General features: G+C 66.5%; 55 protein-coding genes and 1 tRNA gene (2 of these 56 cut by a window edge). 34 read left to right on the top strand and 22 right to left on the bottom strand.

The window, feature by feature from the left end; translation table 11 throughout:
- On the bottom strand, positions 1-893 hold the 5' portion of the coding sequence (locus tag V5F89_RS10450) for a CpaF family protein (protein ID WP_338445589.1). Its footprint begins 619 nt before the window's first position; only the first 893 of its 1,512 coding nucleotides appear in the window; it begins with the start codon at positions 891-893; the stop codon falls past the left edge of the window.
- A gap of 101 nt (positions 894-994) precedes the next feature.
- Positions 995-2,323, bottom strand: coding sequence for an O-antigen ligase family protein (locus tag V5F89_RS10455; RefSeq protein WP_338445590.1), 1,329 nt, complete (start codon positions 2,321-2,323; stop codon positions 995-997).
- 312 nt (positions 2,324-2,635) lie between these two features.
- Between V5F89_RS10455 and glmS the strand changes: the two genes are divergently transcribed.
- Positions 2,636-4,459, top strand: coding sequence for a glutamine--fructose-6-phosphate transaminase (isomerizing) (gene glmS, locus V5F89_RS10460; protein ID WP_338445591.1), 1,824 nt, complete (start codon positions 2,636-2,638; stop codon positions 4,457-4,459).
- A gap of 153 nt (positions 4,460-4,612) precedes the next feature.
- On the opposite strand, the gene V5F89_RS10465 is transcribed toward glmS, so the two are convergent.
- The 5 genes from V5F89_RS10465 to V5F89_RS10485 form a co-directional block, all read right to left on the bottom strand.
- A complete protein-coding gene (locus tag V5F89_RS10465) occupies positions 4,613-5,890 on the bottom strand; it encodes an aminotransferase class V-fold PLP-dependent enzyme (protein ID WP_338445592.1) in 1,278 nt (425 codons plus the stop codon).
- A 7-nt stretch (positions 5,891-5,897) separates the two neighbouring features.
- Positions 5,898-8,285, bottom strand: a complete 2,388-nt coding sequence (locus tag V5F89_RS10470) for a TonB-dependent receptor (RefSeq protein ID WP_338445593.1) — start codon at positions 8,283-8,285, stop codon at positions 5,898-5,900.
- Positions 8,286-8,418: 133 nt separating this feature from the next.
- Positions 8,419-9,324 carry a tyrosine-protein phosphatase gene (locus tag V5F89_RS10475; RefSeq protein WP_338445594.1) on the bottom strand — a complete coding sequence of 302 codons (906 nt, stop codon included), beginning with the start codon at positions 9,322-9,324 and terminating at the stop codon, positions 8,419-8,421.
- 13 nt (positions 9,325-9,337) lie between these two features.
- A complete protein-coding gene (locus V5F89_RS10480) occupies positions 9,338-10,333 on the bottom strand; it encodes a 5'/3'-nucleotidase SurE (RefSeq protein WP_338445595.1) in 996 nt (331 codons plus the stop codon).
- 30 nt (positions 10,334-10,363) lie between these two features.
- Positions 10,364-12,955: a TonB-dependent receptor gene (locus V5F89_RS10485; protein ID WP_338445596.1), complete on the bottom strand. Its 2,592-nt coding sequence runs from the start codon at positions 12,953-12,955 to the stop codon at positions 10,364-10,366.
- Between the two features lie 316 nt (positions 12,956-13,271).
- Here V5F89_RS10485 and V5F89_RS10490 point away from each other — a divergent pair, with 316 nt between their 5' ends.
- Positions 13,272-14,315 carry a TetR family transcriptional regulator gene (locus tag V5F89_RS10490; RefSeq protein WP_338445597.1) on the top strand — a complete coding sequence of 348 codons (1,044 nt, stop codon included), beginning with the start codon at positions 13,272-13,274 and terminating at the stop codon, positions 14,313-14,315.
- Positions 14,316-14,533: 218 nt separating this feature from the next.
- Positions 14,534-16,774: a putative bifunctional diguanylate cyclase/phosphodiesterase gene (locus V5F89_RS10495; protein WP_338445598.1), complete on the top strand. Its 2,241-nt coding sequence runs from the start codon at positions 14,534-14,536 to the stop codon at positions 16,772-16,774.
- A gap of 4 nt (positions 16,775-16,778) precedes the next feature.
- Here V5F89_RS10495 and purQ read toward each other — a convergent pair whose 3' ends face one another.
- Both purQ and purS read right to left on the bottom strand, forming a co-directional pair.
- Positions 16,779-17,456: a phosphoribosylformylglycinamidine synthase subunit PurQ gene (gene purQ, locus V5F89_RS10500; RefSeq protein ID WP_338445599.1), complete on the bottom strand. Its 678-nt coding sequence runs from the start codon at positions 17,454-17,456 to the stop codon at positions 16,779-16,781.
- Positions 17,453-17,695 (bottom strand): phosphoribosylformylglycinamidine synthase subunit PurS, encoded by a 243-nt coding sequence (gene purS / locus V5F89_RS10505; protein WP_338445600.1) that lies wholly within the window; start codon positions 17,693-17,695, stop codon positions 17,453-17,455. Before purS ends, purQ begins: the two co-directional genes overlap by 4 nt.
- 159 nt (positions 17,696-17,854) lie before the next feature.
- Here purS and V5F89_RS10510 point away from each other — a divergent pair, with 159 nt between their 5' ends.
- Positions 17,855-18,733, top strand: coding sequence for a diacylglycerol/lipid kinase family protein (locus V5F89_RS10510; RefSeq protein WP_338445601.1), 879 nt, complete (start codon positions 17,855-17,857; stop codon positions 18,731-18,733).
- 7 nt (positions 18,734-18,740) lie between these two features.
- Here the strand turns inward: V5F89_RS10510 and purC are convergent, their stop codons facing one another.
- From purC to V5F89_RS10525, 3 genes are all read right to left on the bottom strand, one after another.
- Positions 18,741-19,544 (bottom strand): phosphoribosylaminoimidazolesuccinocarboxamide synthase, encoded by an 804-nt coding sequence (purC, locus tag V5F89_RS10515; RefSeq protein WP_338445602.1) that lies wholly within the window; start codon positions 19,542-19,544, stop codon positions 18,741-18,743.
- Between the two features lie 145 nt (positions 19,545-19,689).
- Positions 19,690-20,955 carry a glutamate-5-semialdehyde dehydrogenase gene (locus tag V5F89_RS10520; protein ID WP_338445603.1) on the bottom strand — a complete coding sequence of 422 codons (1,266 nt, stop codon included), beginning with the start codon at positions 20,953-20,955 and terminating at the stop codon, positions 19,690-19,692.
- 46 nt (positions 20,956-21,001) lie between these two features.
- Positions 21,002-21,790, bottom strand: a complete 789-nt coding sequence (locus V5F89_RS10525) for a pyrroline-5-carboxylate reductase (protein ID WP_338445604.1) — start codon at positions 21,788-21,790, stop codon at positions 21,002-21,004.
- 179 nt (positions 21,791-21,969) lie between these two features.
- Between V5F89_RS10525 and proB the strand changes: the two genes are divergently transcribed.
- From proB to ligA, 6 genes are all read left to right on the top strand, one after another.
- Positions 21,970-23,118, top strand: coding sequence for a glutamate 5-kinase (proB, locus tag V5F89_RS10530; protein WP_338445605.1), 1,149 nt, complete (start codon positions 21,970-21,972; stop codon positions 23,116-23,118).
- A gap of 67 nt (positions 23,119-23,185) precedes the next feature.
- Positions 23,186-23,989: an outer membrane protein assembly factor BamD gene (locus V5F89_RS10535; protein ID WP_338445606.1), complete on the top strand. Its 804-nt coding sequence runs from the start codon at positions 23,186-23,188 to the stop codon at positions 23,987-23,989.
- A gap of 75 nt (positions 23,990-24,064) precedes the next feature.
- Entirely contained in the window at positions 24,065-25,729 is a 1,665-nt protein-coding gene (gene recN, locus V5F89_RS10540) for a DNA repair protein RecN (protein WP_338445607.1), read from the top strand.
- On the top strand, positions 25,726-26,637 hold the full coding sequence (locus V5F89_RS10545) for an alpha/beta hydrolase family protein (RefSeq protein WP_338445608.1): 912 nt from the start codon (positions 25,726-25,728) through the stop codon (positions 26,635-26,637). Before recN ends, V5F89_RS10545 begins: the two co-directional genes overlap by 4 nt.
- 86 nt (positions 26,638-26,723) lie before the next feature.
- Positions 26,724-27,032 carry a putative quinol monooxygenase gene (locus tag V5F89_RS10550; protein ID WP_338445609.1) on the top strand — a complete coding sequence of 103 codons (309 nt, stop codon included), beginning with the start codon at positions 26,724-26,726 and terminating at the stop codon, positions 27,030-27,032.
- Positions 27,029-29,320 (top strand): NAD-dependent DNA ligase LigA, encoded by a 2,292-nt coding sequence (ligA, locus tag V5F89_RS10555; protein ID WP_338445610.1) that lies wholly within the window; start codon positions 27,029-27,031, stop codon positions 29,318-29,320. Before V5F89_RS10550 ends, ligA begins: the two co-directional genes overlap by 4 nt.
- 36 nt (positions 29,321-29,356) lie before the next feature.
- Here ligA and V5F89_RS10560 read toward each other — a convergent pair whose 3' ends face one another.
- From V5F89_RS10560 to V5F89_RS10570, 3 genes are read right to left on the bottom strand one after another with little or no spacing between them, the layout of a single operon-like run.
- Complete coding sequence (locus V5F89_RS10560) at positions 29,357-30,046, bottom strand: DUF2459 domain-containing protein (protein ID WP_338445611.1); 690 nt, start codon at positions 30,044-30,046, stop codon at positions 29,357-29,359.
- The gene (locus V5F89_RS10565) at positions 30,019-30,930 is read right to left on the bottom strand and encodes a 50S ribosomal protein L11 methyltransferase (protein ID WP_338445612.1); all 912 of its coding nucleotides are present in this window, start codon (positions 30,928-30,930) and stop codon (positions 30,019-30,021) included. Before V5F89_RS10565 ends, V5F89_RS10560 begins: the two co-directional genes overlap by 28 nt.
- Entirely contained in the window at positions 30,920-31,630 is a 711-nt protein-coding gene (locus V5F89_RS10570; protein ID WP_338445613.1) for an SDR family oxidoreductase, read from the bottom strand. The genes V5F89_RS10565 and V5F89_RS10570 overlap by 11 nt, the downstream gene beginning before the upstream one ends.
- A gap of 172 nt (positions 31,631-31,802) precedes the next feature.
- On the opposite strand from V5F89_RS10570, the gene sdhC reads away from it, so the two are divergent.
- Genes sdhC through V5F89_RS10595 form a run of 5 tightly spaced genes read left to right on the top strand, consistent with a single transcriptional unit; the run spans position 31,803 to position 36,209 of the window.
- Positions 31,803-32,183 (top strand): succinate dehydrogenase, cytochrome b556 subunit, encoded by a 381-nt coding sequence (gene sdhC / locus V5F89_RS10575; protein ID WP_338445614.1) that lies wholly within the window; start codon positions 31,803-31,805, stop codon positions 32,181-32,183.
- Positions 32,184-32,194: 11 nt separating this feature from the next.
- Positions 32,195-32,581 carry a succinate dehydrogenase, hydrophobic membrane anchor protein gene (sdhD, locus tag V5F89_RS10580; protein WP_338445615.1) on the top strand — a complete coding sequence of 129 codons (387 nt, stop codon included), beginning with the start codon at positions 32,195-32,197 and terminating at the stop codon, positions 32,579-32,581.
- Positions 32,581-34,440, top strand: coding sequence for a succinate dehydrogenase flavoprotein subunit (gene sdhA, locus V5F89_RS10585; protein WP_338445616.1), 1,860 nt, complete (start codon positions 32,581-32,583; stop codon positions 34,438-34,440). The genes sdhD and sdhA overlap by 1 nt, the downstream gene beginning before the upstream one ends.
- A 25-nt stretch (positions 34,441-34,465) precedes the next feature.
- Positions 34,466-35,314 carry an amidohydrolase family protein gene (locus V5F89_RS10590; protein ID WP_338445617.1) on the top strand — a complete coding sequence of 283 codons (849 nt, stop codon included), beginning with the start codon at positions 34,466-34,468 and terminating at the stop codon, positions 35,312-35,314.
- A gap of 13 nt (positions 35,315-35,327) precedes the next feature.
- Entirely contained in the window at positions 35,328-36,209 is an 882-nt protein-coding gene (locus tag V5F89_RS10595) for a glycoside hydrolase (protein WP_338445618.1), read from the top strand.
- Here the strand turns inward: V5F89_RS10595 and V5F89_RS10600 are convergent.
- Together V5F89_RS10600 and V5F89_RS10605 are read right to left on the bottom strand one after the other, a co-directional pair.
- Positions 36,206-36,646, bottom strand: a complete 441-nt coding sequence (locus V5F89_RS10600; RefSeq protein WP_338445619.1) for a PaaI family thioesterase — start codon at positions 36,644-36,646, stop codon at positions 36,206-36,208. The two genes, V5F89_RS10595 and V5F89_RS10600, sit on opposite strands and share 4 nt — an antisense overlap.
- Positions 36,643-37,116, bottom strand: coding sequence for a PaaI family thioesterase (locus V5F89_RS10605; protein ID WP_338445620.1), 474 nt, complete (start codon positions 37,114-37,116; stop codon positions 36,643-36,645). The genes V5F89_RS10600 and V5F89_RS10605 overlap by 4 nt, the downstream gene beginning before the upstream one ends.
- 88 nt (positions 37,117-37,204) lie before the next feature.
- On the opposite strand from V5F89_RS10605, the gene V5F89_RS10610 reads away from it, so the two are divergent.
- Genes V5F89_RS10610 through V5F89_RS10620 form a run of 3 tightly spaced genes read left to right on the top strand, consistent with a single transcriptional unit; the run spans position 37,205 to position 39,295 of the window.
- Entirely contained in the window at positions 37,205-37,372 is a 168-nt protein-coding gene (locus V5F89_RS10610) for a hypothetical protein (protein ID WP_338445621.1), read from the top strand.
- Positions 37,373-37,382: 10 nt separating this feature from the next.
- Entirely contained in the window at positions 37,383-38,354 is a 972-nt protein-coding gene (locus V5F89_RS10615) for a hypothetical protein (RefSeq protein ID WP_338445622.1), read from the top strand.
- Complete coding sequence (locus tag V5F89_RS10620; RefSeq protein ID WP_338445623.1) at positions 38,342-39,295, top strand: transposase; 954 nt, start codon at positions 38,342-38,344, stop codon at positions 39,293-39,295. Before V5F89_RS10615 ends, V5F89_RS10620 begins: the two co-directional genes overlap by 13 nt.
- A gap of 228 nt (positions 39,296-39,523) precedes the next feature.
- On the opposite strand, the gene V5F89_RS10625 is transcribed toward V5F89_RS10620, so the two are convergent.
- The 4 genes from V5F89_RS10625 to aroA all read right to left on the bottom strand — a co-directional run bounded on the left by V5F89_RS10625 (position 39,524) and on the right by aroA (position 43,041).
- Positions 39,524-40,150, bottom strand: coding sequence for a d(CMP) kinase (locus tag V5F89_RS10625; RefSeq protein WP_338447560.1), 627 nt, complete (start codon positions 40,148-40,150; stop codon positions 39,524-39,526).
- Complete coding sequence (locus V5F89_RS10630) at positions 40,147-41,304, bottom strand: serine hydrolase domain-containing protein (RefSeq protein ID WP_338445624.1); 1,158 nt, start codon at positions 41,302-41,304, stop codon at positions 40,147-40,149. The genes V5F89_RS10625 and V5F89_RS10630 overlap by 4 nt, the downstream gene beginning before the upstream one ends.
- Positions 41,301-41,576 carry a CBU_0592 family membrane protein gene (locus tag V5F89_RS10635; protein WP_338445625.1) on the bottom strand — a complete coding sequence of 92 codons (276 nt, stop codon included), beginning with the start codon at positions 41,574-41,576 and terminating at the stop codon, positions 41,301-41,303. The genes V5F89_RS10630 and V5F89_RS10635 overlap by 4 nt, the downstream gene beginning before the upstream one ends.
- A 136-nt stretch (positions 41,577-41,712) precedes the next feature.
- On the bottom strand, positions 41,713-43,041 hold the full coding sequence (aroA, locus tag V5F89_RS10640; protein ID WP_338445626.1) for a 3-phosphoshikimate 1-carboxyvinyltransferase: 1,329 nt from the start codon (positions 43,039-43,041) through the stop codon (positions 41,713-41,715).
- Between the two features lie 181 nt (positions 43,042-43,222).
- Between aroA and V5F89_RS10645 the strand changes: the two genes are divergently transcribed.
- From V5F89_RS10645 to rimM, 5 genes are all read left to right on the top strand, one after another.
- Entirely contained in the window at positions 43,223-43,549 is a 327-nt protein-coding gene (locus V5F89_RS10645; RefSeq protein WP_338445627.1) for a TIGR02300 family protein, read from the top strand.
- A gap of 111 nt (positions 43,550-43,660) precedes the next feature.
- Positions 43,661-43,736: transfer RNA gene (locus tag V5F89_RS10650), tRNA-Ala, on the top strand.
- Positions 43,737-43,846: 110 nt separating this feature from the next.
- Positions 43,847-45,277, top strand: a complete 1,431-nt coding sequence (gene ffh, locus V5F89_RS10655; protein WP_338445628.1) for a signal recognition particle protein — start codon at positions 43,847-43,849, stop codon at positions 45,275-45,277.
- Between the two features lie 39 nt (positions 45,278-45,316).
- A complete protein-coding gene (rpsP, locus tag V5F89_RS10660; RefSeq protein WP_338445629.1) occupies positions 45,317-45,823 on the top strand; it encodes a 30S ribosomal protein S16 in 507 nt (168 codons plus the stop codon).
- A 55-nt stretch (positions 45,824-45,878) separates the two neighbouring features.
- On the top strand, positions 45,879-46,418 hold the full coding sequence (rimM, locus tag V5F89_RS10665) for a ribosome maturation factor RimM (RefSeq protein ID WP_338445630.1): 540 nt from the start codon (positions 45,879-45,881) through the stop codon (positions 46,416-46,418).
- A gap of 176 nt (positions 46,419-46,594) precedes the next feature.
- Here the strand turns inward: rimM and V5F89_RS10670 are convergent, their stop codons facing one another.
- Positions 46,595-47,503: an NAD(P)/FAD-dependent oxidoreductase gene (locus V5F89_RS10670; protein WP_338445631.1), complete on the bottom strand. Its 909-nt coding sequence runs from the start codon at positions 47,501-47,503 to the stop codon at positions 46,595-46,597.
- A 40-nt stretch (positions 47,504-47,543) separates the two neighbouring features.
- On the opposite strand from V5F89_RS10670, the gene trmD reads away from it, so the two are divergent.
- From trmD to rimK, 11 genes are all read left to right on the top strand, one after another.
- Positions 47,544-48,407, top strand: a complete 864-nt coding sequence (gene trmD, locus V5F89_RS10675) for a tRNA (guanosine(37)-N1)-methyltransferase TrmD (protein ID WP_338445632.1) — start codon at positions 47,544-47,546, stop codon at positions 48,405-48,407.
- 13 nt (positions 48,408-48,420) lie between these two features.
- Positions 48,421-48,795: a 50S ribosomal protein L19 gene (rplS, locus tag V5F89_RS10680; RefSeq protein ID WP_338445633.1), complete on the top strand. Its 375-nt coding sequence runs from the start codon at positions 48,421-48,423 to the stop codon at positions 48,793-48,795.
- Positions 48,796-48,945: 150 nt separating this feature from the next.
- Positions 48,946-49,971: an aspartate-semialdehyde dehydrogenase gene (locus V5F89_RS10685; protein WP_338445634.1), complete on the top strand. Its 1,026-nt coding sequence runs from the start codon at positions 48,946-48,948 to the stop codon at positions 49,969-49,971.
- A gap of 36 nt (positions 49,972-50,007) precedes the next feature.
- Positions 50,008-50,265: a FitA-like ribbon-helix-helix domain-containing protein gene (locus V5F89_RS10690; RefSeq protein WP_338445635.1), complete on the top strand. Its 258-nt coding sequence runs from the start codon at positions 50,008-50,010 to the stop codon at positions 50,263-50,265.
- Positions 50,262-50,660, top strand: a complete 399-nt coding sequence (locus tag V5F89_RS10695) for a type II toxin-antitoxin system VapC family toxin (RefSeq protein WP_338445636.1) — start codon at positions 50,262-50,264, stop codon at positions 50,658-50,660. Before V5F89_RS10690 ends, V5F89_RS10695 begins: the two co-directional genes overlap by 4 nt.
- Complete coding sequence (locus V5F89_RS10700; protein WP_338445637.1) at positions 50,657-51,307, top strand: 2-hydroxychromene-2-carboxylate isomerase; 651 nt, start codon at positions 50,657-50,659, stop codon at positions 51,305-51,307. The genes V5F89_RS10695 and V5F89_RS10700 overlap by 4 nt, the downstream gene beginning before the upstream one ends.
- Positions 51,271-51,735, top strand: coding sequence for a GyrI-like domain-containing protein (locus tag V5F89_RS10705; protein ID WP_338445638.1), 465 nt, complete (start codon positions 51,271-51,273; stop codon positions 51,733-51,735). The genes V5F89_RS10700 and V5F89_RS10705 overlap by 37 nt, the downstream gene beginning before the upstream one ends.
- Positions 51,736-51,754: 19 nt before the next feature.
- A complete protein-coding gene (locus tag V5F89_RS10710; RefSeq protein WP_338445639.1) occupies positions 51,755-52,516 on the top strand; it encodes an alpha/beta fold hydrolase in 762 nt (253 codons plus the stop codon).
- A 105-nt stretch (positions 52,517-52,621) separates the two neighbouring features.
- Positions 52,622-54,475: a M2 family metallopeptidase gene (locus V5F89_RS10715; RefSeq protein WP_338445640.1), complete on the top strand. Its 1,854-nt coding sequence runs from the start codon at positions 52,622-52,624 to the stop codon at positions 54,473-54,475.
- 61 nt (positions 54,476-54,536) lie between these two features.
- The gene (locus V5F89_RS10720) at positions 54,537-54,980 is read left to right on the top strand and encodes an ATP-dependent zinc protease family protein (protein ID WP_338447561.1); all 444 of its coding nucleotides are present in this window, start codon (positions 54,537-54,539) and stop codon (positions 54,978-54,980) included.
- Positions 54,981-54,990: 10 nt separating this feature from the next.
- Positions 54,991-55,287, top strand: partial view of a 30S ribosomal protein S6--L-glutamate ligase gene (gene rimK, locus V5F89_RS10725; protein ID WP_338445641.1) — the 5' portion only. It continues 609 nt past the right edge of the window; 297 of the gene's 906 nt are visible here — the first part of the coding sequence; its start codon is at positions 54,991-54,993; the stop codon falls past the right edge of the window.

Consider the following 55,287-nt stretch of genomic DNA (forward strand, 5'->3'; position numbering starts at 1 on the left):
TTGAGCATGGTCGTCTTGCCCGAGCCGGTACCGCCCGAGATGACGACATTCATCCGGCAGGCGCCCGCGATTTTCAGCGCGGTGCACATCTTGTCCGACATCGAGCCGAATTCCCTGAGCATGTCGAGGGTGATCGGTTTTTCGGAGAATTTGCGGATCGAGATCGCGGTGCCGCGCAGGCTGAGGGGCGGCACGATCACGTTCACGCGCGAACCGTCCTTCAGACGTGCGTCGGCCAGGGGAGTGGTCTGGTCGACCCGGCGGCCGACCTGGTTCACGATTCGCTGCGCGATCTGGAACAGGTGCTGTTCGTCGCGGAACTTGATCGGGGCGACGACCAGCTTGCCCTTCTTTTCGATATAGGTCTGGTCAGGGCCATTGACCATGATATCCGAAACATCGGGGTCGTTGAGCAGCTCTTCCAGCGGGCCGAAGCCGAGCAGCTCGTCGATCAGCACCTTTTCCAGCGCGAACTGCTCGCGGCGATTGAGCGTGACCTTGAGCTCGGCCAGCACTTCCATGATGATGGGGCGGAACTCTTCGGAGAGCTCGTCCTTGGTCAGGGTCGCCGCCGCTTCCGGGTCGACCCGTTCCAGCAGGCGTGGCAGCACCTGTTCCTTGATCTTGTGAACGCTGGCTTCGAACCCGCCGACTTCGGCCTGCTCGTGGATCGCATTGGCGCGATCCGCCAGGCGCGTCATCGCATCGGCCCTGTTCGGCGCGGACGGTTCGCCGGGGGGCGCAGTATCGTCGCTGGGGAGGGGTGGGAACTGGCCGTCGTTCGGTGTGGATCGCGCAGTCTCGCCGCCCTTCATCGGACGGGCAACGCCGAACGACGGGCGGCCGCCGGGTGTCATCCCGCCGGGTCCGTTCTTCCTCCCGAATGCGCTCATTCCATGACCCCTTGATCTTATCAACTTCCAGCGAACCCTCGGCGCATGCAGACGACGGGCCCTGCCAACGTGGTGAATAATTCGGAAAGCTAACTATTTTGCTAAGGCTGCCGCCGATCGCGTCGAGCCGGTTCCGTTTTGCGGGTCATTCCGTCCCGGGGCGGGGCGCTGGCATTCAGCACGGCCAGGCACAGCACGGCGATCATAACCGGATAGGCGTGATAGAGCGCCCCTTCGAACATCGCGATTGCCAGGAGACCGGCGAGCGTGCCGAACGCGGCGAAATCCGTCCCGCTGGCGTGCCCGGTGAGCCGCCGGAGCCGCAGGCCCCCTGCAGACAGCATCAGCGCAAGGCCGGCGGTGCCCACGATGCCCCACTGGTAGAGAAACTGGAGAACGGCATTGTGCGGGTGGTTGAGGCCGCCCCCGGCCGCTGCGATCTGCGACCGGAACTGGCCTTCGCCATGGCCGAACAGCGGCCGGTCGACGATGGCGGCCCAAGTCTCGCGCCAGATCGCTGTCCGGCCCGAAGAGTACTGGTCGATGCTGTCGCCCGAGAGTCCGCGGCTTATGATCCGGTCGAAGCCCCATGCTTCGTGCGGGACAAGCAGGTACGACGCCGGAATGGCCACGGCCAGGGCCGCCGCCGCCAGCCCGGCCAGCCTGAAACGAGCATTGGCCGGCGTCAGAACGCCGACGACAAGCACGCTCGCCAGAGCCGCGGCAAACGCGACCCGGCTTCCGCTCACGATCGCCAGCCAGAAGCCGAAGGCACCGCCGGCCGCGCCGCACAGCGCAGGCCAGCTGCGCATCGTGGCGGACAGGCCGAACGCCATGGCGACAAGCGCGACGCCATAGAAGCCCAGCTGCCGGATATTGGTGATACCGACCCCCACGCCGATCCAGTTGAAACCGGGGTTGCCCAATTCGTTCGCCACGATTGCAATGAAGACTACGCCATAGAGGATCGTCCCCGCGCCCGCGGAGTAGAGGAACCATCTTCGGTGCCGCGCCCATGCCGTTTCGAACATCGCCCACAGCGCCAGGCCGAAGACGGCATGAATTGCGGTCGTCAGCATCAGCGGCAAGGCCAATGCCCTGTCGGCGGCGAAGACGAGATCGGCCAGGGCCACGGCGACAAGCCAGACCGCTACCCCCACGCGGGTCGCCGGCGCGAGACGGGCGATCGCTGCGCGCAGATCGAACCCTGCGGCAATGGCCAGAGCCACGATGGCAAGCTCGGCCGCGACGATCGGAGTGGCATAGAACAGGATCGCCGGATGGCTGGTCAGCGCCAGCCATCCGGCCAGAGCGAAAACGGGCGCGGCGAGCCCGAGCACGACCAGCGCGCCGACCAACGGCCATTTGGCGGCGGACGCAGGCGTCGTTGCGGCAGGGGCGGGGCAGTCGGCCGCCAGAACCAAGGACATCGAACCCCTTCCGGATCGTGAGCGATTGGCAGCCTGCCTAGGGCGCAAATTTTAACTTGCAGTAAACCATGCCCGTGGACCCCCGCCCCACCAGGTGCCGACGGACGGTATCGCCTGGTGCCATTGCCGGTTTCGCCCGCATTCGCTGGTTATGCGATCATCGGGGCGGGGCTGTTGTTCTGGTGGCGCACTCCACCCGATCGCATTGGACAGCCGGTCCAAGCCGATTGACGCGGGCGGATTTTCCCGCGAGCAGGCTTCCGACCGAAGCGGGCGTTCGGCCCGGATGTTAAGGACCGAGGTAGGCAGTTCATGTGTGGAATTATCGGCATCGCCGGGAAGGAAGAAGTTGCGGACCGCCTGGTCGACGGCCTCAGGCGGATGGAATATCGTGGTTACGACAGCGCGGGCATCTGCACCGTGCGCAACGGCGAACTGGTTCGCCGCCGGGCGGAAGGGAAGCTTGCCAACCTCCTTGCCGAACTGGCCGACAACCCCGCGCCCGGCACGATCGGCATTGCCCATACCCGCTGGGCGACCCACGGAGCGCCGACGGCCAACAATGCACACCCCCACGCGACGCAGCAGGTGGCGCTGGTCCACAACGGGATCATCGAAAACTTTCGATCCTTGCGCGACGAACTCGTTGCGCGGGGGCGGGTGCTCGAAAGCGAAACCGATAGCGAGGTCGTTGCGCACCTGGTTTCGGAAAAGATCGAAGACGGTGCCTCGCCCGAAGACGCGGTCAAGGCCGTCCTGCCGAGGCTTCGGGGCGCCTTTGCGCTTGCCATCGCGTTTCGCGACTATCCCGATCTGCTGATCGGCGCGCGCCTCGGTTCCCCTCTGGTGGTCGGTTATGGGGACGGTGAGACCTATCTCGGTTCCGATGCGCTGGCGCTGGCACCGCTGACCCAGAAGATCGCCTATCTCGAAGAAGGCGACTGGGCCGTCGTCCGGCGCGAAGGCGCGCAGATATACGATGCCCAGAACAATCCGGTCGAGCGCGAGATCACCACTTCGGGGGCCACGGCCGCCGCGGCGGAAAAGGGCAACTATCGGCACTTCATGCAGAAGGAGATCTTCGAGCAGCCGACCGTCGTTGCGCAGACCCTTCGCAGCTATGTCCACCAGGCGAACAATTCGGTCGCCCTGCCGCAGATCGATTTCGACCTGTCGGCGGTAAAGCGGATCACGATCGTCGCCTGCGGCACGTCGTTCTATGCCGCGATGGTCGCGAAATACTGGTTCGAAACCTTTGCCCGCGTCCCGGTCGATATCGATGTCGCAAGCGAGTTTCGCTATCGCGAGCCGGTTCTGGAAGAAGGCGGTTTGGCGCTGTTCATCTCGCAGAGCGGGGAAACGGCCGATACGCTGGCGGCGCTGCGCCATTGCAAGGCCGCCGGGCAGACGATCGGGGTGGTGGTCAACGTGCCGACCAGTTCGATGGCGCGTGAGGCCGACCTGCTGCTGCCGACCCATGCGGGGCCGGAAATCGGGGTGGCGAGCACCAAGGCCTTTACCTGCCAGTTGGCCGTTCTGGCCGCGCTGGCCGCGCATCTGGCGGTAAAGAGGGGTCGGATGAGCCGCAAGGAAGAGCAGGAGGTCGTGCGCCATCTGCTCGAAGCGCCGGCGGCACTCAACGCCGCGCTCGATCACGACGACGACATTGCCGCGATGGCGCATCTGATCGCGCCTGCCCGCGACGTTCTCTATCTCGGGCGCGGCCCCGACTATCCGCTCGCGCTGGAAGGCGCGTTGAAGCTGAAGGAAATCAGCTACATTCATGCCGAGGGTTACGCCTCGGGCGAGATGAAGCACGGGCCGATCGCGCTGATCGACGAAGCCGTTCCGGTGATCGTGCTCGCCCCCTCTGGGCCGCTGTTCGAAAAGACCGTCTCCAATATGCAGGAAGTGCGTGCGCGCGGCGGCCAGATCGTGCTGATCTCGGATGCGGCGGGGCTGGAGGAAGCCGGCGAGGGGTGCCTCGCCACGATCGAGATGCCGAAGGTGCATCCACTGATCGCGCCGCTCGTCTATGCCGTTCCCGTCCAGCTGCTGGCCTATCATACGGCCTGCGTGAAAGGCACCGACGTCGATCAGCCGCGCAATCTGGCCAAATCGGTGACCGTGGAGTGATCCGCAGGCCACCGGCTGCCGTCATCGTCTGCTCCAAAGCGCCGTTCGCGGTGCAGAAGGTGCGCGTGCCCACGCGCTTTTCCGCCGCGAAGCCGGGCGGCGATGTATCCGCGAGTCTTTCCGCCGTCTCGACCGACTGACGCCAGGGGAACGTCAGGCAATCGTGTTCAGCGCAGCGGCCAGCGTGCGAACATCGTCCATGGAATTGAACAACGCCGGCGTGACCCGGACACAAGCGCCGCTCGCCAGCCCGGTCCTGTGAACCGTGAAAATGCCGAACTCGGACAGCAGCCGGGCTGCCAGTGCAACATTGTCCTCGACGGAAGCCTTTCCGGCCAGCCGGAAAGACGTGATGCCCCCGTGCATCCGGTCATCGTCCGGCGTGAGCACCTGGATCCGCGGGTTCTCCCGCACTTTCTCGACCCATCCGTCGCGTAGTGCGCGCAGCCTGGCTTGCCGCAGCCGGCTGCCGATCCGTTCCTGGAAAGAGAGCGCTTCGGGCACGGTCAACAGGGCGGCGAAATCGACCGTGCCGGTATGCACCCGGGACGCGATGGTGCCGGAATCCTTGTTCTCGTCAGCAATGTCGGGATCGATCGCCGACACCCGGCCCCTGCGGATATATGCTGCGCCGACGCCCAGCGGCGCGCCGATCCATTTGTGCAGGTTCAGCCCCACGAAGTCCGCTTCCAGGTCGGGAATCGTGAAGTCCACCTGGCCCAGGCTATGGGCCGCATCGACGATGACATCCACACCGCGCGTGCGGGCAATCGTCGCAATCTCCCGCACCGGGATCATCAGCCCGCTTCGATGGCTGATATGGGTGAGCAGAACGAGCCGGATCTCGGGATGCCGATCCAGTGCCTCGGAATAGGCGGCAATCACATTGTCGTGCGTCGCGGGTTCCGGCAGGGCGATCTTGATCGTATGCGCGCCGCGCCGCTCCATCGCGGCGACTAGGCTCGCCTGGATGCTGCCATAGTCGAGATCGGCGTAGAGCGCGGCCTCGCCCGGGCGAATGCGGTTATAGCCCCCGATCAGGGCTTTCAGCGCTTCGGTCGCGTTGCGGGTGAAGACGATCTCCTCGGCATCGACGTTGAGGAAGCGGGCGGTGCGGTCGCGCACGGCGGCGAGATCGCCGCCCATGCCGCGCCGCGCGTAGAAGCTGTTCTCCCGATTGACTCGCTCCACCAGGCGTCGATACGCGGCGAGCACCGGGCGCGGCATGATGCCCCAGTTCCCATTCTCCAGCTGCACGACATCGTCGGTGACGTCGTATTGTGCCGCCACACCCGCCCAGTAGGCTTCGTCGTGCGCGAGCGAGAGATCGGCGGCTGCGGCAGACCCTGCGGAGACGCGGTTCGGGGCGGCGGCCAGAATGGCACTGGCCGCCGCCCCCTGCATCCATTTCCTGCGGTCGATCGAGGTCATGGCCGGGTCAGAAATCCACGCCTAGGCGGACGTAGTAGAGGCCCCCGTCCGTGTCGTAGGGAGCGTTGCGGGAATAGATCAGGCCGCGGCTGGCCTGGAAGGTCGCTTCGTCGGGATAGGCGTCGAAGATATTCTCCGCGCCGACCGTCAGGTTGATGGCATCGGTGATGTTGTAGGTCAGCGATGCGTCGAACAGCATGATCGAGCCGAACCGCTGGAAGATCTGCCCACCGGAATTGTCGCTGTTGTCGGTCCATGGGCCGTAGTAGCGGCCATGCAGGCGCAGCTTGATCGCGTCCAGTTCGTAAGCGATCGTGCCCGTGGCATTGTGCTTCGGCAGGCGCTCCTCGAAAATGCGGCGCTGGTCCTCGTCCCCGATGGTGGCGCTGGTTCCGTTGGTCACGGTCGTATCGTTGTAGTTGTAGGCAAGCCGGGTTTCGATCCTGCCGGGACCGAGCAGGCCCGCATAGGCGATCACGGCATCGATGCCGCGCGTGCGCGTATCGAAGTCGTTGGTGTAGTAGTTCACTCTGGTGAAGTGCAGCGGATTTGGGACGTGGTCGGGAACGGCGAAAGACCGCGACTGGCCGAAACGCCCATCCAGGTCGATCTGATAGGCGTCGAGACTGGCGGTGATCCCCGTTGGCGAACGGAAGACGATGCCTGCGGTGAGGTTCTCCGACTCCTCCGGCTCGAGCGGCTCTGCGCCCAGCGCGATGGCGATCGGATCCGAGGGAGAAAGGCGTCCGGCGGTGAAGACCTGAAGCGTATTGGTGTCGAGCCCCTGGCTGGTGCGCGACGTGTTGAGCTGGCCCGGAGTAGGGGCCCGGAACCCTGTCGAGTAAGTCGCCCGGACAGCCAGTCCGTCGATCGGCTCGACGCGGCCGGACAGCTTGTAATTGAAGGTATCGCCGAATTCCGAATAGTCTTCGTAACGCGCCGCCGCGCCCAGCGTGAGCATTTCTGCAAGCCGCCATTCGAGATCGACGTAAGCGGCATAGCTGGTCTGGCCGAATTCGCCCGATTGGCTGGGGCTGAAGCCGGGGAAACCGTTGGAGTTGGGCGAAAGCCCTTCCGCAGCTCCCGCGCCTATGGCGTAGGATTCGGGATCGCCCGGCGAAACCTCGTAAGTTTCCTCGCGCCGTTCGGCCCCGAATGCCAGGTTGAGCGGTTCGAACCCGCCAAGCTCGAGCTGGTAGACGAAGTCCAGGTTGAGGTTGAATTCGCGTTGCTCCAGGCGCCCCAGATAGAAGCTGGTCGGGCTGTCGGGTCCGAGCGATGCATTGAGCGATTCATCCAGCGTATAGTCGATGCGGCTGCGGCCCGCCGAAGCGCTGAGATCGTAGGTCAGGCTGTCGTTCGCCAGGGCACCGCGAAGACCTGCGGCGCCCTGGAGGTCGCTGAACTCGGTCCCGAAGCGCGGCGTGAAACCGGCCGGATAGATGCTGGTGAAATTGAAGCCGGGAAATGCGTCCGTGTCGCGGAACACGCTGGAGGTGGTCGCCGGATTCCGCCAGTTGAAGTCGGTAAGGCCGTCTCCGTCCGCGATCATGCCGAAGGCGTAAAGCTCGCCGGCGTCGAACAGCTCGTATTGCAGATTGGCAGCGCCGCGCAGTGTCTGCGTCTCGGGCTGGCCCCAGCGCTGGACCGGGTTCGGGATATCGAGATCGGGGCGCGCTTCCTGCAATGCGATGGCATCGGCTCGCTGGCGGGTTCGCGATGTCGCCGCGCCGTCGGAAAACTCGCCCGTGACGACCAGCGAGCCGCGATCGGCCAGCGCGATGCCGCCTTGCAATCCGGCCTGATAGGTCTCGCCATCGCCTTCGTAATACTCGGAATATTGGCCGAAGCCCCTGATTCCCGGACGATCGTCCAGAATGATGTTGATCACGCCGGCGATCGCGTCGGATCCGTATTGCGCCGACGCACCGTCGCGCAGCACTTCCACGCGGCCGATGGACAGTCCGGCGATGGTGTTCAGATCGGGAGCCTGCGAGCCGCGCGATCCCAGCAGGGCGGAACGGTGATATCGCTTGCCGTTGATAAGAACGAGGGTCTGGTCGGGGGACAGGCCGCGCAAGCTCGCCGGCCGGACGAACGCCAGGCCGTCCGCGGCCGGCAGCCGCTGCACGTTGAACGAGGGAAGCTGCCGCGCGAGGACGGAGGACAAGTCCGATGAAACGACGGAATCGATCGCCTCGTCGGCCAGCACATCGACCGGGGCGGCAGTGTCGAACGCCGTTCGCCCTATATCGCGCGTGCCGGTAACCACGATGGTCGCGCCGGTACCGCGGTCGGCGGCCTTGTTCGCGCTGTCTCCGTCCTGCGCGTAAGATTGTGTGGCTATCGCAAATTGCATGGCGCCGAGCGCGCAGCCGAGGAATGCTTTGTTCACTTGTTGCCCCTGTTCACTGAAGGATGCGGGGGCCTCTATGGTCGGCGAAGGTCAGCTTGATGACGGGGCGACTGCAGAGATGTTGCAGTGCGGCATTTCCCCTTCGAAGCGGGCGGATCGGCGGCCGGCAGGATCACGATGCAGTCGTCAGATGCGCGACGATTTTCGCTTTCATCTGCCCGGTCACGCCGAGTTCCTGCTCGATGAAATCATCCACCGACCCATACCGTTCTTCCAGCGCTGCAAAGGCGCTTTCGATATAGGCGGGATCGGACGCGACCAGCGGTTCGACCGTTTCCCACGGAAGCTGCGCCAAGGCTGCGTAACTCGGATTGGCAGCGGCGCTTTCCTCCAATTCGGCCCGATAATCGACGATATCGTCGGACAGGGCGTAGTCGGCGACGACCGTCTCGCGCGGGACGCCCAGCAGCGTGAGCAACAAGGCCGCACCCATGCCTGCACGGTCCTTGCCGGCGGAACAGTTGAACGCGAGCGGCGTGCGCCCCTCGGCAAGATAGCGGAACATCTGCCGATAGCTTTCCACATGCTGCCCGGGAAGCTCCCGGTAGAAGCCGATCATCGCGGCGCGGGATTTCTCGGGCCCCGCATCATCGCCGCCCAGCGCCGACATCAGGTCGCCGGCATCCATCGCGTAGTCGCGAGTCCAGTACTCGATTTCGCTGTTGGCGGCGGCGAAGCGGTTGGGTTCGCTTTGGCGCTCCTCGTTCGTGCGGAAGTCGCACACCGTGCGGATGCCGCGGCGTTTCAATTCCTCGAAGTCGGCTTCGGTAAGGTCGGCCGGCGAACCCGACCGGTAGACCGTCTCCCACTTCGTCACCCTGCCGTCCCCGGTCATGTAGCCGCCAAGGTCGCGAAAATTCACACCGCCTTCGAGATCGAGCACCCGGCGTTCGTCGGCGAGCGCGATTTCATTGGCTGCCACAGGCGACAGGGCCTCCTCCTGGGCGGCGGGAGCGGCCGCCTCCTGGCAGGCAGGCAGCAGAAACAGGGCGGCGAAAGGCAAAGCGAACCGGTGCATTGTCACGGGCCTCCTATTCGGCGGAAGAAGAAAAAAGCTCGGAAAGCTGCCAGCGCACGAAAGCCTTGCCGGCCGTGCCGAGGCCGTAGCCCGCCTGCATCGGGCTGATCGCGATATGCTGCCGATAGACGATGCTTTCGTCGTCTTGCTGGTCGGGCAGGGGCTGTTCCCGATTGAAGTCGAACGTCATGCCGGGCAGGGGCGGGATCTCCATGCCGCGCGCCTGGGCCATGGCCTGCATCGTGGGGGAGGCATTTTCGGCCATGTTCGCGGTGAAACCGACTTTATAGGCGTTGTAGCTGCCGATTTCGGACAGGCGCCACTCGGCCCCTGTCAACCGGTCGGGGAAGTTCACATTGAGCGCGAGACCCCGCGGCAGAATGGGTGCGCTTGCGTCGGTCCCGTTCGTGAGCGCCTCCACAAGCTCCACCGCCCGGCGCGCCACTTCGTCAGAAAGCGGGTTGTCGAGCGTTTCGCTTTCGGTGTTGGAGCCAGCACTCAGCGCAACGGCGGGCAAGCCGCGCACGGCGGCGACTTGCGCGGCGCTGACAGTGCCCGAACTGAGAATGATGGCACCGACATTCTGCCCCTCGTTCGGGCCGGATAGCACCAGGTCGGGAGCGCCGTTCCAGCGTTCCGTTCCCGCGACATCGAGGCCGTACAGCAGCGCCATCACCGGGGTACCGTTGACATAGAAGAAGTCGCCGGCGTCCAGCCCTTCCCGGGTCATCGGGCCGGCCCCGGGGTCGCCGGGCTGCGCAGCGTCGTTAAGACATGCTTCGGCAAGTGGTGTGAGAGGCTGCCCGATGCCCAGCGCGGCGCCCATTCCGCTCTGGTTCGTGCAGGGAACCGACACCACGACGTCGTGACCGGCCTCGGTCAGCGCTTCGTAGAGCGCGACGAGATTGCTGGTCAGTCCGTCGTCGTTGGTGACGAGGATGTTTTTGGCCTGAGCCGCAGAGGGCACAAGCATGGCCGTGCCAACGAGGAAAGAAAGCGCAAGACGCATAGCTGGTCTCCCAAACTGCCGAAATCGTTGTCAAAAATCGAAACGAATGCCGAACAGATAGCGCGATCCGATCTGCTCGACTTCGGATGGCGTCGCCGGTGTTCCCTCGTAAGCCACGTATGTTTCGTTGGTGAGGTTGGCGAGATCGGCGAAGAGCGTGAAATTGTCGGTCAGCGAATATCGGAGCGTGATATCGAGATTTTCGTAACCGTCGCGGTATTCGCCGGCACCGAGACCGCCGAGCGTATCGAGATACTCGGACCGCCACTGATACGATACGCGCGCGGAGAGGCCGGAATGCTCGTAGAACACCGATGCGTTGAGCACCGTGTCCGACAATCCCTGGAACGCCGTTTGCTCTATCGTGCCGTCGGGCAGCAGAGCGTCGAATTCGCCGCCCAGCAGCGTCAGGTTGCCCTGAACGCCGAAGCCGGAGAGCAGCCCGGGCAGGAAGTCCAGCTGGTGCTCGATATTGAATTCGACACCGTAGAGTTTCCCGTTGTCGCCGTTGAAGGTCGAGCCGAGCATATAGCCGGACCGGTCGATGCCACCGGTGTTGTAGATGTCAGAGCCAACGACCTGCTGGCTTTGATAGAGCACGTTGTCGACCCAGCGATAGAAGCCGGAAACCGAAGCGATGCCGTTGCTCGGGAAGTAGTATTCGAGACTGCCGTCGACCCCCCAGGTATATTCGGGCAGCAGTTGCGGGTTTCCGCCGCTGATCGTCTCGCCGGTATCGCTGATCGAAGCGCCCACGCGGATGGCGGCATAGGCCGGACGCGACACGCCGCGCTGGCCGGAAAGACGGAAGACGAGATTGTCGGTCACGTCGAAACGGGCGTTCACGCTCGGGAAAATGTCGAAGTGATCCTCAGTCACCGAAAGCGGGGTCGCCGTGCGATCGATCAGCGCCGTCCCGCGGTTCTCGATCTCGTAGTTCTCGACGCGGACGCCGGCCGTTACGAACAGGCGATCGAGATCGAACTGACCCATCGCATAACCTGCCAGGATCGTTTCCTTCTGATCGTAAAGGGCGCTCGGGGGAATGAAGTCGGCAGCGTCGATCCCGGCTTCGTCCAGCGCGATCTGCAGAGCGTCGTTGAGCGCGACGTTGTCCATGTAATCGAACGTGATGCCGAGCGGGAAGCGCGTGTCCCAGGGACGGTTCGTCAGATACTGCGTGAAATCGAATCCCAGGGGGCCGAGCGGAACGACGCCGCCAACACCGAGATTGTTGCCCTCGATCTCGCGGATGGAGACGAGGCCGCCGGCCTTGAGCGTCACATTGCCGAACTCGCGCCAGCCATCCACCTTGCCGGTCCAGGCGTCGGAGACCGTTTCCTGGACCAGCGGGAGCAGGATCGATCTCGGCCAGTCGAAGGCGGTTTGATCGAGCCCGGCCAGTTGGTCGCCGCGCGACAGGTTGCCGTTCCCGTCGTCCACCGTTTCGTACAGCGTGACGAGGGGGAAACGCGGGTCTCCGCTGCGGTCGTAGATCACCGAGGGCGAAGCCGTACCGCTGGTCGAACCCTGCACCAGCGGAAGATCGGTGGAATTCTCGGTCCTGGTATAGCCGAAAGCGCCGTCGAGGCCCCAGCCATCCATGCTTTCGTATTCGAAGCCCGCGCTGCCGATATAATTCTGGTTCTCGTACAACCCGTTGTTGAAGGCGGCGGTGACCGGCACACCGACCAGTTCGCCGCTGGTCATCCCGCGCGTGCCCGATTCGGCGTCGGCCAGTTCGATCTGATAGGCGTTGCGATGCTCCTTGTCGGTGAACTCGGTGTAGATCCCGCGCACGTAAAGCTTCAGCCCGTCGGTCGGCATCGCTTCGACCACGGCGAAGAGGCCATTGTTGGAACGTTCCAGCTCGTAGTTGCGGATATCGATATCGGTCGGGCCGAATTCGTCGTAGCCTGCTTCGCGATTGTCGGTCACCTGGTCGCGCAGATAGTGCGAGGCGCCGACAGCGGCGCCGATCGTGTCGTTCGACCAGCTCACACGTAGCGAACCCTGGCGCTGCTGCCCGTCGCCGAGATCCATGAAGCCGTAGCCAAGATCGCCGCTGATGCTGAGGCCGCGGTCCGACAGCGGCGAATAAGTGCGCAGGTCGACATTCGCGGTAATCGCCTCGGCCGTGATGTCCGGCGTCAGCGACTTGTTCACCACCAGTTGTTGCAACAGCACCGCGGGCACCGCGTCGAAGCGATAGGAGCGGCTGTCGCCGCCTTCGTCGACGCCCGTCTGCGGGATGCCGTCGATGCTGACCGAGGTCCAGCGATTGGGTGCGCCGCGGACCTGGATATAGCGCGCCTGGCCCTGGTCGCGCTGCACCGCGACACCGGGCAGGCGTGCGAGCGCCGCGGCCGTGTTCTCGTCCGGGAACCGCCCGACCGAATCGGCCGATGCGACGTCGACGAGATTGTCCGCCCGGCGCTTGGTGGCGATCGCCGCTTCCTGCGATTCGCGGATCGACCCGGTGACGACGATTACCTCGCCATCGTCTTCTGCCGGTTCGGGCGGATAGGCGGCCTGCGCCGAGGCGCTCGCAGCCGACAAGGCCGTTGCCAGAACGGTCCCGCAGAGCAAGGCACGACGATAGGAAGCAGCGGTGATAGACATGTCCAGAGCCCTCATGTTTATGTGTCGAGCGGGCCAGTGGGACGTTCGTATGTATCTTTCGTGACGGGGCGGACGTATATTCGTTCGACGGGCACGATGCCGGTCCCAAGCCGGGAAAGAGCGATAATTGAGTCACGGAATGGACACGGAAAATTCACTGAAACGTAGCAATTCCGCAGCTCAGAGCACGTCCGATCGGCTGTTGCGTGGTGTTCTGGCGCTTTGGGCAGAGGCTCCGGGGGGCGAGATTTCGGTCCGCGCGATCGCGGATCGCGCCGGTACGGCAGTCTCTGCAATCGATTACCATTTTGGCGGATTGGAACGATTGTATGAAGCGGCACAAGCACTTGCCCTGGCCGAGGCGCGGCGGTGGATGGACGGGCGCCTGGCGCAGTTGGCTCCATTGTCCGGGCGATCATTGAGCCTGGCGACTCGCAGCGGAATCATCGCGGCCGTCATCGACGACTGGATTTGCGACAACTGGGCGTTGGCCCTGGCCTGCGGCGAAGCCTGCGCCGCCGCCCGCGCCGGCCGCCTTTCGGCCGCGCATGCGCAGTGGACCGATCTCTGGCAGCGCTTCTGGGCTTCGGCGGCCGGCCATCTCGCAATGGACGGAGCAGCCGACACGCTCGCCCTGTTCTTCGACGGGGAAAGCTCGCAGCATGTGCTGCGCTGGAACAGGGCGCTCGACAGGGCGCTGCTGGACGAGACGGCGACGGCCCTGCTGTCGTTCCTCGAAGAAGGGGAAATGCACCCCTCTCCGGTGCGCGAAGCCTATGCCGGGCGGGCGGAAGGGGAATATGCCGACCGCTCCGACGGGGCGGAAGTGCCCGCCGACGGGCTCGATGAAGCGGCGGTGGAGATTCTCTCCACGCAAGGCCTTTCCGCACTCACCTTTCGCGCGGTGGCTCGCCGGGCGGGGACGACGCTGGGCAGCGCGGCCTATCATTTCGGTTCGAAGGCCCGAATGATGCGGCGCGCGTTCGACCACCTCTACCGAAGCTCCGCAGAGCAGCCGGTTCTCGCAGGACAGGCTTCGCCGGCCGAACTGCTCCAGGTGACGGTCGGCGCGCTGGTGGACGAACGCCAGCCGGTTCTGAGGGCGTTCGACGAGATCATCCTCTACATATGCCGGGGCGACGAACATGCGCCCCTGCGTGGCGTGATCCGGGGATATCGCGATCCCGCCGCGACGAGGGTTCTCGAAAGCCTGCTCGGCCGGCCGGGCCAGGTGCCGCCTGCGCTGGCCGCGGCATTCTCCTCGATTTGCCGGGGGCTCGATCATTCGAGCATCGCGATCGGCTCGGTCGCGATGCGGGAGACCGGGATGGCAGTGCTCGCGCAGTTCAGAGGCGAATGACAGGCGCCTTGCGCCGGACGCCCTCCGCCGTCCGCAACGCCGAGCGGTCCGGCTTTACGCCATCCTAACCGTTTTACCCGGTCCTAACCATTGGTCGCTATCGGGAGCGGGTGACTGACAGAAACCGGGAAGATCGGGTCGATCCCTTCAAGTTGTCCGTGGCTTCCGTCCTGGGCCTGCGAGGCGGGACGAGCGCGGATTGGAACCGTCTGCGGGGCATGCAGCTGGTCCGCGTGGCAAACGCATGGAAACCGCGGTTGTTCGGCCATGCGTTCGCCGCGGCCATGGTCGGCTGGGCCTGCCTGGGGCAGGTCCCGATCGCGCTGCTTGCCGGATGGCTGGCATTGCTCGCCGCCGTGCTCGCCTACGCGATCGTTCGCGACGCCGGGCTGCGCAATGCCGACAACCGGAAGATCGCCAGGGGCGAACTGCGCCGACATGCCTTGCGCGCGGGAATGCTGGGGCTGGTCTGGCTGTCCGCGGTCATCCTGTTTACCGGCTATCTGGAATCTACCGACCGGTTTGTGATGATTGCCGCCATCGGGACGCTGATTGCAGGGTCCGCGCTGGTCGTTTCGGGATCGCCGTTCAGCACGCTCGTATTCGGAACCATTACGGGGACCGGAATGGTGGCGGTGCTGGCGATCGAGGGTGCCTATCAGCTGATGGGCCTGATGGCGTTCTTCATCGCGCTGGTGGGCGTCGGCACCATCCAGATCGCGCGCATCTATCTGGTCGCGCGCATCGCGGAGGTCGACAGCAAGGAGAAGAGCGAGGTCGTCTCGCTCCTCCTGCGCGAGTTCGAGGAGAACGAGGCCGACTGGCTGTGGCAGGTCGACGCATCGCGCCGGGTGCGGAGCGCCTCGCCGCGCTTCTCGTTCGCGCTCGGCAAGCGCCCGGAGGAGCTTGAGGGGGCGTCGTTCCTGCAATTGATGGCGGGCGACGCCTGGGAAGACGGAAAGTTTCCGCCCAGCCTGCACGAGCTTGCGGAGGTGATGAAGCGGCGCGAAAGCTTTTCCAACCTGATCGTCAAGGTCACGTTCGGCGGGCAGGTGCGCTGGTGGGAACTGTCGGGAACGCCGCTGTTCGTCGACGGCGCCTTTGCCGGCTTTCGCGGGGTCGGCTCCGACGTGACGGAACAGCGCGAATCGTCGGAAAAGATCGCCTATCTCGCGCGCTACGACACGCTGACGAACCTTCCCAACCGCCTGATGCTGACGGAATCGCTGGGCGATGCGCTGCAATATGCGCGCCAGTGGCGAACGCGCTGTGCCTTTCTGATGATCGACCTGGATCGTTTCAAGGGAGTGAACGATTCGCTTGGCCATCTCGTCGGCGATCGATTGCTCGCCCAGGTCTCGCGCCGCCTGAAGGATCTGATGGACAAGAGCACGCTTTGCGGCAGGCTGGGGGGCGACGAGTTCGCTATCGTGGTGCGCGATGCCACCGATGCGGAGCGGGTCGACACCATCGCGCGCAAGGTGATCGAGCAGCTTTCCCAGCCATACGAAATCGATCGCCACACACTGTATATCGGCGCGAGTGTCGGTTCCGCTTTCGGGCCGCGCGACGGCAGCACGGTGGAGGATCTGATGCGCAACGCCGATCTCGCGCTCTACCGCGCGAAGGAGGAGGGCGGCAGCAGCCACTATGGCTACGAACCTCGCCTTCATGCGACGGCGGAGGAACGGCGCAAGCTCGAAATGGCGTTGCGGCGCGCGCTCGACGATGGCGAATTGTCGCTGAATTTTCAGCCGGTCGTCGATGCGAAGAGCGAAGCGATCGTCAGTTTCGAGGCGCTGATGCGGTGGAACAGCCGCGATCATGGCGCGATCAGCCCGGGCAAGTTCATTCCCCTGGCCGAAGACACCCGCCTTATCGTCCCGATCGGCGCCTGGGTGCTGGAACAGGCCTGTCGGGAGGCTGTGAACTGGCCGCGCAACGTACGGGTGGCGGTCAACGTCTCGCCCGAACAGTTGCTGGAGCGCGACTTTCCCGCAACGGTCGTCCATGCCCTTTCGTCAAGCGGGCTCGAGGCGCATCGGCTGGAAATCGAAGTGACCGAGAGCATTTTTCTGCGCGATCCCGACGTGGCCCGAAATTCGCTGGAGCAGGTCATGGCGCTGGGCTGCACGGTTGCCCTCGACGACTTCGGGACCGGCTATTCCTCGCTGGGCTATCTGCGCAAGCTGCAGTTTTCGACCATCAAGGTGGACCGGACTTTCGTCGATGGCGCGGCGCAGGGCAGCCAGGAAAGCCTGGCGATCGTGCGCGCGGTTATCGCCATGGCGCAAAGCCTTGAAATGGCCACGACTGCCGAGGGTGTCGAAACCCCCGAGCAGGCAGAACTGGTCCGCGACATGGGGTGCGACAAGATTCAGGGCTTCCACTTCGGCCGTCCGATGCCGGCCGACGAGGTTCAGGCCGTTTTTCGGAAGCAGGAGATGCTGATCGCCTGACCGATCAGGCGGCGACCAGCCCCTTCACCGCGCTTTCGAACAGCATGCGTCCGTCGCTGCCGCCGTGATCGGGTTCGATCGCCCGTTCGGGGTGGGGCATCAGGCCCAGGACGTTTCCTGCGGCATTGAGAATGCCCGCGATGTCGCGCCGCGAACCGTTGCAGGTGTCGAGATAGCGGAAGGCGACGCGCCCTTCGCCTTCCAGCCGGTCGAGCGTGTCCTCGTCGGCGAAATAGTTGCCGTCGTGGTGCGCAACCGGCAAGGCGATCTCCTGCCCCCGGTCGTAGCCGGCGGTGAACAGCGACTGGTTGTTTTCGACCCGCAGAGGAACGGTGCGGCAGATGAAGTTGAGCTGCGCATTGCGCATCAGCGCGCCGGGAAGAAGCCCGCTTTCGGTCAGGACCTGAAATCCGTTGCAGACGCCGAGGACAGGCACACCGCGCTCCGCTGCGCCGACCACAGCGCGCATGATCGGGCTGCGGCTGGCGATCGCGCCACAACGCAGATAGTCGCCGTAGGAAAAGCCGCCCGGCACTGCGATGAAATCGAGCCGTTCGGGCAGTTCGGTCTCCCCATGCCATACGCGCAGCGCAGGCGCGCCCGAAACTTTCTCGAGCGCGACAGCCATGTCCCGGTCGCAGTTCGATCCCGGAAACGTGATGACCGCGCCGCGAAATGTCATCGCGCCGCCTCCATCGTTTCGATGCGGAAGTTTTCGATCACGGTATTGGCGAGCAGTTTTCGGCACATCTCTTCCAGCTGGGCCTGGCTGGTATCGTCCGCGACATCCAGCTCGATCAGCCGGCCGACCCGCACGTCGTCCACCCCGGAAAAGCCCAGCCCCTCCAGCGCATGGTGGACCGCACGACCCTGAGGGTCGAGCACGCCCGGCTTCAGGCTGACATGGATGCGGACTTTCATGGGCGGGGCGCCTTTCGCTGCGAGGTCGGGACTCGCGCGCAGCCTATGGCGCCAAGCGGCGGCCGGGGCAAGTCGCGCATGCGCGCGGGGGACGCGGGCGACCGCAAGTCTTCGATTTTCCGAGCAATTCACAACCTGCCGATGCTAGGGGGCCGGCCGATGAAGGTGGATCTCGTTTACAATCCCGTCGCCGGCAGCTTTCGTCCGGCCCGGCTCGATGCCCTGGCCGCCGCGTTTGCCGCGCGCGGGATGGAGGTTGCGGCGCTGCCGAGCGCGCGCCACGGTGCGCGCCTTTCGGGCGCCGCCGATCTCGTCTGCGTCCTGGGCGGGGACGGGACCTTGCGCGATACGGTCGAGGCGCTGGGCGAGGACGCGGGGCGCACCCCCCTTTGCATTGCGCCTGCCGGCACGATCAATCTGGTCGCCCGCGAACTCGGCTATGCCCGGCCGGCGGCGCGCTTCGCAGACCAGGTGCTGGCCGCCTGGCATCGCGGGCGGGAAAGCTGGGTGCGTGCACCGCTCTACCGCCTCGGCACGACGCCGATCGTCGCCTGCCTGAGCATTGGACCGGATAGCCATGCGGTTGCGCAAGTCTCGGCCGATCTCAAGCGGCGGATCGGCCGCTACGCTTATGTCGTGGCGGTCATGCGCCAGCTTGCCCGGTGGCCGCGCGAAACGATCGCCATCAGCGGCGAACTGTCCGACGGCACCCCTTTCGCATGCGAGGCCGAGGCTGCGATAGCGTCGCACGGCGCGTTCTATGCCGGGCCGTTCCGCCTCAGCCCCCGCGCCGGGCTGGCCGCGGATTCGGTGGAGCTGATCACCCTGCGCCGCTCGACCCGGATCGGCACTGCCGCGCTGACCGGTGCGGCGATCATGCGGCTGCCGCTCGACCGTCTCGGCCTGGCGGAGATCCGCACCGTGCGCCGGGTTGCCTTCGACCGGTGCGTCGGCCCGGTGCAGGTCGACGGCGATCACATGGCCGATTGCGCGCACGAGATTGCGTCAAGCGGCATGGCGCTCAACTACGTCATCTGACGGGCCGCTATTTCTTCGGTTTGATCGGGCTGCGCAGCTTGCCGCGGTGGGCGTTGAGGTCGAACACTTCGCCCGGGCCGTTGTCCTCGTTCTGGAGCAAGCCGAGGCGCCGGGCGACTTCCTGATACGCGTCTTCCTCGCCGCCGAGGTCGCGGCGGAAGCGGTCTTTGTCCAGCTTTTCGCCGGTGGTCATGTCCCACAGCCGGCATCCGTCGGGGCTGATTTCGTCGGCCAGGATCAGGCGGCTGTAGTCGCCATCCCAGATGCGGCCGAACTCCAGCTTGAAATCGACCAGGCGGATATTGATCGCCGCAAACATGCCGCAGAGAAAATCGTTGATGCGGATCGCCATGCTGGCGATGTCCTGCATTTCTTCGTTCGACGCCCAGTTGAAGCAGGCGATGTGCTCTTCCGCGATCAGCGGATCGCCGAGGCCATCGTCCTTGTAGTAGTATTCGATCAGCGTGTGGGGCAGCGGTTCGCCTTCCTCGATCCCCAGCCGTTTGGAGATGCTGCCGGCGGCGACGTTGCGCACGACCACTTCGATCGGAACGATCTCGGCCTGGCGAACGAGCTGTTCGCGCATGTTGAGACGCCGGATGAAGTGGGTCGGGATGCCGATATGGCCGAGGCGCAGGAAGATATATTCGCTGATGCGATTGTTGATCACACCCTTGCCGTTGATCGTGCCCTTCTTCTGAGCGTTGAAGGCGGTCGCGTCATCCTTGAAATACTGGATCAGCGTGCCCGGTTCGGGGCCCTCGTAAAGAATCTTGGCCTTGCCTTCGTAGATCTGGCGGCGACGGGGCATGGGAAATTCCTAGCGCGCAAAATAACGGTGCCCCGGCGGACGAAGCATGGTGCGCTCCGCCGATGCCGGGGCAGGAAGCCGCCCATACCGCGAAAGCCCGCCGAAGGCAATTGCGCCCCGGAAGGGCGAGGGCGGGGCGGCGCGTTCAGGGCCGCGTCTGGCCGTCGCCGTGAACGAGATACTTGAAGCTGGTGAGCTGCTCCAGGCCGACCGGTCCGCGGGCGTGCATCTTGCCGGTCGCGATGCCGATTTCCGCGCCCATGCCGAACTCGCCCCCGTCGGAGAACTGGGTCGAGGCATTGTGCATCACCACCGCGCTGTCGATTGCGGTCATGAACCGGCGCGCGGCCTCCGCATCTTCGGTCAGGATGGCGTCGGTATGGTGGCTGGAATGCCTGTCGACCCAGGCGATCCCTTCGTCGAGCCCGTCGACGATCTTCACGCTGGCGATGGGGTCGAGATATTCGGTATCCCAGTCCTCTTCGGTCGCGGGCTTGATCCGGCTGTCGAGCGCGACGGCTTCCTCGTCGCCGCGCAGCTCGCAGTCCGCCGCCATCGCGTCGGCCAGCTTCGGCACCACCTGGTCGGCGATCTTGCGGTCGATCACGATGCTTTCGGTCGCCCCGCAGATCCCGGTGCGGCGCAGCTTGGCGTTGCGGATGATCTGCACCGCCTCGTCCACTTTCGCCGCCTCGTGAACATAGCTGTGGCAATTGCCGTCGAGGTGCAGCAGCGTGGGCACGCTTGCCTGATCGCGCACCAGCTCGACCAGGCCGCGGCCGCCGCGCGGGATCACCAGATCGACGAACTGGTCCGCCTTCAGCAGCGCGGCCACGGCCTCGCGGTCGGTGGTCTGCACCGTCTGCACGGCATCTTCGGGCAGGCCCGCGGCCTTCAGGCCGGCGCGCATCGCGGACACGATTTCGCGCGTCGAATGGCGGCTTTCCGATCCGCCCCGCAGGATCACCGCATTGCCGGACTTGAGGCACAGCGCACTGGCGTCCGCGCCCACGTTGGGCCGCGATTCGTAGATCATGCCGATGACACCGATCGGCACCGCGACCCGCTCGATCTTCAGGCCATTGGGGCGGTCGAACTGCGCCAGCTTGCGCCCCACCGGGTCGGGCAGCTCGGCGATCTCCTCGAGCGCGCTGGCCATGCCCTCGATCCGGTCTTCGGTCAGGCGCAGGCGGTCGACGAAGCTGTCGGGCTTCTTGCCTTCGACGCTGGCGACGTCGGCCTGGTTCGCCTCGATCAGCGCGGCCGAGCCTTCCCGCAGCGCCTTGGCCGCTTCGCGCAGCGCCGTGTTCTTCGCCTCGGTGCTGGCCGACAGGAGCCCCCGTGCCGCTTCGCGCGCGCGGCGGCCCAGCTCGTGAATGTGAATTTGCGGGTCGAGTGTCTGATCGTTCATAATGTCCTCGTACACGTTCGTGTTAACGGCGGGAACGGCGCAATGGTCAGCGCAGCTCTACCGCCCGGTCGTAAGCGGCCTGTAGTGTGGAACGCATCAGGCGCGTCAATGTGTCGTCGCCGTTGAGGGCATCGAGCCCTGCGGCAGTGGTTCCCCCCTTGCTGGTCACCGAATTGCGCAGCGTTTCCAGATCGCCGTCGTCGTCGGCCTGTGCCATCGCGACCGTCCCGGCCATCGTACCCAGAACCATGGCGCGCGCTTCTTCGAGCGAGAAGCCCAGTTCCTGCGCTGCGGCGACATAGGTGCGCGCGATTTCGAAGACATATCCGGGGCCGGAGCCGGCAACCGCGGTCACGCGGTCGAGCTTGTCCTCGCTGTCGACCGTGATCGCGGTGCCGGTGCGGGCCATCATGGCCTCGGCATGGGCGCGCTGGTCGTCGCTGACGCCGGGTGCGGGGCAAATGCCGCTGACGCCCTGGCCCACGGCGGCGGGCAGATTGGGCATGACGCGGACCACCGGGGCGCCGTTCATGGCCTGCGAAATGCGCTCCGCCGAACAGCCGGCCGCGATCGACAGCACATAGCCGCCCGGCGCCAGCCGACCGGCGTGCGCGGGCATGATATCGGCGATCATCTGCGGCTTGATGGCGACCACGATCACATCGTACCTGTTGTCGCCCAGTTCGCCGGCATCCGCCACCAGCCGTGCCGGGTCGGGAACCCGGTCGAGTGCCGGATCAACTATAGTGAAGTGATCGCCCCCCGACATCCAGTGTTCCAGCAAGGCGCCGCCCATTTTTCCGCAACCGATCATAAGGATGTTTTTAGTGCTCAAGCTCTATCCCTCTATAACAGAAATATTTTTCATCGGTTTTTAATGTTTCATACCTGAATTGTTCACCCTTCCGGGGGAAGAGTATGAAAGTATAAATTTTTCGGCGCGTCCACGGTTGTGCGTTGCACAATTCCTACCTAGATAGCGTCGGGAAAATTGCAAGAAATGGATATTTTGTCGTGGCCGAGAATCGAAGCATCGTCGTCAAGATTGGTTCCGCTCTCCTCGCCAACCCCGACCTGCTCACCCCGCGCTTCAGCTTCATTCAGCGCCTGCTCGAAGACGTGGCGCAGTTGCGGAGCGAAGGGTGCAATGTGATCCTCTGTTCGTCCGGTGCCGTGGCGCTGGGCCTCAAAACGGTCGGCGAGACACCCGAAACCGCCGGGGTGAGCGACAAGCAGGCCGCTGCCGCCTGCGGGATGCCGCTCCTGCTCAACGCCTACAAGCAGGTCGGGCACGAATACGGTTTCGAGATCGCCCAGGTCCTGCTGACTCTGGGGGACTTCGAGCATCATCGCCGTTTCCTCAACACCCGCAACACCGTCCACCGCCTGCTCGAAGCCGGGGTGGTGCCGATCGTGAACGAAAACGATTCGATCACGACGGAAGAAATCCGCGTGGGCGATAACGACCGGCTGGCCGCGAAAGTGGCGCAGATGGTGGGGGCCAAGGAATTCGTCATCCTGACCTGTGTGGAGGGCCTCTACGACCGCAACCCGGACGAACCGGGCGCGCAACTGGTCGAAGAGGTCGGCGACGTGGGCGAGTATATGGAGGCGACGGTCGGCAAGAGCGCGCTGGGCACCGGCGGCATGACGACAAAGCTGAAAGCCGCCAATATGGCGCAGGAAGCCGGCTGCACGACCTATATCGCCAATGGCGAGCACGAACGCCCGCTCTCGGCCGTTCTCAGCGGCGAACGGCGCTGCACCAAGTGCCTGCCGCATCCCAATCCCCTGTCCGGCAGGGACAGCTGGATCGCCAACCGGCTCCAGATGGCGGGCAGCATCGAAATCTCGAAAGAGCTGGCCGACGCGCTGGTCGAGGAGAAGCGTTCCATCCGTCGCGAGGACATCCTGGCGATGGACGGCGATTTCACGCGCGGCGACGTTCTGCACCTCTACGACAGCGAGGGGGTCGAGCGGGCGCGCGGCCTGAGCGACTTCACCTCGGAGGAAATCCGCGTGATGACCTTCAATCCCGACACGCCCGAAGAGCAGCTGCTGGGTTACAAGACCAAGGGCGAAGTGATCCGGGCGAACAATCTCGTCATGCTGGAAAACCGGCATCTGTTGTGGGACGCGCCGGAAGGGATGACGCCCGCCTGACGGACCCGGGGCCGCCGGCGCCAACTTCACTTGGCGTTCAGCGAGGGCAAGGCTATAGGCCCGGTCCATGATCACTCGCTCGCGTTCGCCGCTCAAGCTCGCTCTCGCCGTTACCGCATCGGCGGCCGCTCTGTTCACTGCCGGTTGCGCGGGGCGTTCCGGCGGGCCCGAAGACACGGCCTACGTCGCGCGCGACGTCGAAACGCTCTATTCGGAAGCCAAGCGCCGGCTCGATGCGGGCAATGCCAAGTTTGCCGCCGCGCTGTTCGACGAAGTCGAACGCCAGCACCCCTATTCGCCCTGGGCGCGCCGGGCGCAGCTGATGAGCAGCTTCAGCTATTACGTCGCGCGCGATTACAACAAGGCGATCCAGAGCGCGCAGCGCTTCCTCTCGATCCATCCGGGCAACAAGGACGCGCCTTACGCCTATTACCTGATCGCGCTCAGTTATTACGAGCAGATCAGCGACGTGCACCGCGACCAGGCGATCACCGACCAGGCGCGCACCGCGCTGAACGAGATCATCCGCCGTTTCCCGCAGACCGAATATGCCTCGGATGCCCGCCTCAAGCTCGATCTCGTCAACGATCACCTTGCCGGCAAGGAAATGGAAATCGGCCGGTTCTACGAGCGCAGCGGCAAATGGCTGGCGGCGCAGATCCGGTTCCAGAACGTGGTGGAAAACTTCCAGACCACCAGCCACACGCCCGAGGCGCTCTATCGCCTTACCGAAACCAGCCTGGCGCTCGGCATTCCGGAGGAGGCGGTGAAATACGCCGCGGTCCTGGGCGCGAATTACCCGGGCAACGAATGGTACGAGAAGGCTTACAAGCTGGTGCAGAATCACGCCAGCGGCGTCACGGCGAGCTGAAGGTCGATTCTGTTCGCAAGCGTTGCCGCGGTTGGTGACGCGCCATCCCATTCCGGCTAGGGAATCGGGTCAGATATGCTGACCCGCCTGTCCATTCGCAACGTGGTGTTGATCGAGGCGCTCGATCTCGATTTCGGGCGCGGCCTCGGCGTGCTCACCGGCGAAACGGGGGCGGGCAAGTCGATCCTGCTCGACGCGCTCGGCCTCGTGCTTGGAAACCGCGCGGAAACGATGCTGGTGCGGGCGGGGGAAGATCGGGCGAGCGTCACCGCCAGTTTCGAGTTCGCGCGACTTCCGGCGCCCGTTGCCGAAGCGCTCGACGATGCCGATATCGTGCTGGAGCCGGGCGAGCCGCTGATGATTCGCCGGCAGGTGCGGGCGGACGGCGGCAGCAAGGCATTCGTCAACGATCAGCCGGCCAGCGTGGCGTTGCTGCGCACGCTGGCGCCTGCCCTGGTCGAACTGCACGGGCAGCACGACGATCGCGGGCTCGTGAACCCGCGCGGCCATCGCGCCTTGCTCGATCGCTATGCCGGAGCGGACGTCGCCGCCGTGGCCGCCGCCTGGGAGACCTGGCGCGCCGCGGAGGACCGGTTGCAGTCAGCGCGCGCGGCGATCGCGCAAGCCCGTGAAGACCAGGACCTGCTGCTCGCCCACCTCGCCGAACTGACCGCGCTAGCGCCGCAGGCGGGGGAAGAGGCTCGCCTGGCCGAAGCGCGCGCGGCGATGCAGAAGGGGGAGCGCCTCTCGAGCGACCTGGAGGAACTGCGTCATGTCTGGGACGGTTCGGATTCGCCGCTTGCCGAGCTGCGGGTCGCGGCGCGGCGGCTCGACCGCATCGCGCCCGAGCATCCGCTCCTCGTAGAAGCGCTGTCGGCGCTCGACCGCGCCGTGATCGAGGCGGGGGAGGCCGAAGCGAAGCTGGAGGAAGCGGCAGCGGCCCTGGTCCACGACCCGGCTGCGCTCGAAGAAGCCGAAACGCGGCTGTTCGACTTGCGGGCGCTGGCCCGCAAGCATCGCTGCGAAGTGGACGATCTGCCCGAAAAAATGCGCGAATTTCGCGCCGCGCTCGACAAGATCGAAGGGGGCGAGGCCGAACTCGACGCGCTCGAGGACGCGGCGAAGAACGCTGGCCGCAATTACCGCGAACGGGCGCAGGCGTTGCATGCGGCGCGGGTGGAGGCTGCCGGCCGGCTCGACGCCGCGGTGGCGGGCGAACTCGCGCCGCTGAAGCTGGATGCGGCGCGATTCCGCACGGCGGTCGAGCCCCTGCCGGAAGAACGCTGGGGGCCGCACGGCAGCGACAGTGTGGAATTCGTGATCGCGACCAATCCCGGTGCGGATTTCGCCCCGCTGGCCAAGATCGCCAGCGGCGGGGAGCTGTCGCGCTTCATTCTTGCACTCAAGGTCGCGCTGGCCGAACAGGGCGGGGCGGCGACCGTGATTTTCGACGAGATCGACCGCGGCGTGGGCGGCGCCGTGGCGAGCGCGATCGGCGAACGGCTCGCCCGGCTGGCGGGCGACGGGCAATTGCTCGCGGTGACTCACAGCCCGCAAGTCGCCGCGCGCGGACGGACGCATTACCTGATCGCCAAGTCGAGCGAAGGCACGGTCACGAAAACTTCGGTCCGCCTGCTCGACGAGCGGGAGCGGCAGGAGGAAATCGCCCGCATGCTCTCGGGCGCCGAAGTCACGCCCGAGGCGCGGGCCCAGGCCGACCGGCTGTTGGAGGGGGTGTGAGGCATGTCGCGCTCGGGATCGCCTTGCTGATGGCGGCGGGCTGTCAGCCGATGCCGGGCGGTGGAGAGGTTCTTCGCGTTCCGGTCGCCAGTGGCGATACCTTCGGCGCCGACGCGCATCTTGCGCCGTCGCGGCCCGACGCGGTGCTGCGCTATGCCGATCATCCGCGCGGCTTTGCCGAACTGCGATTGCCCGCGGGGGAGGGGCCGTTCCCTCTGGCGGTGATCTTCCACGGTGGCTGCTGGAAGGCGGGAATCGCCAACCAGGCCTATATGGCGCCTCTGGCGACGCGGTGGCAGCAGCTCGGCATCGCGACGCTGAATGTCGACTACCGCGAAGTGGGCGACGGCGGCGGCTGGCCGGGCAGCTTCGAGGACTGGGCGGCGGCGGGCGATCTGGTCATGCAGGTCGTGGCGGACTACCCGGTGGATCGCGCACGCGTCACGCTTGTCGGCCATTCGGCGGGCGCCTTGCCTGCCCAGTGGCTGGCGATGGAGCAAGGGAGCGACGGCCCGCTGGGCGCGCGCGACCCGTTGGCGGTGCGCGCGGCGATCGTGCTCGACGGACCCGCGGACGTCGGGGCCGAGCGTGATGCGTTCGACGCCCTGTGCGAATTTTCCGCGGTCGATCCGTTCATCGGCGCTGCTCCCGGCGCTGCGGCGGACCGCTACGCCGCCATCGCCCCCGGCGGCCATGCCCCCCAACTGGAAGAACTGCTGTTCGTTCAGGCCGTTCTTCCACCTCCGCCCCAACCGGCACAGACCGCAATCCGCGCGGGCGGCGCGCGAGTGGAAGTCCGCGCGAATCCGGGTGCAAGCCACTTCGCGATTCTGACGCCTGGCTCGCAGTCTTACATCGCGAACGAACCCGCTATGCTGACGGTACTGCGTGGGGAGGCGGCGGAATGATGGACCGGCGGACGCATCTCGCGGGACTGGCCGCCTTTGCGACGGCTATAATGTCCGCGCGGCAGGTTGAAGCTCTGGAGAGCGTCATGGAAGAGAAACACCCGCAATACGGTCTGATCGGGCAGATCGTTGCAAAACCCGGCCAGCGGGCCGCGCTCGCTGCGATCCTGACCGAAAATACGCGCCGGATGCCGGGCAACTTCGCCTATATTGTCGGCGAAGACGCTAGCAATCCCGATGCGCTGTGGGTGGTGGAACTCTGGGCGGATAGAGCCGCACACGCGGCCTCGCTCGCCTTGCCGCAGGTCAGGGTCGCGATTGCGAAAGGGCGCCCGCTGATCGCGGAATTCGGCACTCGCGCGGAGTTCAAGCCGGTGGCAAACGCCGGGGCATGAAGGATATCGAATCGCTCTCCGAAGCCGAAGCCGCCAACGAATTGATGCGGCTGGCGAAGGCGATCGCGCGGCACGACCGGCTCTATCATACCGAGGACGCGCCGGAGATCACCGATCAGGAATACGACGCGCTAGTGCGCCGCAATGCGGAGCTGGAGGCGCGGTTTCCGCATCTCGTGCGGGCGGATTCGCCGTCGCAGGCGGTCGGGCACGCGGTCGCGGGGTCGCCCCTGTCGAAGGTCACGCACGAGGTTCGGATGATGAGCCTCGACAATGCCTTTGCCGAGGAGGAGGTGGCGGATTTTGTCGCGCGCGTGCGGCGCTACCTCGCGCTCGCGGAGGACGCGCCGCTCGCTTTCACCGCAGAGGACAAGATCGACGGGCTGTCGTGCTCGCTGCGGTACGAGAGCGGCAAGCTCGTGCGCGCGGCCACGCGCGGCGATGGGCAGGTGGGGGAGGACGTGACCGCCAACGTCGCCCATATCGCCGATATCCCGCAGGAACTTGGGCCCTCTCCCCTGAAGGGGAGAGGGAGGAGCCGCGAAGCGGCGGAGGGAGAGGGGGACGTGAAGGATGTCCCCCTCTCCCCGGCCCTCTCCCCTGAAGGGGAGAGGGAGATTCCCGAAATTTTCGAAATACGCGGCGAAGTCTATATGGAGCGCGCGGCCTTCCTCGCGCTCAACGACCGGTTGATGGAGGAGGCGCGCGCGCAGGCGGAGGCGAAGGGGGAGGCGTTCGACGCGGAGAAAGTCCGCCAGTTCGCCAACCCGCGCAACGCCGCCGCCGGTTCACTGCGGCAAAAGGACCCGAGCGTCACCGCCAGCAGGCCGCTGCGCTTCTGGGCGCACGGCTGGGGCGCTGCGTCCGAGGTGCCGGGGGAAACGCAACACGAAGTCATGCGCCGGATCGGCGAATGGGGCCTGCCGATCAGCCCGGACCTCAAGCTCTGCCACTCGCTGGAGGAGATGCTCGCGCACTATCGCGCGATCGGCGAGGGGCGCGAGAAGCTTGGCTACGAGATCGACGGCGTCGTCTACAAGGTCGACCGCCTCGACTGGCAGGAGCGGCTCGGTTTCGTCGCCAAGGCGCCGCGCTGGGCGCTGGCACACAAGTTTCCGGCCGAACAGGCCGAGACCACGCTGGAAGCGATCGACATCCAGGTCGGGCGCACGGGCAAGCTCACGCCGGTCGGTCGGCTCGCCCCGGTGCTCGTCGGCGGGGTGACGGTGACCAACGTCACGCTGCACAACCGCGACGAGATCGCGCGGCTGGGCGTGCGGCCGGGCGACCGGGTCAAGGTCCAGCGCGCGGGCGATGTGATCCCGCAAGTGGTCGAAAACCTGACCCGCGATGCGCAGCGGCCGGCTTATCGTTTCCCGGACGAATGCCCGGAGTGCGGGAGCGAGGCCGTCGCCGAGGAGGGCGAGGTCGACGTACGCTGCACCGGGGGGCTGATCTGCCCGGCGCAGCGCACCGAGCGGCTCAAGCACTTCGTCAGCCGCGGGGCGCTCGATATCGAGGGGTTGGGGGAGAAAACCATCGACCAGTTCTTCGCTCTCGGCTGGCTGGAAAGCCCGGCCGACATCTTCCGCCTCAAGCACCGGCGCGAGGAGATCCTCGCGCTTGAGGGGTGGAAGGACAAGTCTGTGGACAACCTGTTGGCAAGCATCGAGGCCAAGCGTGAGCCGGACGCCGCACGGCTGCTGTTCGGCCTCGGCATTCGCCACGTCGGCGCGGTCACCGCGCGCGACCTGATGAAGGGCCTCGGCGACATCCGCCGCCTGCCGGGCAAGGCGGCGGAGATCCACGCCTATCGAGAGGAAAACCCGCGCGGGCCGGACGAGTCCGAAGGCAAGTTCAACGCGCGCATGGTCGAGGCGATCAAGGACATCCTCGAAGTGCGCGCCGACGGGATCGGCACCGCGGTCGGCTTCGCGCTGGCGGACTTCTTCCACGAAGATCACAACTGCGACGTCTGGAACGACCTGATCGGGCCCGAGCCCGGCGCGGGCGTGGTCGATCCGCCGGCCTATGTGGTCGAGACGAAAGACAGCGCGGTGGCGGGCAAGACGGTGGTCTTCACCGGCAAGCTGGAGACCATGAGCCGCGACGAGGCCAAGGCCCAGGCCGAGCGCCTCGGCGCCAAGGCCGCCGGATCGGTCAGCGCGAAGACGGACCTTCTGGTCGCCGGCCCCGGCGCGGGCAGCAAGCTCAAGAAAGCCGCCGAACTCGGCATCGAGGTGATCGACGAGGCGGCCTGGGCGGAAATCGTCAAGGCTGCGGGCTAGAGCCGCTTTCAGCAAGGCTGAAGCGACGCCGGCGCGTTACTCCACCCACTTCATCACCCCGCCGGCGAACGGGGTCCACCACCCGGTGCGCACGCCGGCGGCGGCCAGGGTGTCGCTCGTCCACTGGTTGCAGGTATTGCCCAGGTGGTAAGTGCCGGGCGCGTCGTAGAACACGTCCCAGTCCGCATATCCGCGATAGACCTCGCGGCGTTCCGGGGGGAGGACCTGCGTTTCGATCCGGCGGACAAGGCGGGCATATTCTTCCGGGCGCAGACGCAGCACGCGGGCATTCTCGCCGGGGGCGGGGCGGACGTAGTGGGCGACGTGGAGCAGCCCGTCGCCGCCGACGATTGCTCCGACGGCGGTTGCCGGCGAAAGGTCGGCCCACGTCGGCGTGTGAAGGAACACCTCGCGTTCGCCCCAACTGACCGAGACGTGGGTATAGGGCCGCTTGGCGGCCCCCGCGGGCAGATCGCCGGCGGGAAAATCGCGTCGCCAGTCCTTCTGCGCCGACACCAGCGGCATGACGATCGCGGTATGGATTCCGTTCGCTTCTACCATGATGTCGATACCGCGGGCAGGCTCGCGCCAGTCGGCGTTTCGCGGGATCGACGAGCCGACCCAGGCGGCAAGCATGAACAGCCCGATGGCGAGCGCGAGCCAGGCAAACGCCCGGCCCGCCCACCGCGCCAGGCGCTTCAGGATTGCAGGCGCTTGCGCAGCCACAGGATCGACCAGTCGCCATTGACCATGCGCGCGGCGAGGCGGAATCCGGCGCGGCGGCAGGCGGCGCGCACGGCGGGTTCCTGGGTTTCGAGCAGCCCGGCGAGCAACAGGTTGGCGCCGGGAACCGTCGCGCGTGCGAAGTCCGGCGCCAGTTCGATCAGCGGCCCGGCGAGAATATTGGCGATCAGCAGGTCGTAGGGGGCGCGGGCCAGGAGCAGGGCGTCGTCCATGCCATCGGCGATCGTCATCGCCAGTTGGCCCGGCCCGCCGCCCAGGCGCACGCCGTTCGTCGCGGCATTGAGTTCGACCACCCCGCGGCAGACCGGGTCGATGTCGCTCGCCGTCGCCAGCGCGCGCGGCCAGAGCGCGAGCGCGGCGAAGGCGAGCAGGCCGGTGCCGGTGCCGATATCCGCGCAATTGCGCACGATCGTGCCGCGCCGCTTCATCGCGTCGAGCATCGCAAGGCATCCGGCGGTCGTCTCGTGCTGGCCGGTGCCGAAGGCCTGGCTGGCGGGGATCGCGAAGTTGACGATGCCCGGTGCCGTGTCGGGGGCATGGTCGGGCGTGTGGACGTGGAAGCGGCCGGCGCGGATCGGGTCGAGACCCTGCTGGCTTTCGGCCACCCAGTCGGTATCCGGCAGCTTTTCGGCGCTCAGGCGAGGGGCCTTGCCCGCGAAGAGCGCTGCAACCATGGCGCGGTCCGTGCGGCTCGGCTTGCGGGGCAGATAGACGTCCAGTCGCCAGTCGTCCGGCCGGTCGTCCGCCACTTCGAAGCCCGCGATCACCAGCTCGCTATCCCAGTCCTCGGCATCTTCCTGCGCCACCAGCGCGGCCTGGACTGTCGCCTTGTCGGCAAAGGCGGTCAGCTTCCAGCTATCGGACATAGCTGGCCCCGTTCGCATCGATCGTCGCCCCGGTCATGCTTTCGGGCGCATCGAGCGCGCAGAATACGGCGATCCGGGCGATCTCCTCCGGCTCCGCCACGCGGCCCAGGGGAATGTCGGCCAGCAGACCCGGCCCGCCGCGGCTGGCGAGGTAGCCCTCGCCCATTGCGGTGTCGGTGAAGCCCGGTGCGATGGCAAAGCTGCACAGGCCCTGACCGGCATAAGCGCGCGCGATCGTCTTGTGCAGGGCCAGCATGCCGCCCTTCGCTGCGGCGTAATGCCAGTGTGCCGGCGAATCGCCGCGGTGCCCGGCGCGGCTGGCGATGTGGACGATACGCCCCGGCACGCCGCGTTCCAGCCAGTGCCGCACCGCAAAGCGCGAAAGCTGCGCGGCCGAGGTCAGGTTGATGCGCAGCGTATCCTCCCACGCATCGAGCCATTCGATGTCCGATCCATCGACCGGATTGGCATCGAACAGCCCGGCATTGTTGACCAGCACGTCGATGTTCCCGCCGGCGCGCGACAGCGCCTCTTCCCACAGCATCTGCGGAGCGGTCGGCTGCGACAGGTCGGCGCCGATCGTCTGTTCGTCGTGATCGGTGCTGCCGTGGCCGATCACGCGGACGTTGCGCGTTTCGAGCAGTTCGCGGATCGCGGCGCCGATGCCGCGGCTGGAGCCGGTGACGAGGACAGTGGGCATTCGCGCGGTCTAGATTATCGGTGCCGATCCGTCATCCCCGGGCGGCGCGGCGGCGCGCTTTGCACGGGCGCGTATATTCGCGGGCGCGAACAAAAGAGATGGCCGCCCGCCTTGTCTCGCATCGTCATTGCGCTAAGGGAGAGCGCAAATCGAAGGACGGAACAGACACGCCATGGCCGAAAGACCGCTTTCTCCGCACCTGAGCATCTGGAAATGGGGCCCGCACATGCTGGTCTCGATCCTCCATCGCATCACCGGCGACGGCATGGCCCTGGTCGGCCTGGGTGTGCTGCTGTGGTGGCTCGGCGCCCTGGCGAGCGGCCCGGCGGCTTACGAAACCTTCGCCGGCATTGCCACGGCCTGGTACGGCTACGTCGTGCTCGTCGGCCTGTCCTGGGCATTCTTCAACCACATGACCTCGGGCCTGCGCCATTTCGTGCTCGATATCGGCGCCGGATACGAACTCGACACCAACAAGGCATGGTCCACCGCCTCGCCGATCATCGGCATCGCGCTGACGGCGGCGTTCTGGGCCGCGATACTCTATCTCTGAGGACTTGAACCATGGGTAATGGAACCTCGATCGGCCGGGTGCGCGGCCTCGGATCGGCGCACGAAGGCGTGCACCACTGGTTGCTGCAACGCTTCACCGCGGTCGGCAATCTCATCCTGGTCCTGTGGCTGGCCGGCTCGATCGTGCTGCTGCCCGACCTCTCGTATGCGACTGTCAGCGGCTATCTTTCCGCGCCGATCCCGGCGCTCGCGATGGCGCTGCTGATCGTCAGCACGTTCTGGCATGCGCGGCTGGGGCTGCAGGTGATGATCGAGGATTACGTCCACACCCCGGGCAACAAGTTCGCCGCCATCGTGCTGCTCAATCTGGCGGTGGTTGCGGGGGCCGGCTTCGGGATCCTTTGCGTCGCCCGCCTCGCGCTGGGAGGAGCCGTCTGATGTCCAATCCGGCACCCGAAACCGCCAGCAACGCCTCCACCGGCCCCGCCTATGCGATCGTCGATCACACCTACGATGTGGTCGTCGTGGGCGCGGGCGGCTCCGGCCTGCGTGCGACGATGGGCGCGGCCGAGGCGGGCCTGAAAACGGCCTGCATCACCAAGGTTTTCCCGACCCGTTCGCACACCGTCGCGGCGCAGGGCGGGATCGCCGCCAGCCTGGGCAACAACACGCCCGATCACTGGTCGTGGCACATGTACGATACCGTCAAGGGCTCCGACTGGCTCGGCGACCAGGACGCGATCGAATACATGGTGCGCGAGGCGCCGCAGGCGGTCTACGAGCTGGAACACGCCGGCGTGCCGTTTTCGCGCAACGACAACGGCACGATCTACCAGCGGCCGTTCGGCGGGCACATGCAGAACATGGGTGAAGGCCCGCCGGTCCAGCGCACTTGCGCAGCGGCCGACCGGACCGGCCATGCCATGCTTCACGCGCTTTACCAGCAAAGCCTGAAGTACGACGCGGATTTCTTCATCGAATACTTCGCGCTCGACCTGATCATGGAAAGCGATTCCAGTGGCGTGCCCCAGTGCCGCGGCGTGATCGCCATGTGTCTCGATGACGGGACGATCCATCGCTTCCGTGCCAAGGCGGTCGTGCTCGCGACCGGCGGCTACGGCCGGTGCTATTACACGGCGACCAGCGCCCACACCTGCACCGGCGATGGCGGCGGCATGGTGCTGCGCGCCGGCCTGCCGCTGCAGGACATGGAATTCGTCCAGTTCCACCCGACCGGCATTTACGGCGCGGGCGTGCTCATCACCGAGGGCGCGCGGGGCGAGGGCGGTTACCTGACCAATTCGGAAGGCGAGCGCTTCATGGAGCGTTACGCGCCGAGCGCGAAGGACCTCGCCAGCCGCGACGTCGTCAGCCGTTCGATGGCGCTGGAGATGCGCGAAGGGCGCGGTGTCGGGCCGGAGAAGGATCATATCTTCCTCCACCTCGATCACATCGATCCCAAGGTCCTGGCCGAGCGGTTGCCGGGCATTACCGAAAGCGGCAAGATCTTCGCCGGCGTCGACCTGACGCGCCAGCCGCTGCCAGTGACGCCGACCGTGCACTACAACATGGGCGGCATTCCCTGTAACTATCACGGCGAAGTGGTGACCATCGGGCCGGACGGCGACCCGGAAACCGTGGTGCCGGGCCTGTTTGCTGTCGGCGAGGCGGCCTGCGTTTCGGTCCACGGGGCGAACCGCCTCGGTTCCAACTCGCTGATCGACCTCGTGGTCTTCGGCCGGGCGACCGGCCACCGGCTGAAGGAACTCATTGAGCCGGGCACGAGCCACGACGAACTGCCCAAGGACAGCGCCGATCTCGCGCTCACCCGGCTCGACCATTTCCGCCACGCCAGCGGCGGCTCGCCCACCGCGCAAATCCGCGCGGAAATGCAGAAGACCATGCAGAAGCACGCCGCCGTGTTCCGCGACAGCAAGCTGCTGTCGGAAGGGGTCGAGCTGCTGAAGCAGGTGAACAAGCGGATGGAGGACATCCATGTCTCCGACCGCTCGCTGATCTGGAACAGCGACCTGGTCGAGACGCTCGAGCTCGACAACCTGATGGCCCAGGCCAATGTGACAATCGCATCGGCCGAAAACCGCAAGGAAAGTCGCGGCGCCCACGCGCACGAGGATTACCCCGATCGCGACGATGCGAACTGGATGAAGCACACCGTCGCCTGGTTCGACGGGTGGGGCGGCAATGGTGGCGCGGTGAAGATCGACTATCGTCCGGTCCACGAATATACGCTCACCGACGATATTGCGTATATCGAACCGAAGAAGCGGGTGTATTGAACCCGACCGCGCGGGGCAGAGTGCGATGAAGCGTCTTCTTTTCCCGATAATCGCGCTGCTTCTGGGCGCCGGTCCGGCCCTGGGCCAGGACGAGGTGTTCGATTCCCACGTGCATCTGCATGCCGGGGCGGAATCGCTCGACGCCTACCACGCGCAGAATGCGGCCGACGGGGTGGAAGCGACCGGATTCGCCGCGATGTGGTTCGGGGGGCCGAACCAGGCGCGCGCCGGCGATGTCGCGGCAATGCGTGCAGCTCACGATGCCACGCTCGAACTGGCGTCAGCCAATCCGCGGATGCTGCCCATCGCGACCGTCCATCCCTATGATGGGGACGCCGCGCTGGCCGAACTCGACCGCGTGGCGGGTTTGGGCTTCAAGGTGCTGAAAATCCATCCCCATACACAGCGTTTCGACCTTGCCGATCCGCGCGTGGGAACACTGGTCGAAAGGGCCGGCGCACGCGGGATGGTTGTCCTGATCGACAATGCCGGGATCGTGCCGAACGACACCGTCCACCTGTTCAATCTCGCGCTCGCCCATCCCGGCACGCGCTTCATCTTTGCGCATATGGGCGGGCTGGATTTCCGTGCGTGGAACATTCTTCCCCTTGCGCGCACTGCGGACGGATTGCTGGCGGACAACATCTATTTCGATATTTCGGGCACTGTCCTGCTCGCTGCGGATTCTCCGCTGGAGGAGGAATTCGTCTGGACGATGCGCAATGTGGGGATCGATCGGCTCCTGCTCGGTTCCGATTTCCCGCAGCTCTCGCTTGCGCGCACGCTGGCGGCGCTCGACGCGCTCGATCTTGGCGAGGAGGAAGCGGCGAAGATCCGTTACGGCAACGCCCGGCGCCTGTTCGGGCTGGACTAGGGACGGGTCGGTCATGGCCGGAAAGGCTGTCGCTCTGGCGGTCGCCTGTTCGATCGCCGCGCTCCCGCTCGCGGGCTGCACGGCCGGGGGACAGGCGCCACCGGCGCACCTGGGGCTCGATCCGTTCTATGTCCGGTATCGCGATGCCGGTGGGATCGCGGTCGTCTCCTCCGCACGGGTGGAGAGCGAAGCCCTGGCGAAGGCGTCGCGGATGATCGACGATATGCTCGCCCACCGCCCCGACCTGCGCGCCGTGCTGTCGCAGCGCGGTTACCGCGTCGCCATCATGGCGGAGAGCGAAGCGATTACCGACCTTCCCGAAAACGCGCACTGGACGAAGCCGGCAAAGGACGATCCACGCCTCACGCGCTGCGAACGCAAGCATTACGAGGAACGGATCGGGCGGTTGTCGGACCGCGAATACTGGAACGCCCGGGCGCGGGGAATCGGGGGCAGGTTCACCGTCGCGGCGGAGGAGGACGTGCTGGGCAGGCCGACCAGCCGCTATTACGGCGAGACCATTCTGGTCCACGAATTCGCCCACAACGTGCTCGACGCGATCCAGGCGGCCGATCCCGCGCTCTATGGCCAAATCGAGCAGGCCTATGCCGCGGCGCTCGACGAAGGGCTGTGGAAGGACGAATACGCCAGCACCACGGTGCAGGAATACTGGGCCGAAGGCACGCAGTTCTGGTTCAATTCCAATCGCCTCGCCGTGTTCGACGGGCGGCGGATTTTGAACCATGCGGATCTGGCGGCATACGATCCGCGCCTGGCCGCGGCGCTCGCCCAGGCCTATGGCAAGCGGCACCGTCTCGCCGCCGATCCGTTTTACCGCCATCCGGCCCGCGTGCCGCCCGGGCCGATCCCGGAGAACACTGCGGAAGTGTGCTAGGCTTCGGTTCCGGCGTCCCCGGTGCCGGCCATCAGGACGTTCATCACGGCGGTCGCGACCGGGCGCGATCGGTCGTCCTGCCAGGCCTCGACCTCGATATGGGCATTCCGCCGGCCCAGACGCAGCACCCGGCCGCGCGCATAAGTCGGCTTGCTCTTGGCAGCGCTGAGAAACTGCACGGTGACGTTGATCGGCTTCAGCCGGTGTTCGCGCCCTTCGCGGGCAAGTTGCGCCCGCAAGGCGGCATAGCCGGCGTTTTCCAGCAATCCGCTGGTCGCTCCGCCGTGAAATACGGTGGGACGGCCCTCGACGATCTCGCCGAAGGGGATGACGAGAACCGGGCTGCCGTCTTCCATCGCATCGATCGCGATACCCAGCGAGCGAGCATAGGCGGGAAGCTCGCGCTCCAGCGCGGAGATCGCGGGCTCGCGGGTCATCGGCTCCTCCAGGGAATGAACATGAACACGCCCGCCACATGGGCCACCGGATCGTCGGGGTCCCCATCGTGGGCAATCCCGCGGACGAAAGCGGCGGACCGGGTGACGCGATAGCATTCGACGCGCCCGTTCACCGCCGTGCCGGAGCGCGCGGGCCGCATGTAATCGACCCTGAGGTCGAGCGTGGCGATAGCGCGGAATGCCCTGGTGGCCGTCCAGATCGACATGCTGGCGGCCATGTCCATCAGGCTGACGATCGGCCCGGTGGCGAGGACGCCGCTGTCGGTTTCGCCCACCAGATCCTCGCGCCAGGGCAGAGCCAGCTCCACCCAGTCCGCGCCATGGGCGACATAGCGCAGGCCCAGCCAGCCGGGATGGGCGCGGCCAAGCATGAACGGCGCGGCCGTGGCGGGATCGAACGGTGGCAGGTCGTCGGCCATCGCCCCGGCTCTAGGGCGGCGGGCAGGCATTGCAATGTTCTAATTCACGGTTCGTCCGGCCCGCGCTGCATCCTGGTGGAGCGGGCATGACTGCGCCCGCGCAGCGGAGAAACGCACGATGAACTTTCCGAAGATCGATATTGCTTCCTTGCCCGCGCTCGAGACCGCGGCGGGCATGTTCGGCAGCCTTTCGGATGCGGCAACCGCCGCTTCGGACGACCGGGCCGTGATCATCATGGTCTATCTCTACGAAACCTCGTCGACATTGCCCGATCTGCTGTTCTGAGGTCCGGCGGATGCAGGTCGACCGTTCGATTTGCGCCCTGCGCGGCGATCGCGTCGCCCAGCGCAGGGCGCAATCCGCCGTCGAGGCCGCCACCGGAGGCTGGCGCGCGTCGCCCCCGGTGGCGGCTGCGCTCGACGAACTGGCGCCCTATGGCGAGGGCGCCGCGCTGGGCGACTGTCCCCGGTTGCAGGCGCTGGTGCGCGATCCGGCCGGGGCCGGCGGGTTCGTGGGCACCCTGATCGCGCCGATGGTGCAGGCGCTGGGGCGGCAATGGCTGGCTCAGGTGCCGTTCCGGCATCAAGTCGCCGAAGGGATGACAACGCTGCAACTCGCGCGGGCAGGCCGGGCGACATTGTCGCTTGTCCGCTACGAGCCAGCGGCACGACCGCGACCGGCCGTCACCGTCGGTTTCGCAGACGGGGAACGGCATGAAATCTGCCTGACGGGCGCGGCCTCTGCCCGGCGCGTTTCGGTCAAGGGAACGCATGGCGACACGGTGGATCTGGCCTTCGCGCCGCTCGCGCTGTTCCCGGGCCGCAGGCTCCGCTTCGCCGCGCGGCGTGCGACCAAGCTGGTCGATGGCGCGCACGGCGGGCTCGTGCTCCTGCGCCTCGCGCGGCAGGCGCGCAGGCCGCTGCCAAGCCTGGAGTACCGGCTCGCCGACGGGGTGCTGGTCCATCGCGCAGCGGGCGATGCGCGCGAAAGCCGGGCGGAACTGATGCTGGCCCTGCTCGGCCGGATGGAACGGCGCGACGCCGCCCGTGCGATCGAGGCGGTCCTGCGCCGTGGCAGCGACAGCTTGCGCTGGCAGGCGCTGCGCGAATATCTGGCGCTGGACAGCGGGGCCGGGTTCGATGCCTTGTCGCGGATCGCCGACAACGCGGCGGACCCGCTGGCGAGCGCGGCGGACGCGCTGCGCCGCGACCTGCTCGACCGCTATCCGCAGCTCCGATCCGCCCGGGCGGCGCCATGCCCTGCATAATCGAATGCGGCGATCCGCCGCCCGCCACGCTGGATCGGACCGTCGATGCGCTGGACGAACGGGGGTTCGATCCGCGCGACGCGGCAAGCCGCGACCATGCGGCGCGGTGGCTGGCGCGCCTGGGCCGAAACCGTGAATTCCTGGGCGATCTGATGATCGACCGGTTGGCGGAGCAGCACGCGGACGAGAGCGCCGATGCGGGCTATGGGCCGCAGGCGATCATGCTCTCGAAACCGCGCGGCGGCTATTTTCTGCGCGCCAACCTGTGGCCGGCCAGCAACGACCACGCCTGTCGCACCAGCGGCGCGCAGGCCTTCGTCTACGACCTGCCGCACGATCACAATTTCGATTTCCTGACTGTCGGTTATTTCGGCCCCGGCTATATCAGCGACTATTACGAATACGATTATCGCGCGGTTGCGGGCTGGCGGGGGGAGAAGGCCGGCTTGCGCTTCGTCGAGCGCAGCATCCTGTCGCCGGGCAGGATGCTGCACTATCGGGCCCATCGCGACGTCCACCGCCAGTTGCCGCCGGCCAGCCTTTCGGTGTCGCTCAATATCGTGGCCGCCGATCCGGCCTGCGGTTGGTTCGACCAGTACGCCTTCGACCTCCGCGCCGATTGCGTGCGCCGTGTCCTCAACCCCGGTTCGACCGAAGCTTTCCTGCGTATCGCCGTGGGGCTGGGCGGGGCGGAAGCGATCGACCTTGCCGAACGGTTCGGGCGTTCCCATCCCAGCGACCGCCTTCGCCTCGCCTGTTTCGAAGCGCGCGCTGGCCTCGCCGCCTCGCAGCAAGCGGCCGACGAAATCTGGCGCGAGGCGGAACGATCGGGCAGCCGGCTCGTCGCGGCAGAAGCGCGATTGCGGCGCGCGGCATCGGCCCCTTCGGCAGGGTCGAATGCGGATCGTCCCGCTGGGCCTTCCAAGCGGGCCGACGCTTGATTCGCCCGGCGTCGTGAGTGTCGGCCGGTGTCGTCTGAGCCGGGAGGGGTTGTTGCGGATATTTCCGTTCGCCGGTGGCAAACGCAATGTCGCGTGTCATCCCCGCGGAAGCGGAGACCCGGGGGCAGTGGCCGTTCCGGTCGTGGATTCCCGCGTCCGCGGCAATGACGGGAAAATCGCTGCAGGCTCCAGCTCAGTCCCTCCACGCCCTCCGCGAGCGCGAACCGCTCACCGCCTCCGCAGCGCGCTTTCGACTGCCTCGATCGCGGCGGCGACAGCCTCGTCCCGGTCGAGGGCGGAGGTGTCGATCACCCGCGCATCGGGCGCGGCGCGGAGCGGCGCGTCCTTGCGCTGCGTGTCGCGTTCGTCGCGGCGGCGCAAGTTGGCGGCGATTTCCTCCAGCGAGACCTCGACCCCGCGATCGCGCATTTCCTTCCAGCGGCGCTCGGCGCGCGCCTGCACGCTGGCGGTGACGAACAGCTTCACCTCCGCCTCGGGCGCGATCACCGTGCCGATGTCGCGCCCGTCGAGCACGGCGCCGCCCGGCTGGGTGGCGAACGCCCGCTGGCGCTCGAACAGGGCCTCTCGCACGACGGGGTGGATCGAGACGCGGCTGGCGAGCCCGCCGGTCTCCTCGCTGCGCAAGTGCGGATCGGCCAGCAGCGTGTCGGGAAAGCGCGTCGCGGCCAGCGCATCGGCGGGGTCGTCCGGGTCGCCGCCGTCGAGCAGCACCTGGCGCCCGACCGCGCGGTAGAGCAGCCCGGTGTCGAGGTGCGGCAGCCGGTAACGCTCGGCCAGCGCGCGGGCGATCGTGCCCTTGCCCGATGCGGTCGGCCCGTCGACGGCGACGATCATTCGCTCGCCCATTCGACATCGCCATATTCCCAGCGCCAGGGAGCGCCGGTTTCGCCCAAAATCATGCGCACTATGCGCGGATAGATTCGTTCGGCGCGCACGTCATTGCCCAACAGCATGACGCAGCGCCGTCCGTCTTCCAGGCAGACCCAGATATTGCCGGTCCATTCATTGTGCCCGCCCTTGAGGATGCCCGGTCCCTGCGGTCCGGTGAAGGCGACCACGCCAAGCCCGGCGGCGAGGCCGGGCGTGCGCCGTTCAACCGGCGCGTCGCCTGCGAGAGTGGGGAATTGCGAGGCGGAGAGGATCGGCAATTGCGGTCGCGCCATCTCCCGCCAGAGATCCTCCGGCCCGCCCATTATGCCCGCAGAAAAGCGCGCCATATCGGCGATGGTGGTGTCCAGCGACCCGGCGGCGCGCACGCGGCTGCGTTCGTCATGCGCGACGGGTTCGCCATTCTCCCGCCAGCCGTCGGCGAGGTTTTCGCGGAACGAGTCCCGCCAGATCAGGCTGCTGCGAGTCATGCCGAAGGGGCCGAAGACGCGGCGTTGCAGTTCCGCCTCCACATCCAGGCCGAGTCCTTCGGCGAGCACGAATTGCAGCAGGGTGACGCCGTCGCCCGAATAGGCGTAGCGGGTGCCGGGATCGAAGTGAAAATGCAGCCTTTCCCCTTCGTTGAGCCAGTAGAAATTGGCGAAGCCGGAGGAATGGTTGAGCAGCATCCGCGGCGTCAGCGCCCGCCAGCGTTCATCGCCCGCCAGATGGTGCCAAGGGGCGTAACCCTCTTCCGCATCGGCATATTCGGGCAGGGGACGGGGCAGATAGGCGGCGATCGAACGATCGAGATCGATGCGCCCTTCCGCCGCCAACTGGACGACCAGATAGGCGAAGACGGCCTTGGTCAGCGATGCGCCATACATCACGGTATCCTCGGTAAGCGGATCGCCGGCCGCATTGCGATCCCCGAAGGCGCGCACCTGGCGTATTTCGCCGCCTTCGGTGACGGCAAGCGCCATGCCGCGCACGCCGTTTTCGCGCATCAGTGTTTCGATCCGGTCTTCGATGGCGGCGGGCGGCATGGCTGGTTCCTCCGCATGGGCGCCGGATGCGCAGGCGAGTGCGGCGGCGAGGGCGAGACCCGCGCGGTGCATCATGCCTCCGGCCTTTCGATCCGGCCCTGCCGGCGGCCCCGCGCCGCTTTCGCCAGGCCGTAGATCGCGATCGCGGCCCAGAAGCCTTCGAGCACCAGGCTCGGCCAGTTGGTGTGGACGAGCAGCGATACCGTCAGCAAAGCGGCGCCCAGCAGGTTGGTGCCGTGGAGCACGAACGGGTTCGGCGCTTCGTTCCAGGTCAGGTAGGCATAGGCGGCGATAATGCAGCCCATGCCGACGAAGCCGACGAGCGTGGCCCAGTCGAGCCCGATCATGGCGCGATCTCCGCGCACTCGCGCCCGTCACCCTGAACTTGTTTCGGGGTCCATCGCGCGATCTGCACCGCCTTCGCGTACTGCGTGACGGATGCTGAAACGAGTTCAGCATGACGGGAGAGGATCAGGGGGCAGGTCACGCCTGGCATCGGTCCAGCAGGCTCTCGAAATCGGGGAAGCTCGTGCCGATCGGGCGGGTGTCGTCGATTTCCACCCCCTTGCGGCTGGCAAGGCCGGCAACGGCCATGCTCATCGCGATGCGGTGGTCGAGGTGGGTGACGACCGCCGCGGCCTCGCCCGTGCCGGCCAGCGGGTCGCCGCCGGTGCCCTCGACAATCAGGCCGTCCGCGGTCTCCTCCACCCGCGCGCCGGCGGCGGTGAGCGCGGCGGCCATCGCGGCGATGCGGTCACTTTCCTTGACGCGCAGTTCCTCCAGCCCGCGCGTCACCGTGCGGCCCTGCGCGAGCGCGGCGGCGACGAACAGCACGGGGAACTCGTCGATCATGCTCGGCGCAATCGCCGGGTCGACCTCGATCCCGGTGAGCGATGCGTGGCGCACGCGCAAGTCCGCGACCGGCTCGCCGCCGACTTCGCGCGCATCCATTTCTTCGATGCTCGCGCCCATCTGGCGGAGCACCGCGACCAGGCCGGCGCGGGTTGGATTGAGACCGACGTTCTCGATCGTGAGATCGCTGCCTTCGACCAGGCTCGCCGCGACGAGGAAGAACGCGGCCGAGGAGGGGTCGCCCGGAACTTCGATCGTCTGCGGGCGCAGCTCGGCCTCGCCATGAATGCGGATCACCCGCTCTCCGCCCAGTTCCTCGACCTCCAGCTCCGCGCCGAAGCCGCGCAGCATTCGCTCCGAATGGTCGCGCGTCGGCACCGGCTCGATCACCGTCGTCACGCCCGGCGTGTTAAGCCCTGCGAGCAGCACCGCGCTCTTTACCTGCGCGCTGGCGACGGGCAGGCGGTACTCGATCGGCACCGCCGGGCAGAGGCCTTCCATCGTCAGCGGCAGCGTGCCGCCGGGGGAAGGCGTGAAGCTTGCGCCCATCCGGCTCAACGGTTCGATCGCGCGGCCCATCGGGCGTTTCGACAGGCTGGCGTCGCCGATCAGCACGGCGGTGATGGCGTGGCTCGCGAAAAGGCCCATGAGGAGGCGAGTGGAGGTGCCCGAATTGCCCATGTCGAGCGCGTTTTCGGGCTGGAGCAGGCCGCCGACGCCGACCCCGTGGATCGACCAGGTATCGCCCTGCTTCGCGATCGTCGCCCCGCAGGCGCGCAGCGCGGCCGCGGTGGCGAGCACGTCCTCGCCTTCGAGCAGCCCGCTCGCGCGCGTCTCGCCCACGGCCAGCGCGCCGAGCATCAGCGCGCGGTGGCTGATCGACTTGTCGCCCGGCACGCGAATCCGCCCGCGCAACGGGCCGGACGGCAGGAAGCGGCGGGGGCGGGGCAAGTCGTTCAAGGAAAACGGTCCTTTACCGGAGAGGGGGCGGATCGGTCGCGGCTTTTGACAGCGGCATTGCCCTATGGCAAGGCGCGCGCCGCATGCGGTGCGCTCTTGATTCCCGGCGCGGCCGCACCCATCACGTTCCACTTTCGGATTTCTGCCCCGTCGTGGCGGCGGGCGACGTTAAGGATTGACAATGGCCAAGCCAGAATGGGGCACCAAGCGTATGTGCCCGAAGTGCGGTGAACGCTTCTACGACCTCGGCAAGGACGAGCCGGTGACCTGCATCGAATGCGGGGAGGAATGGACGCCCGAGCCGGTGCTGAAGACCAAGCAGCCGATTCCGTTCGAGGAAGAGGAAAAGAAGGACAAGGAGCCCGACAGCGACCTGGGCGGCGGCGACCTGGAGGATATCGACGTCGACGACGACGACGATTCGCCCGACAACGAAGTGGACCTGGGCGGCGACGACGACCTGGGCGTTGCGAAGGGCAAGGGCGACGACGAGGAAGAGGACACCTGATTTTCCGTCAGATCGCACTTGCCAAGCCGGGCCGCTCTCAATAAAGGGCGGCCCTCCCGCTTCGGCGGGGGCCGGTTCGCCGCCCAGTGCGCGCCGGAACACGATTGGAACGGGGCCGTAGCTCAGCTGGGAGAGCGCTACAATGGCATTGTAGAGGTCAGGGGTTCGATCCCCCTCGGCTCCACCAATCGACGGATATATGTGGTGAAAGCCGCACGCTGGCCGACGAGGTTTCGTCCGCCGGCGTTTTTCGCGTTTGGCCGATCGTTCGGCCGCAAGTTGCGTTTGGAGTAGGCGATGTTCGACAATCTGTCCGACCGGCTCGGCACCGTGTTCGACCGCCTGCGCGGGCGCGGGGCGCTCAGCGAGCAGGAGGTGCGCGACGCGATGCGCGAAGTGCGCGTCGCGCTGCTCGAGGCGGACGTCGCGCTGCCGGTCGTGCGCCGCTTCATCGATGCGGTGACCGAAAAGGCGATCGGCGCCGAGGTCCTGAAATCGGTCACGCCGGGCCAGCAGGTCGTCAAGATCGTCAACGACGAACTGGTCGAGATGCTGGGCGGGGAGGCGGTCGAGGGGCTGAACCTCGACGCCCGGCCGCCGGTCGTGATCATGATGGTCGGCCTCCAGGGCTCGGGCAAGACGACCACCACCGCCAAGCTCGCCAAGTTTCTCAAGGAGAAGCACGGCAAGAAGGCGCTGATGGCCTCGCTCGACGTCAACCGTCCGGCTGCGCAGGAGCAGCTGGCGGTTCTGGGCGAGCAGGTCAGCGTCGCGACCCTGCCGATCGTGCAGGGCCAGCAGCCGGTCGATATCGCCCGCCGGGCGATGGAATCGGCCAGGCTGCAGGCCGCCGACGTGCTGCTGCTCGACACCGCCGGCCGCCTGCACGTCGACGAGGCGCTGATGGCGGAGATGAAGGCGGTCGCCGGCATCTCCTCGCCCAACGAAGTGCTGCTGGTGGTCGATTCGCTGACCGGCCAGGACGCGGTCAACGTCGCCAGGAGCTTCACCGAGGAAGTGCCGCTGACCGGCGTGGTGCTCACCCGGATGGACGGCGATGCCCGCGGCGGCGCGGCGCTGTCGATGCGGCACGTCACCGGCAAGCCGATCAAGTTCGCCGGCACGGGCGAGAAGCTCGACGCGCTGGAAGCCTTCGATCCCAAGCGCGTCGCCGGCCGCATCCTCGGCATGGGCGACGTCGTCAGCCTGGTCGAGAAGGCCGCGGCGACGATCAAGGAAGAAGACGCCGAAGCGCTCGCCAGGCGCATGGCGAAGGGGCAGTTCGACCTCAACGACCTGCGCATGCAGCTGCGCCAGATGCAGAGCATGGGCGGGCTGGGAATGCTGGCCGGCATGTTGCCGGGCATGAAGAAGGCCAAGGCCGCGCTCTCGCAGTCGGGCGCGGACGACAAGGTGCTGGTCCACATGGATGCGATCATCGGCTCGATGACGCCCAAGGAACGCGCCAACCCCGCGCTGCTCAACGCCAAGCGCAAGAAGCGCGTCGCGGCGGGCAGCGGCCTGCAGGTGCAGGACGTGAACAAGCTGCTCAAGATGCACCAGGAAATGAGCCGCGCGATGAAGCAGATCAAGAAGATGGGCGGCCTCAAGGGCCTCGGCGCGCTGCTGGGCGGCGGCGGCATGGGTGCCGCGATGCCCGGGCTCGGCGGGCCCGGCGCGGGCGGCATGCCGCCGGGGCTGCCCGGTCTTCCCGGTTCGAAGAAATAACTTAAATATTAAACATTTAACGTTGGAAGGTAATCTACAATGGCAATTGCACTCCGTCTCTCGCGCGGTGGCGCGAAGAAGCGCCCCTACTACCGCATCGTCGCGGCCGACAGCCGCAAGCCGCGCGATGGCAAGTATCTGGAGCAGATCGGCACCTACAACCCGCTGCTCGCCAAGGACGACGAGAAGCGCGTTCAGCTGAACGAGGATCGCGCCCGCTACTGGCTCGGCGTCGGCGCCCAACCGAGCGACCGCGTCGCCCGCTTCCTCGACGCCGCCGGCATCCGCGAGCGCGCCGCGCGCAACAACCCGAACAAGGCCGAACCGGGTGAGAAGGCCAAGGAACGCGCCGAAGAGAAGGCCGCCAAGATCGCCGAAGCCGAGGAAGCCGCGAAGGCCGCCGAGGAAGCGACCGCCGAAGCGCCTGCGCCGACCACCGACGAGCCGGCCGAAGGCAGCGAAACCCCGGCGACCGGCGACGAGGCAGCGGTCGAGTCGACCGCGGACGAGCCGGCCGAGGGCGGCGAAGACAAGGCCGAAGGCTGATGCTCCTGCCTCCCCTCCCGCTTGCGGGAGGGGCCGGGGGTGGGCGCGTGAAGCGATGACGCGCCCGGCCAGGCCCACCCCTGACCCCTCCCGCACGCGGGAGGGGGACCTGCGGGACAAGCCGGTCACCCTCGCGGCCGTCATCGGCGCGCACGGGGTGACGGGCGAAGTCCGCCTCAAGCTTTTCGGCGAGGGGCTGGAGAACCTGCAGGCGCACAAGGCCTACAACGGCGGCGCGCTGACGCTGTCGAAAGTGCGCGGCGACAACAAGGGCGGCGCGATCGCCCGCTTCGCCGAAGTGACCGACCGCGCCGCGGCCGAGAAGCTGCGCGGCACCACGCTCACCGTGCCGCGCGCCGCGCTCCCCCCGCTGGAGGAGGGCGAATACTACCACGTCGACCTGATCGGCCTTCCCGCCGTGACCGACGCGGGCGATCCTGTGGGCACGGTCGTAGCGGTCGAGAACTACGGTGCCACCGACGTGGTGGAAATCGAAAAGCCCGACGGGAAGCGCTTCATGGTCCCGATGACCGAGGTCGCGGTGCCCGGATGGGACGACGAGCGGCTGATCGTGAACCGCGATTTCGCCGAGTAGAATCGCTTTCGTCGGGCCGAGGCCGCTTTCCGCTTTTCCGCGGTTGGTCGTGTGGAATTGATCTCGTGCCGGAATCGTGACCAGCAATGCGGCCGATTTTGCGGACGTTCCGGGGCTCAGGCTCGAGAACTGGAGCTTGCCGCAACCGATGTTCGATGCGGCTTGGGGTTCGCCCTCTACCGCCGGATCGGCCGATCGTCCGCTAGGTGGTTGCGGATCGCGGTGGCGGCGACCCCGGCCTGGCCCATGGCGTGGCTGATCTGGTCGAGGCCGATCACCACGTCGCCCGCGGCGAAGAGGCCGGGGACGGTGGTTTCGAGATGGTCGTCGACCGCCACGCAGCCATCCTCGTTCGTCTCCGCCCCGGCGAGCTGCGCCAGTTCGGAGCGGACCGTCGTGCCAAGCGCGGGATAGACGCTGTCGAAGGCCATGCGCCTGTCGGCGGTGTCGAACGCCAACCGCTCCCCCTCGATCGCGAAGCCGCCGCACGGTCCGGCGACGCGGGCAATCCCCGCCTCTTCGAGCTGCGCCGAACATGCGCGGTCGAGATCGTGGTCGCCGTGCGGGCTGACGAGCGTCAGGTCCGCGGTATAGCCGCGCAGGAACAGCGCTTCCGCCGTTCCATGCCTGCCGGTGCCGATCACGGCGATCCGCCGGTCGGTGACCTCGTAGCCGTCGCAGACCGGGCAGTAGCGCAGCAGCCCGCGCGCGAGCGCCTCGTCGTGAACCTCGTCGGGCAGGGTATCGGGACGGCGATTGACGACGCCCGTGGCGAGCAGGACGGTGCGCGCGGTGTAGGTCCCGCTGTCGGTGCCGACGGTGAAGTGCGCCCCGGCCCTGGCCAGATGCTCGACCCGCTTCTCTTCGCGCAGAGCGCCGTACTTGCGCGCCTGCTCGCGCATCCGGCGCAGCAGCCCGTTGCCCGCGATGCCGTCGGGAAAGCCGGCGTGGTTGCGGGTGCAGGGTATCCACGCCGCCCGGCTGGTGCCGCAGTCGAACAGCCGGATCGAGAGGTGATAGCGCGCGAGATAGATCGCGGCGGTCAGGCCGGCGGGTCCGGCGCCGATGATGATGCAGTCGTCCATTGGCTTGCTATCGCCCTCCCGGTTGCGCATGGGCGAGAGGATGACCTTCGCCGCCACCATTCTAACGCTCTACCCCGAGATGTTTCCCGGGCCGTTGGGCGTTTCGCTGGCCGGGCGGGCGCTGGAGCGGGGGGACTGGACCTGCGAGACGGTGCAGATCCGCGACTTTGCGACCGACAGGCACCGGACAGTGGACGACACGCCGGCCGGCGGGGGTGCGGGCATGGTGCTCAAGGCGGACGTGCTGGCGAGGGCGTTGGATTCGGTGATCCTCCCCGGGACGGGGAGGGGGACCGCCGCCGGAGGCGGGGGTGGAGGGGCCCCTCGCTCGGCTCAGAACCCCAGATGTCCGGAACATCCGCCCGTGCCCCTCCACCAGCCTGCGGCTGGTCCCCCTCCCCGTTCCGGGGAGGATCGACCTGTCCTCGCCATGACCCCGCGCGGCAGGCCGATCACCCAGGCGCGCGTCCGCGAGCTGGCGGCGGGGCCGGGCGTGGTGATCCTGTGCGGCCGGTTCGAAGGGTTCGACGAGCGTCTGTTCGAGGCGCGGCCGCAGATCGAGCAGGTCAGCCTGGGCGACATCGTCCTGTCGGGCGGGGAGCCCGCCGCCCTGGCGATTCTCGATGCTTGCATTCGCCTGCTTCCCGGCGTAATGGGCGCGGCTTCGAGCGGGGCCGAGGAATCCTTCGAAGAAGGGCTTCTCGAATATCCGCAATATACCCGACCTCAGGAATGGGAAGGGCGCATGATCCCTGAAGTGCTGCGATCGGGGGATCATGCGAAGATCGCGGCGTGGCGCAAGCAACGCAGCGAGGAAGACACACGGTCACGCAGGCCGGACCTTTGGGAGCGCTACAGTGGCGCTCGGGACCGATCTGCCTCTGGCGCGCGGCAAAAAGACTAGGAAGACCAGGCAGATGAACCTGATCCAGCAGCTCGAGGCCGAGGCCATCGAAAACCTCGGGAAGGACATTCCCGATTTCCGCGCCGGGGACACCGTGCGCGTCGGCGTGAAAGTCGTTGAGGGCACGCGCGAGCGTATCCAGAATTTCGAAGGCGTGGTGATCGCCCGTTCGAACCGCGGCATGGGTTCGAACTTCACCGTGCGCAAGATGAGTTTCGGCGAAGGCGTGGAGCGCGTGTTCCCGCTCTATTCGCCGGTGGTCGACAGCATTACCGTCGTTCGCCGCGGCGTCGTGCGCCGGGCGAAGCTCTATTACCTGCGCGGCCGCACCGGTAAATCGGCCCGCATTGCCGAGCGCCGCGACAATCGCCCGACCGAGAAGGCCTGATCGCCTCTCCACCGGGAACGAGACAAGCGAAGGGGCGCTCCGGCACAGGGTCGGGGCGCCCCTTTTGCTTGGCCGGTCACAAAATCAATTACGGTTGCGCAGGCGCGGTGGCGCGCTAGGCACGCGGCCTGAACAAGCGAGGAGTTGCAGATGGGTTATCGGGTGGCAATCGTCGGCGCGACCGGGAACGTCGGGCGCGAGATGATGCAGATTCTCGCCGAACGCGAATTCCCCTGCGACGAGGTGGCCGCGGTCGCCAGCTCCCGCTCCGTCGGCACGGAGGTCGAGTTCGGCGACACCGGCAAGATGCTCAAGTGCAGGAACATCGAGCATTTCGATTTCACCGGGTGGGATATCGCCCTGTTCGCCGCCGGTAGCGGCCCGGCGAAGGAATATGCGCCCAAGGCGGCGGCGGCCGGCTGCGTGGTGATCGACAATTCCTCGCTCTACCGCATGGAGCCCGACGTGCCGCTGATCGTGCCCGAGGTGAACCCGGACGCGATCGACGGCTATGTGAAGCGCAATATCATCGCCAACCCGAACTGCTCGACCGCGCAGCTCGTCGTCGCGCTCAAGCCGCTGCACGACGCGGCGACGATCACGCGCGTGGTGGTGAGCACCTACCAGTCGGTTTCGGGCGCCGGGAAGGCGGGGATGGACGAGCTGTTCGAACAGAGCCGCGCGATCTTCGTCGGCGATCCGGTCGAACCGCGGAAGTTCACCAAGCAGATCGCCTTCAACGTCATCCCGCATATCGACGTCTTCCTCGACGATGGATCGACCAAGGAAGAGTGGAAGATGATGGTCGAGACCAAGAAGATCCTCGACCCGAAGATCAAGCTCAACGCCACTTGCGTGCGCGTGCCGGTCTTCGTCGGCCATTCCGAAGCGGTCAATATCGAGTTCGCAAACGAGCTGTCGGCCGAAGCGGCGCAGGACATCCTGCGCGAGGCGCCGGGCGTGATGCTCGTCGACAAGCGCGAGGACGGCGGATATGTCACCCCGGTCGAAAGCGCGGGCGACGGCGCGACCTACATCAGCCGCGTGCGCGAGGACCCGACGGTGGAGAACGGGCTGACCCTGTGGTGCGTTTCCGACAACCTGCGCAAGGGCGCGGCGCTCAACGCGGTGCAGATCGCGGAACTGCTCGGCCGCAGGCACCTGAAGAAGGGGTGATTGCTGCGATGATAGCATGATGCTATCATCTGCGGCATGGGACAGGTCCTGATCCGCAACCTCGATGAAGAGACGCTCGCCGACTATCGCGAAGCGGCCGAGCGCAACCGACGCTCGCTGGAGGCGGAACTGCGCGATGCGCTGAAGCTTGCGCGGCCGGTTTCGCGCCGGCGCAAGGAGGAGTTGCTCGAAATCTCGCGCCGTATCCGCGCCATGACGCCGGAGGGCGTGAAGCAGACGCCATCGGAACTGCTGGTTCGCGAAGATCGCGACGGATACCGCGACGCCGGATGAAGCTCGTCGATACGAGCGTCGTGGTCAAATGGTTCGTGGCCGAAGCGGGGCAGGCAGAGGCGGAATTGCTGATCGGCGAGCCGCTCGCCGCGCCCGATCTGTTGGTCGTCGAGGTATCCAACGCGCTTTGGAAAAAGTGGCGCAAGCGGGAACTGGAGCGTGAGCATGCGACCACGGCACAGACGATGGTGGGCTCATTCGTCGAACTGCGGCCTTCGCGCCCTTTCGCGGAGCAGGCATTGGCCATTGCGTTCGAATTGGGCCATCCGGTCTACGATTGCTTCTATCTGGCAATGAGTGAATCGCTGGATGTCCCGATTGTGACTGCGGATGCTCGGCTGAAGGCCCGCTGCAAGGGCACACGTTTTGAACGGTTGCTCGAGGTGCTGCGATGACGACCCTTGCCGCCGATCTCTATTTCAGCTTTCGCAGCCCCTACAGCTATCTTGCCGTCGGGCGCTATCGCTCGCTGGCGGAGCAGTACACGGTCGATATCGCGTTGCGGCCGGTCTATCCGCTGGCGATCCGGCAGCCCGATTTCTTCGAACGCAATCATCCGAACTGGTTGCGCTATACCTTCCTCGACATGGCGCGGGTGGCGCAGTTTTACGGCATTCCGTTCGGCGTGCCGCGGCCCGACCCGATTCTGCAGGACATCGCGACGCGCAAGATCGCGGCCGAGCAGCCCTATATCCACCGGATCACCCGGCTGGGGCAGGCCGCGGCGCGGCGGGGGCACGGCCTTGCCTTCGCGCACGAGGCCGGACAGTTGATCTGGGGCGGGGCGGAAGGCTGGCACGAAGGCGATCATCTCGCCGGCGCGGCGGAACGGGCCGGGCTCGATCTCGCCGAGCTGGACGCGGAGATCGCGGCGGAGGCGGGCGAACTCGACAGCGAGATCGCCGCCAATCAGCAGGCGCTCGAGGATGCGGGCCACTGGGGCGTGCCCACGCTGGTTGTCGACGGGGAGCCGTTCTTCGGCCAGGACCGGATCGCAATGGCGCAATGGCGGATGGAACAGAAAGGGCTGGTGGAACGGTGAAAGCGGCGCTGGTCGACCATCCGCCCCGCCGCCTGGCGGGAATGGCGTGGGAAGGAACCTATGCCGAAGCCGCCGACGGCGCGGTCCGCCGCCTGATCGAGGAGCTTTGCCGCAGGCTGGATGGCCGGCCCGAGACGCTGTGGGGCGTTTCCTGGGAAGATCGCCCCGACGGCTTTCGCCATTTCGCAGGGATCGAAGCGGCCGAGGCCGTGCCCGGCCTCGAGCGGCTCGACCTGCCTGCCCTGACCAGCCTGACCGCCGATCATACCGGCGGCGATGCCACCGGAGTCTATGGCGCGTTGCAGGCTTTGCGCGACCGGCGCGGGATGGCGCGACGGCCGGGCGGCCCCGATATGCTGGACGAACATCGCCGCGACGGAAGCCCGCCGATGCGGGCGCATCTGGTGGTCGCGGAGCAGAACGGTTGACGAAGGGAAGCAGGCCACGATGAGCGGCCCCACAGAACAGACGATCGCCTCGTTCGACGGCACCGAACTGGCCGTGCACCGGATGGGTGCCGGCCGGCCCGTGGTGCTCCTCCACGGCCTGTTCTCGAGCGCGGAGATGAACTGGGTCCGCTTCGGCCACGCGGGCAAGCTGGCGGACGCGGGGTTCGAGGCGATCATGCCCGACTTGCGGGCGCACGGGTCGAGCGGAAAGCCGCACGACCCGGAAAGCTATCCGCCCGGCGTGCTGGCGCGCGATGCCGCGGCGCTGGTCGCGGCACTCGACCTCGACGATTACGATCTCGTCGGCTTCTCGCTCGGCGCGCGCACCGCCGCGCGCGCGGTGATCGAAGGCTTGAGCCCGCGCCGCCTGGTGCTGGCGGGGATGGGGCTTGAGGGGCTGGCCGGCTGGAGTGGTCGCTCGGCCTTCTTCATCGATGCGATCGACCGTTTCGACGAGGTGAAGCGCGGCGATCCGGCGTTCATGCCGGTCAGCTTCATGAAAACGATGAAGATCGACCGCGTGGCGGCGCGCCTGCTGTTGCAGGCGGTGGACGATACCGATCCGGCGGAACTGGCGAAGATCGCCATGCCGACGATGGTTCTGTGCGGCGACAAGGACGACGACAACGGCTCCGCCACAGGGCTGGCCGAAGCGTTGCCCGATGGCCGCCATGTCGAAATTCCCGGCACGCACATGGGTTCGGTGACCGAGGGAGCGCTGGGCGACGAACTGGTGCGGTTCCTTCGCAACAGCGGGTGATCGTTTGCGCGCCCCGACGCGCATCGGCTTGATTCGCCTCGAACTGCGGTTCACAAACCGGTATCTCGGGAAACCGCATGACAGTTTGAGAGGATCGCTGCCGCCATGAAATTCGCATCCGTCGCGCTTGCCGCGCTCGCCGTATCGCTTGCCACGCCTGCTGTCGCGCAGGCCGGCGCAGCAGGAAACGACAGCGAGGCGACCGCCGGCCAATATCCGATGACTCCCGAGGGCGCGGCGGCCTGGGTCGCGATGGTCGAGAAGGACCTGTTCGACTATTCGGTCGAGGCGAGCCGGATCTACTGGGTCAACGCCACCTATATCACCGACGACACCGATGCGCTCGCGGCGCAGGCCGGCGCGAAAGGAACCGAGAAATCGGTCAAGTACGCGCTGGAAGCGGCGAAATACGCGCAAGTGGGCGGCCTGGACCCGGACGTGTCCCGCAAGCTCGACATCCTGCGCAACGGCATCGTCCTGCCCGCGCCGACCACCGAGGGCGCGGCAAGCGAACTCAACCAGATCGCGACCGATCTGCAGAGCCAGTACGGCAAGGGCAAGGGCACGCTGAACGGCGCGCCGATTTCCGGCTCCGACATCGAGGCCGAGATGGGCAATCTCGATCACACGCCGGAAGAATATGCCGAGATGTGGGCGAGCTGGCACGACAATGTCGGCGCCCCGATGAAAGAGGATTACGCGCGCCTGGTCGAAATCGCCAACGAGGGCGCGGCGGAGCTGGGGTTCGACAACGTCGGCGCCATGTGGCGTTCCGGTTACGACATGGAGCCGGAAGAATTCACCGCGATGACCGAGCGCCTGTGGGAAGAAACGCGGCCGCTCTACGAGGCGCTCCACACATATGTGCGCTGGAAGCTCAACGAGAAGTACGGCGATGCCGTCCAGCCCGCGACCGGGCCGATCCGCGCCGACCTGCTCGGCAATATGTGGGCGCAGGAATGGGGCAATATCTACCCGCTGGTCGCGCCCGAGGGGGCGGGCGATCTCGGCTACGACATCGGCGAGCTGCTGGAAGCGCAGGGCAAGGGGCCGCTCGACATGGTCAGGACGGGCGAAGGCTTCTTCTCCTCGCTCGGCTTCGCGCCGCTGCCCGAAACGTTTTACGAGCGTTCGATGTTCACCAAGCCGGCCGACCGCGAGGTCGTCTGCCATGCCAGCGCGTGGGATATCGACAACAAGGACGATATCCGCATCAAGATGTGCATCAAGGTGAACGCGGACGACTTCGTCACGATCCACCACGAACTGGGGCACAACTATTACCAGCGCGCCTACAAGGATCAGCCCTACCTCTATCTCAACGGCGCGAACGACGGGTTTCACGAGGCGATCGGCGACATGATCGCCCTGTCGATCACGCCCGAATATCTGGTGCAGATCGGCCTGCTCGATCGCAGCCAGGTCCCGGGGGCCGACAAGGATATCGGTCTGCTTTTGCGCCAGGCGATGGACAAAGTCGCCTTCCTGCCCTTCGGCCTGCTGGTCGACAAGTGGCGCTGGGGCGTGTTCGACGGGTCGATCAGCCCAGCGGAATATAACACCGCCTGGGTCGACCTGAAGCGCGAGTACCAGGGGATCGAGCCGCCGGTGGAACGGCCGGCCGACGCTTTCGATCCGGGCGCCAAGTATCATATTCCGGGCAACACGCCCTACATGCGCTATTTCCTCGCGCGTATCCTGCAGTTCCAGTTCTATCAGGCCGCCTGCGAGCAGGCGGGGTGGGAAGGCCCGCTGCACCGGTGCAGTTTCTACGGCAACGAAGACGTGGGCCGGAAGCTCAACGCCATGCTCGAAATGGGGGCCAGCAAGCCCTGGCCCGACGCGCTCGAAGCCTTCACCGGCACGCGCGAGATGAGCGCGCGCCCGATGCTCGAATATTTCGCGCCGTTGAAGGCGTGGCTCGACGAACAGAACAAGGGCAAGCCGACCGGATGGTAAGAATGGCGAAGGGCGCTCGCGGCAGTCGGGCGAACCGGGTTTGAGCGGCGCGAAATCGCCGATGGCGACGGTGGGCTGGCGCGAGCTGGTCCACCTGCCCGAACTGGGCCTGCACAATGTCCCGGCCAAGATCGACACCGGTGCGCGCACCTCCTCCCTGCACGGGGTGGTGCTGGACAAGTTCGAACGCGACGGGGCCGAATACGTGCGCTTCGCGGTCGATTTCGAGCGCCAGCATGTACGCCAGGTGTGCGAGGCGGTCCATGTCGACCGGCGCGGAATCACCAGTTCGAACGGCGAGACGCAGTTTCGCTATGTCATCAAGACGCCATTGAGGATCGGTAGTCTCGAATTCCGCGCCGAGATCAGCCTTGCCGATCGATCGGACATGAAATTCCCGATGCTTATCGGCCGTTCTGCGCTAAGGCGCAGGTTCGTCGTCGACTCGGGGCATTCGTGGCTTCAGACCCCCGGGCTCGAGGTGGAAAAAGGCTACAAACCATGATCTTGCAGCCATGAAAATCGCCATGCTCGCGCGCAATGCGAACCTCTATTCGCATCGCCGCCTGGTCGAGTCTGCCGAAGCGCGCGGGCATACGCTCGACATTCTCAACACCTTGCGCTGCACCGTCCATATCGCCAGCCACCGGCCGACGGTCAGCTATAACGGCGAAACGGTGAGCGGATACGATGCCGTGATCCCGCGCATCGGCGCCTCGATCACCAACTACGGCCTGGCGATCCTGCGGCAGTTCGAAATGGCGGGCGTCTGGCCGCTGAACGAAAGCGTCGCCATCGGGCGCAGCCGCGAC

Origin of the sequence: Pelagerythrobacter marensis, assembly GCF_036700095.1 — a bacterium.
Taxonomy (GTDB): Bacteria; Pseudomonadota; Alphaproteobacteria; order Sphingomonadales; family Sphingomonadaceae; genus Pelagerythrobacter; species Pelagerythrobacter marensis_A.

Bases quoted from the DNA above. Each gene is read 5' to 3' on its own strand.
- V5F89_RS10550 (WP_338445609.1), top strand. From the start codon at position 26,724: ATGGAAGAGAAACACCCGCAATACGGTCTGATCGGGCAGATCGTTGCA.
- V5F89_RS10645 (WP_338445627.1), top strand. From the start codon at position 43,223: ATGGCCAAGCCAGAATGGGGCACCAAGCGTATGTGCCCGAAGTGCGGT.
- purC (WP_338445602.1), bottom strand. From the start codon at position 19,544: ATGCCCCGTCGCCGCCAGATCTACGAAGGCAAGGCCAAGATTCTTTAC.
- V5F89_RS10705 (WP_338445638.1), top strand. From the start codon at position 51,271: ATGGCGGATGGAACAGAAAGGGCTGGTGGAACGGTGAAAGCGGCGCTG.
- V5F89_RS10720 (WP_338447561.1), top strand. From the start codon at position 54,537: ATGGCGACGGTGGGCTGGCGCGAGCTGGTCCACCTGCCCGAACTGGGC.
- V5F89_RS10685 (WP_338445634.1), top strand. From the start codon at position 48,946: ATGGGTTATCGGGTGGCAATCGTCGGCGCGACCGGGAACGTCGGGCGC.
- V5F89_RS10600 (WP_338445619.1), bottom strand. From the start codon at position 36,646: ATGACCCGCGAGCCCGCGATCTCCGCGCTGGAGCGCGAGCTTCCCGCC.
- glmS (WP_338445591.1), top strand. From the start codon at position 2,636: ATGTGTGGAATTATCGGCATCGCCGGGAAGGAAGAAGTTGCGGACCGC.
- V5F89_RS10590 (WP_338445617.1), top strand. From the start codon at position 34,466: ATGAAGCGTCTTCTTTTCCCGATAATCGCGCTGCTTCTGGGCGCCGGT.
- V5F89_RS10700 (WP_338445637.1), top strand. From the start codon at position 50,657: ATGACGACCCTTGCCGCCGATCTCTATTTCAGCTTTCGCAGCCCCTAC.
- sdhD (WP_338445615.1), top strand. From the start codon at position 32,195: ATGGGTAATGGAACCTCGATCGGCCGGGTGCGCGGCCTCGGATCGGCG.
- recN (WP_338445607.1), top strand. From the start codon at position 24,065: ATGCTGACCCGCCTGTCCATTCGCAACGTGGTGTTGATCGAGGCGCTC.
- V5F89_RS10710 (WP_338445639.1), top strand. From the start codon at position 51,755: ATGAGCGGCCCCACAGAACAGACGATCGCCTCGTTCGACGGCACCGAA.
- ligA (WP_338445610.1), top strand. From the start codon at position 27,029: ATGAAGGATATCGAATCGCTCTCCGAAGCCGAAGCCGCCAACGAATTG.
- V5F89_RS10570 (WP_338445613.1), bottom strand. From the start codon at position 31,630: ATGCCCACTGTCCTCGTCACCGGCTCCAGCCGCGGCATCGGCGCCGCG.
- V5F89_RS10495 (WP_338445598.1), top strand. From the start codon at position 14,534: ATGCAGCTGGTCCGCGTGGCAAACGCATGGAAACCGCGGTTGTTCGGC.
- V5F89_RS10715 (WP_338445640.1), top strand. From the start codon at position 52,622: ATGAAATTCGCATCCGTCGCGCTTGCCGCGCTCGCCGTATCGCTTGCC.
- V5F89_RS10630 (WP_338445624.1), bottom strand. From the start codon at position 41,304: ATGATGCACCGCGCGGGTCTCGCCCTCGCCGCCGCACTCGCCTGCGCA.
- V5F89_RS10595 (WP_338445618.1), top strand. From the start codon at position 35,328: ATGGCCGGAAAGGCTGTCGCTCTGGCGGTCGCCTGTTCGATCGCCGCG.
- V5F89_RS10690 (WP_338445635.1), top strand. From the start codon at position 50,008: ATGGGACAGGTCCTGATCCGCAACCTCGATGAAGAGACGCTCGCCGAC.
- V5F89_RS10635 (WP_338445625.1), bottom strand. From the start codon at position 41,576: ATGATCGGGCTCGACTGGGCCACGCTCGTCGGCTTCGTCGGCATGGGC.
- V5F89_RS10510 (WP_338445601.1), top strand. From the start codon at position 17,855: ATGAAGGTGGATCTCGTTTACAATCCCGTCGCCGGCAGCTTTCGTCCG.
- V5F89_RS10480 (WP_338445595.1), bottom strand. From the start codon at position 10,333: ATGCGTCTTGCGCTTTCTTTCCTCGTTGGCACGGCCATGCTTGTGCCC.
- V5F89_RS10620 (WP_338445623.1), top strand. From the start codon at position 38,342: ATGCCCTGCATAATCGAATGCGGCGATCCGCCGCCCGCCACGCTGGAT.
- V5F89_RS10475 (WP_338445594.1), bottom strand. From the start codon at position 9,324: ATGCACCGGTTCGCTTTGCCTTTCGCCGCCCTGTTTCTGCTGCCTGCC.
- V5F89_RS10535 (WP_338445606.1), top strand. From the start codon at position 23,186: ATGATCACTCGCTCGCGTTCGCCGCTCAAGCTCGCTCTCGCCGTTACC.
- V5F89_RS10455 (WP_338445590.1), bottom strand. From the start codon at position 2,323: ATGTCCTTGGTTCTGGCGGCCGACTGCCCCGCCCCTGCCGCAACGACG.
- V5F89_RS10625 (WP_338447560.1), bottom strand. From the start codon at position 40,150: ATGATCGTCGCCGTCGACGGGCCGACCGCATCGGGCAAGGGCACGATC.
- trmD (WP_338445632.1), top strand. From the start codon at position 47,544: ATGACCTTCGCCGCCACCATTCTAACGCTCTACCCCGAGATGTTTCCC.
- V5F89_RS10485 (WP_338445596.1), bottom strand. From the start codon at position 12,955: ATGTCTATCACCGCTGCTTCCTATCGTCGTGCCTTGCTCTGCGGGACC.
- sdhC (WP_338445614.1), top strand. From the start codon at position 31,803: ATGGCCGAAAGACCGCTTTCTCCGCACCTGAGCATCTGGAAATGGGGC.
- purS (WP_338445600.1), bottom strand. From the start codon at position 17,695: ATGAAAGTCCGCATCCATGTCAGCCTGAAGCCGGGCGTGCTCGACCCT.
- rplS (WP_338445633.1), top strand. From the start codon at position 48,421: ATGAACCTGATCCAGCAGCTCGAGGCCGAGGCCATCGAAAACCTCGGG.
- rpsP (WP_338445629.1), top strand. From the start codon at position 45,317: ATGGCAATTGCACTCCGTCTCTCGCGCGGTGGCGCGAAGAAGCGCCCC.
- V5F89_RS10670 (WP_338445631.1), bottom strand. From the start codon at position 47,503: ATGGACGACTGCATCATCATCGGCGCCGGACCCGCCGGCCTGACCGCC.
- V5F89_RS10465 (WP_338445592.1), bottom strand. From the start codon at position 5,890: ATGACCTCGATCGACCGCAGGAAATGGATGCAGGGGGCGGCGGCCAGT.
- V5F89_RS10520 (WP_338445603.1), bottom strand. From the start codon at position 20,955: ATGAACGATCAGACACTCGACCCGCAAATTCACATTCACGAGCTGGGC.
- purQ (WP_338445599.1), bottom strand. From the start codon at position 17,456: ATGACATTTCGCGGCGCGGTCATCACGTTTCCGGGATCGAACTGCGAC.
- V5F89_RS10610 (WP_338445621.1), top strand. From the start codon at position 37,205: ATGAACTTTCCGAAGATCGATATTGCTTCCTTGCCCGCGCTCGAGACC.
- V5F89_RS10565 (WP_338445612.1), bottom strand. From the start codon at position 30,930: ATGTCCGATAGCTGGAAGCTGACCGCCTTTGCCGACAAGGCGACAGTC.
- V5F89_RS10695 (WP_338445636.1), top strand. From the start codon at position 50,262: ATGAAGCTCGTCGATACGAGCGTCGTGGTCAAATGGTTCGTGGCCGAA.
- V5F89_RS10615 (WP_338445622.1), top strand. From the start codon at position 37,383: ATGCAGGTCGACCGTTCGATTTGCGCCCTGCGCGGCGATCGCGTCGCC.
- V5F89_RS10605 (WP_338445620.1), bottom strand. From the start codon at position 37,116: ATGCCTGCCCGCCGCCCTAGAGCCGGGGCGATGGCCGACGACCTGCCA.
- ffh (WP_338445628.1), top strand. From the start codon at position 43,847: ATGTTCGACAATCTGTCCGACCGGCTCGGCACCGTGTTCGACCGCCTG.
- rimM (WP_338445630.1), top strand. From the start codon at position 45,879: ATGACGCGCCCGGCCAGGCCCACCCCTGACCCCTCCCGCACGCGGGAG.
- sdhA (WP_338445616.1), top strand. From the start codon at position 32,581: ATGTCCAATCCGGCACCCGAAACCGCCAGCAACGCCTCCACCGGCCCC.